Origin of the sequence: Lacrimispora struthionigena, assembly GCF_048627165.1 — a bacterium.
In the GTDB taxonomy this organism is placed as follows: domain Bacteria; phylum Bacillota; class Clostridia; order Lachnospirales; family Lachnospiraceae; genus Lacrimispora.
In genome coordinates this window covers 173,014-230,684 of record NZ_JBMBWP010000001.1, presented here as the reverse complement: position 1 = coordinate 230,684, position 57,671 = coordinate 173,014, and the positions used below count along the sequence as shown (strand labels likewise).

The window sequence follows — 57,671 nt, the reverse complement described above, 5'->3', positions numbered from 1 at the left end:
ATTTTGAAAGCATGTATCAATGCCTTGATAACCAGCAAAAGCGCCTGTTCTGGAGGTCAGTCATCAAAGAAATACGCCTGAGTAAGCGCTCCGGCTGTCGCAGGGAATATACTATTATTTTTTTATAACGATTTTACCACTAAATACATGATCCGGTGTGCTGGTTCATCCCAGTCAGCTGATTAAATACCGTACTTTTCCCCACATTGGGGTTTCCGGCCAGCGCTATCACCAGATCTTCCGGCTCCTTTTTTTTAATTTCAAGTCCACAGTCTACCGATTTGATTCCCATGGATTCTCTGCTTAGTCCCATATATCTTCCTCCGCAGTGACACAGGCAGCCGCAATCCCCTCTCCATAACTGGGCTCAAAGGACTCCTGGTCATGATTCTGTATCAAAACCCTGACGGAATCTTCATTTCGCAGGGCTATTACAGCACCTCTTATTAAAAATGCAGTTGGATCCCCAAGTGGACTTTTCCCCACGCACTCTACTACAGTGCCCTCAATCAGTCCCATATCCTGTAATCTGCGTCTCATATCATCACAAACGGTCAGTCTGGAAATGATTCCTTTCTGACCTCTTTTTAAGTCATTTAAGCAAAAGCGTCCCGACATCTCTTTAACCTCCGAAAAAGTTTCCATATCCTAACATATGCATTTGATAAAAAACAGGTTCCTGTCTCACTCATCCCCCTGCAGCCCTGGTAATTCATAGAAACCGCCGCCTTTGAATAGATATAACTAACAGCCGTATACAAGGAGGAACTGACTATGCCTCAGAACGATAATTTTTATACATTAAAGGGTTACTCTCTTTTGGAGCATACAAAAATCACATCCTCGATGGAAGATTACCTGGAGATGATATACCGGCTATCTCAGGAAAATCAGCCTGTACGCATTAAGGAACTGGCCGAGTGTCTTCATGTCAAGCCCTCCTCTGCTTCTAAAATGACTGGGAATTTAAGGAAACAGGGGCTGGTTGGCTTTGAAAAATACGGGACCGTATCTCTGACCAGTGACGGAAAGGAGTTAGGGGAATACCTCCTGTTCCGGCACCAGATTCTTACCCGTTTCTTTTGTTATGTCAACCAAAAAGCCGATGATCTGGAGCAGGTGGAAAAAGTTGAGCATTTCATTGATCCGGAAACAGTGTATAATATTCAAAAATGGTTGGATAAATTTGCATAGATATGCTTGTGTGATTTGATATTTCGTCGTATACTATAGCATAACACGAACATTTCTAAGGAGGAGAAACACATGGATAAGATTAAGATGACAACCCCCATAGTCGAAATGGATGGCGACGAGATGACCCGTATTCTCTGGCAGATGATTAAGGACAACCTTCTGCTGCCCTATATTGACTTAAAGACAGAATATTATGACCTTGGACTGGAATATCGGGATCAGACAGATGATAAAGTGACCACTGATTCTGCTCTGGCCACAAAGAAATATAAAGTAGCCGTTAAATGCGCCACTATTACGCCAAATGCTGCCCGCGTAAAAGAATACAACTTAAAAGAGATGTGGAAAAGCCCCAATGGCACCATTCGTGCAATTCTCGACGGAACTGTATTCCGGGCGCCTATAGTTGTTAAAGGAATCGAACCATGTGTTGTAAACTGGAAAAAGCCCATTACCATTGCCAGACATGCTTACGGTGATGTTTACAAAGGATCTGAGATGAAGATCCCCGGTGCCGGCAAAGTAGAACTTGTTTATACTGCCGCTGACGGAACAGAGGTACGGGAACTGGTTCATAACTTTGAGAGTGCCGGAATTGTCCAGGGTATGCATAATATTAACAATTCCATTGAAAGCTTTGCAAGAAGCTGCTTTAATTATGCACTGGATACAAAGCAGGATTTATGGTTTGCAACCAAAGATACCATCTCCAAAAAGTATGACCACACCTTTAAGGACATTTTCCAGGATATCTTTGATGCTGAGTATGAGAACCGCTTTAAGGAAGCAGGTATTGAATATTTCTATACCTTAATCGATGATGCGGTAGCAAGAGTGATGAAGTCGGAAGGCGGTTATATCTGGGCCTGCAAGAATTACGACGGAGACGTTATGAGTGACATGGTTTCCTCTGCATTTGGATCTCTTGCAATGATGACCTCAGTTCTGGTTTCTCCTGACGGCGACTTTGAGTATGAAGCAGCACACGGAACGGTACAGAGACATTATTATCAGCACTTAAAGGGTGGGGAAACTTCTACCAACTCCGTTGCTACCATTTTCGCCTGGACAGGAGCTTTAAGAAAGCGTGGAGAGCTTGATGGCAATCAGGAACTGGTTGCATTTGCAGATAAGTTAGAACAGGCCACCATCGATACCATCGAGGCTGGAGAGATGACAAAGGACCTTGCGCTTATTACAACAATTGAAAACCCCACTGTTTTAAACAGCGAGGAGTTTATAAAAGCGATTGCAACACGACTTTAAATTTCTGTCTTTACACACCAAGCATTGAAAGTTATAATTAAAATATAAAAAGGAACAATCGCCCACAAGGTGGTTGGCCGTTAATCAGATAGAAAATCCACCCGAGTACAAGGGTGGTTTTTCTTATTTATTGCTACTTACAAAATGTAAAAACGAATGTAAGTAATGCCAGAAGGAAAAGACCAAAGGTCATTAGATCTTTAAAGTCAATTTTAACATATCCCAACAATGATCACAGCTCTTATTAAAAACGACATTTTTTTCAAAATCTCTGTTCAACCCATTATCAAAATGATATAATGAAAGTTATCATATGAAGCACTGGTAATGGAAGGACCTATAAACATGAATCTACGACATCTAACAATCTTTAAAACAGTATGTGAGGAAGGAAGCATTACAGGAGCGGCGAAAGCGTTGTCTATGACTCAGCCCGCTATCTCTCATGCCATCAATGAACTAGAAGAATCCGTTGGCTCCCCCCTGTTTGACCGAGTATCCCGAAGAGTAATGATTAATGAAAATGGTAAATTTTATTTATCCAAAGTGATTCCTCTTCTGGAGTTATACCAGGATCTGGAGAACTATTCTGGTTCCCTGCACTTACAGGCACCTTTGCGGGTGGGCTCCTGTGTGACTCTGGCCAGTTACTTACTTCCTAACGCTGTTTCCCGTTTCGCTCTGACAAATCCTGACATACAGCTGAAGGTTACCGTAGATAATTCTGGGGAAATCATCAGCAAACTGTTAAAGAATGAGCTGGATCTGGCTTTGGTAGAAGGTGTCGTATCCGACGAGCAGCTGGAGAAAATTCCATTTTCCTCCTATCCCATGGCTGTAATCTGTTCTCCAAGCCATCCCTTTGCAAACCGGGCTGCACAGCCGGTATCCTTAGACAGGCTGATTGAAGAACCTCTTTTATTACGAGAGACCGGCTGCACCATCAGAGATACCTTTGACTGCGCGCTGGCACTGAATAACTTATCTGCAGAGCCGTTGTGGACCAGTACCAATTCTGACGTAATTTTACAGGCAGCCAGAGAAAATATTGGGATTGGTGTTGTACCAAGAATTTTTGCCGATGAATCCATTAAAAAGGGTGAGGTTTTTGAGATCGAGGTAAAAGATATGGAGATCAGCTGTATGAATCATGTTGTATTCCATAAAGACAAATTTCAGACAGAATCCTTTCAGGCTTTTATTAATCTGGTCTTATTTGACTGATATACATAAAACAAAAGCGCCGCACATCATCTCCCATCAGAGGAAGACTTGTGCGGCGCTTTCTATTTATGCTTTTTCAGACAAAATGTGGTCAATACTTACAATCTTAACACAGAGTGCAAATAATTCCATGGCCTGCTTTAAATCCGGCAGGGTTGGATAAGACGGTGCAATACGAATGTTGTTGTCATGAGGATCCTTTCCATATGGATAGGTTGCTCCTGCACCAGTCATCACCAGACCTGCTTTTTTGCATTTTGCAACAATGGTTTTGGCACAGCCATCTAAGGAATCAAAGGAAATAAAATATCCACCTTTTGGACAGGTCCATTCGCCGACTGCAAGACCGCCCAACTCTTTTTCCAGAGTTTCAATCACAGCTTCAAATTTAGGTCTCATGATATCTGCATGCTTTCTCATATGCTCTACCATTCCATGAATATCCCCAAAGAAACGTACATGACGAAGCTGGTTCACTTTATCATGGCCAATGGTCTGAATCTTTAACTGCTTCATGATGTCTGTTAAGTTGTTCTCGCTAGCGGCAATCGCTGCGATACCGGAACCTGGGAAGCTTACCTTTGAAGTAGAAGCAAATTTATAAACCATATCCGGATTACCGGCTCTCTTACATTCTGCCAGAATCTCAATTAAATGATCCTGCTCGTTATCGTATAAATGATGAATGGTATAAGCGTTATCCCAGTAAATACGGAAATCGCTTGCTGCCGGTTTTAAACGGGCAAAACGGCGTACGGTTTCATCGGAGTAAGAAATTCCCTGAGGATTGGAGTACTTGGGCACACACCAGATGCCCTTGATGGAATCGTCTGCAGCCACCAGCTGTTCTACCAGATCCATATCCGGGCCAGTTGGAGTCATAGGTACGTTTACCATCTCAATTCCAAAGTATTCCGTTATGGAGAAATGTCTGTCATATCCAGGTACAGGACAAAGGAATTTCACTTTATCCAGCTTACACCAGGGAGTGCTTCCCATAACACCGTGGGTCATGGAACGGGAAACGGTATCATACATTACATTTAAGCTGGAATTGCCATAAATAATAATGTGATCCGGTGCAACCTCCATCATATCGGCAAGAAGTTCCTTTGCCTCCTTGATTCCATCAAGCACACCATAATTGCGGCAGTCTGTACCGTCATCGCAGGTTAAATCATCGCTGCTGCTTAACACATCCATCATTCCCATGGAAATATCCAGCTGCTCGGCACTTGGCTTTCCTCTGGACATATCAAGCTTTAAGTCTCTGCCCTGAAACTCCTTATACTGTGCAGAAAGTTCCTTTCTAAGCTCCTGTAACTCTTCCTTTGTCATCTCAACATACGGCTTCATAGATTTCTTCCTCCTCATAAAGATTCCTCTAACCTAACAGTTCCTTCAGAATTCGGTTGACCGCTCCCGGATCAGCCTTTCCTTTCATGGAACGCATGGTCTGACCAACCAGAAAGCCCATGGCTTTCTCTTTTCCGTTCCGGTAGTCCAGGGCGGACTGGGGATTTGCAGCAAGAATCGCCTCAATGGCGGACTTAAGGGCACCTTCATCGCTTACGACTTTCAGTCCCTTTTCTTCTACATAACGCTCCGGATCGATATCATTTAAGAAAATCTGCTCAAACACTTCCTTGGCAACCGTGCGGTTAATGGTTCCATTATCCACTAAAACAATCAGTTTTGCAAGATTTTCCGCAGAAAATGTCATATTTTCCATTTCCATCTCATGCTCTTTTAACAGTCTCATGCCCTCTACCATCAGCCAGTTTGCTGCTTCTTTCGGCTTCTGACAGATGGCTGTAACCTGTTCAAAGATATCAGCCATGTGCTTGGATCCGGTAATAATATCCGCGTCGTATTCAGAAAGACTATATTCCTCCTGGTATCTTGCCATCTTCTCAGTCCGCAGTTCCGGCTGCTTCTCTTTAATGCTCTGAATCCACTCATCGCTTATGGAAATAGGCGGCAGATCAGGATCCGGGAAATAACGGTAATCTTTCGCATCCTCTTTGGAACGCATGGCATGAGAAGACTCCTTGTTGTCATCCCAGCGTCTGGTTTCCTGAACCACAGCTTTCCCGTCTTCAATCAGCTCAATCTGGCGCTTTCTCTCCCCTTCAATGGCACGTGCAATGGCTTTAAAGGAGTTTAAGTTCTTCATCTCAGTTCTTGTTCCGAACTGGGAAGCGCCTGCTTCTCTTACCGATAAGTTTACATCAGCTCTCATGGAACCTTCCTGCAGCTTGCAGTCAGAGGCGCCTAAGTACTGAATGATTAAACGCAGCTTCTCCAAATAAGCGATTACCTCATCTGCGCTTCGCATATCCGGCTCAGAAACGATCTCAATTAACGGAACACCGCTTCGGTTAAAATCAACCAAAGAACAGTCTTCCCACTCATCGTGAATCAGTTTTCCTGCATCCTCTTCCATATGGATCTCATGAATTCCTATCTTTTTCTTTCCTGCAGCTGTATCAATCTCCACATATCCGTCGTGGCAGATGGGGAGATAAAGCTGGGAGATCTGATAATTCTGGGGATTGTCAGGATAAAAATAATTTTTACGGTCAAATTTACAATTCTGGTTAATCTGACAGTTTGCTGCAAGGCCTACTGCAAGGGCGTATTCCACCACCTGTTTGTTAAAAACGGGAAGAGATCCCGGCATTCCGGTGCAGACCGGACAGGTGTGGGTGTTGGGCGCTCCGCCGAATTCTGTGGAACAGGAGCAGAAGATTTTTGTTTTAGTCGCAAGCTCAACATGGACTTCCAGACCAATCACTGTTTCGTACTGTTTGCTCATTTACTTCTCCTCCTTTTCTTTCATTGCCTTTACAGCCAGAGATGGCATCTCGTAGGTTCTGCTTTGCTCCACTGCAAAACCGGCCCTTAAAATATTCTTTTCCTGGAAACAGTCTGCAATCAGCTGTACGCCGATGGGAAGTCCCTTCTCATCTGTTCCAAACGGAACGGACAGACCGGGAAGTCCGGCTAAGTTTACTGAGATTGTGTAGATATCTCCCAGGTACATCTTTAAAGGATCGCTTAAGCTTTCGCCCAGTCTTGGGGCTGTGGTCGGTGCCGCAGGTCCTAAAATTACATCATATTTGGAAAATGCCTCATCAAAGGCTTTCTTAATCAGTGCTTTTGTCTTTAATGCCTTCAAATAATATGCGTCATAATAACCGGAACTGAGTACAAAAGAACCCAGCATAATACGGCGTTTTACTTCCGGTCCGAAGCCCTCAGAACGGCTCTTTTTATACATGCCGTGAAGTCCTGTATATTCCTTCGCCCGGTATCCGTATTTTACACCGTCGAAACGGGACAGATTGGAGCTGGCTTCTGCAGAAGCGATCACATAATATGCCGGAATGGCGTACTCCACCATGCCAAGATCAAAGGTTTCCACAATAGCACCCTTTTCTTCCAGTACCTTTGCAGCCTTCAAAACAGCTTCTTTTACTTCCGGTTCCAGACCCTCTCCCATATAATCAGCAGGTATTCCTACCTTTAAGCCTTTTACCTCACCGGTTAAATACTTGGTAAATTCATAATCCTCCCTCTGTACGGAAGTACTGTCCATACCATCATGGGAAGCCAGAACCTCAAGAATGGCTGCACAGTCAGTCACATCCTTTGCTACCGGTCCAATCTGATCTAAGGAGGAACCGTAAGCGATGAGACCATAGCGGGAAATCGTTCCGTAAGTTGGCTTTAAACCCGTAACACCGCAAAAGGAAGCCGGCTGTCTGATGGAACCGCCCGTATCAGAGCCCAGAGCGAAAAAGCACTCAGCTGCTGCCACTGCCGCACAGGAACCACCAGAGGAACCGCCTGGAACATGCTCCGGATTCCAGGGGTTTCTGGTGACGCCAAATGCAGAGGTTTCCGTTGTACTTCCCATTGCAAACTCATCCATGTTGGTTTTTCCAATGATTACAGCTCCCGCCTGTTTTAAATTCTCCACTGCCTTGGCATTGTAGGTAGGAACAAAATCGGATAAGATCTTAGAACTGCAGGTAGTTTTCAGTCCTTCCATGCAGATGTTATCTTTAACTGCTGCCGGAACACCGGCAAGAGGACCAGTCAGTTCTCCTGATTCAATACGCTTTTGGATCTCCTCTGCCTGCTTTAAGGCACCCTCTTCATCAATGGTTACGTAGCTGTTAAGCTCCGGTTCCATGGCCTTAATCTGGCTTAAAACCGCTTTAACAGCCTCAGGGGAGGTAACCTCTCCCTCTTTTATCTTTTTCCCCAGCTGTACCGCTGTGAGGGACAATATTTCGCTTACTGTCATTTTAATTCCCCCTATTCCACTGTCTTCGGCACTTTGAACGCTCCATCTTTGCTTTCCGGTGCGTTCTTTAAGATCTGGTCTCTGTCGTCTCCGTTTGTCACTACGTCTTCCCGGAATACATTGTAAACTGGAAATACATGTGACATGGGTTCTACTCCATCTGTATCAAGTTCATTTAATTTATCAATATAATCAAGCATACGGCCCATATCCTTTTTCGCCGCTTCCTTTTCTGCATCATCAAGCTCCAGCTTGGCGAGAATGCCTACATACTCAATTGTTTCATCATCAATGATGTGCGCCATTTCTTTTCGTCTCCTCTCCGCCTGTTATTACGGTTCCAGCCTTGTTACATCTCTTGGGAACAGTGTGGTCTCTCTCACGTTTGACTCGTCAAGAAGACGCATGGTCAGACGTTCCAGACCAATTCCCAGTCCGCCGTGAGGAGGCATACCATACTTAAATATCATTAAATAGGAAGAGATGTCCTCGGGATTCATTCCTCTGGTCTCCATTTTTTTTATGATGGTGTCATAATCATGGATTCTCTGGCCTCCGGTTGTGATCTCAAGTCCCTTAAAGAGTAAGTCAAAGCTTAAGGTGAATTTAGAATCTGCCGGATCATCCATGGCATAGAACGGACGCTTTTTGGAAGGATAATGAGTGACAAATACGAAATCACTGCCATACTCTTCTTTAAAGTAACGGCCGATTAAAACTTCCTCTTCTGGTTCTAAATCATAGGGGTTTCTAATCTTTCTGTTATATTTTTCAGATACCAGCTCTTTGGCTTTATCGAAACGAACCTGGGGAATGTTGGTTACATCAGGAAGGTCGATCTTTAACATAGCAAGTTCCTGTGCATATTCCTCACAAAGAAGCTCGAAGACATACTGTAACATGGCTGTTTCCATTTCCATGATCTCCTCAAAGCTGTCAATGTATCCCATTTCAAAATCCATGCTGGTATATTCATTTAAATGTCTGGTTGTATTGTGTTTCTCTGCGCGGAAAACAGGTGCAACTTCAAATACCCTGTCATATACGCCAACCATAGTCTGTTTGTAAAACTGCGGGCTCTGACCCAGTTCTGCTTTTTTATTAAAATAATCCAGTTTAAATACGTTTGATCCGCCTTCTGCGCCCCGGGCTACAATCTTTGGTGTACGGATTTCGGTAAAATTCTGGGAATGAAGAAAATCCCGGAAGCCTCTTACAATTCCTTCCTGAATACGGAATTTTGCACGCTCCATGGGGTTTCGCAAGGTAATGGGGCGAAGACCCAGCTTTGTTTCCAAAGAGGTTTTTAACTTCCACTTGCTGATGGCGATAGGAAGCACTTCTGCCGGCTGTGACAACACGGTTATTTCCTGAAGCCTGATTTCAAATCCATGAGGTGCCCGCTCCTCGCCGCTTACCACACCGGTAACACGAATTGCAGACTCTTCTTTTAACTGGTTTAAATCAAAGGCTGTTTTACCGTCTTCAAACACGCACTGTACCAGACCTTCGGCTTTTCTCAAAATAATAAAAGCCACATCACCCATGTCACGAATGGTATGGACACTTCCTTCCATTCGGACTGTCTTTCCTGCATAATCACCAGATATAATTTCCTGGATTCCCACTGTTTCTTTCTGTTTTACACCACTGATAAATTCCATGATTGATTTCTCCTTACCTGAATGTAATTGCTTTGATTCCGGAGAAATATTTTATGACAATAAAATATCCCGTCCCGGAATACAGTTACATATTCCGGGACGGGATTACTAGGCTATAGACTCCCGCGGTACCACCCGCATTGAGATAAAGATATCTCCACTCAAACATTTAACGCATGTATACGGACAAACCTACTCATGTCACCGGTACAACTCAGTACCAGCCGCTTCGATCTATCGGCTCCGGAGTGTTCCCATAGCCAAGTCTCTCGTGAAAGCGCTCTCAGTCGGTGACGCAATCTTCCTGTCCGGATCCATAGGCCAGAGTCTCCTTCTCTGCCTTTTTAGTATTTATTTCATTCTGTAGCTTCATCATGCCCTGTTTTTAATTTTTTTAAACAGTTCAACACTTCACTACAATGAATTTCACTTATAATATCACAATCTTTTTCCCGATGCAATGCTTTTTTATAATTTATTTCCCGCCCATGGCTGTGATGCTTTTTCTCTTTAACCTGAAAAATGTTAAAACCGCTCCCAACATACAGATGGCAGATGCAGTGATATAAACCTTATTCATGCCATATAAAAAGGCATCACTTCTCCCCGGGATGTAGTCTGTTACCCGGTATCCCAGCCTGCTGCTCATCATGCCATACAAAAGCGTGGTAGCAAGAGCAATTCCGCATACCATACCCACATTTCTCACCAGAGCATTAATGCTTCCTGCCACTCCAAGCTTATCACGGGATACGGTGGACATAATAAGGGAATTATTGGGAGACTGAAACAGTCCCATACCAACAGACATAATTCCAATCAGGCTGACCATGGTAATTACGGCTGAATTTTCATTTAAAAAGGACATGGAAAACAACCCCACACTGGTGAAAACAAGTCCGATAAAGGTAAGAATTTCAGAACCTATTTTATCGGAAAGATGACCGCTCACAGGTGCTACCACCATTAAAATCAGCGGATAAGCCATCATGATAAGACCTGCCTTCTGAGGTGAAAACTCCATAACATCCTGTAAATAAAAAGGAAGTATGATATTGTTGCAGAACATGGCAACAAAACTAATAAAACCACAGAATATACTTAAGGAAAAAAGACCGTTTTTAAAGATATCCAGCTGGATCATAGGATCTTTCCTTTTTTTCTCTACAGCCAGAAATACTGCAAAACAGACTGCTGCAAGGAAGAATCCTGTTAAAATAAGGGGATGTCCGAAACCAAGATTCAGTCCCTCACTCAGTGCGCCAAATAAAGAAACAATAGTCACAATAAATAGAAGCGCACCATATAAATCCATCCTGCCATTGGCCTTTGTCTTTGTTTTTGGAAGCAGACAGAAGGCTCCTATTGCTGCAAGGATACCGATGGGAACGTTAATGGTAAAGATATATTCCCAGCTTAATACTCCTACAATCATTCCACCCAGTCCGGGGCCTACCAGAGACCCCAGTGCAACTGCCGTCCCAAGGAGTCCCAGTGCCTTTCCTCTTTCCTGAACAGGAAAGACTTCCGTTACGATTCCCTGGTTATTAGCCATGGTTCCCGCCGCACCGATTGCCTGAATGGCTCTGGCCATGATTAAAAACCAGTAGGAGTGGGACAACCCGCACAGGAGTGAGCCAATGGTAAAAACAATAACGCCAAGGGTAAACATGGTTGTCTTGCCAAACATATCTCCCAGTTTTCCAAAAATCAGAACGGTACCCGATATTACGATCAGATAGCTTGTGGCAACGAACTGGATGCTGGCTGTGGTAACGCCCAGAGAATCTGCCATACGGGGCAGTGCCACATTAACAATACTGCTGTCTAACGTTGACATGAAAGTCGATAATACAACAATGATTAGTACCGACCATTTATTACGTTTCCTTACTTCTTCCATTTTAATTCCTTTCTTATGTGTTCAATTCAAGCGCTTTATTTAGAATTTTAACCAGGGAAGACAACGTGATTTCCTTTTCCTCTGCAGTTAAATCACCAGTAATAAGTTCTATTAATTTACCTATCTCCTCTCTGATCTGAGGAAGAATGAGCCTTGCTTTATCAGTCAGATATAATTTATATGCCCTGCTGTCCAATTGATCTTCTATTTTCACTACATAGCCAACCTCTGTCAGCCTGCTGATGGTTCTGGCAGACATTGCTTTATCATGTCCAATCAGTTCACTGATCCGGCTCTGACATAACCCTTCATTTTGCTCCATTATAAATAAATAGTGAAATGATCCGCTGCTTAAATCATATTGTTTTAATACTTTGTCTAAATAACTCTGTGTATTTCTATATATTTTACTGTTGAGCATCATTAAATTCATAGGTTCATTCCCCATTATATTACCACCTTTTTTATTCAGTCTCTTACTGTATCAGGATTTAGTTGATTAGTCAACTATTATCACAAAAAAAAGACTGGTATCCCTGATACGAGTCTTTTTTCCGGATTCTTTCTATGTATGACAAGTACAATATTAAATCTGGTTTATTAATCCTCTTCGCTCTACTTCTTCTTTGAATAACTGATATTTTGCTTCATTTAATTTTAAAAATGAGCGGTAATATACTCCATATGCCAAAAACGCAAGAATTTTATTTTTACGGTTTCTATCCGTGGTTTTATAAAAATAAATCAGCTTCTTGTCTTTCATTTTTCCTTTTGCAATTTTCTTTTTAATATTGTTTTGTTGCACTTTACCCATAAAATTCATATAAAGCCCGTTGATAAAAAACAATACTCCAAGAAAAACAATAAAAATTATAACAGCTATTAAATCATCCATACTATTTTCCTCCCTGGTTTCAAAATCAGAAAGAATATACCATAAATTTCCACTTTTGTAAAGAGATGATCCGATTTAATCTTGACATAAGTTACCCCATACGTTAGAATTAGCAAAGGATGAGGGAGTAGTCAGCATCTGCCCGGGTCAGGTAAGATGCCTGCAAAGTCAACATACTGACAGGTTTTTTCTGTCTGGCTTTGCTAATTTGTTTTTAATACAAAAAGACGAGACTTATCTGTGTGTTCATTTCTGTACACACAGATAAGTCTTTTTTATTATATTCTCCCTCTAATACATATAATTAGATACCATATACAGGGGGAAAATCACATGTCATTATTGGAGTTATTTATCATTGCATTGGGTCTGTCCATGGATGCGTTTGCCGTATCAATCTGCAAAGGTCTTTGTATGCCTCAGATGAACTGGAAAAATGCAGTCATTGCCGGTTTATATTTTGGTGGCTTCCAGGCAGGAATGCCGGTTATCGGATATCTGCTTGGCTCCCAGTTTAAGGAAGCCATTACCTCCTATGACCACTGGATTGCCTTCGTCCTTCTTGGAATTATCGGCATCAATATGATCAAAGAATCCTTTAGCAAAGAAGAAGTGGAATGTGCAGACTGCTCCCTGGATCCCAAAAATATGTTGATGCTTGCCATTGCCACCAGTATAGACGCATTGGCAGTGGGTGTGACCTTTGCCTTTTTAAAGGTTCAGATCATTCCGGCCGTTTCGTTCATCGGAGCAACCACTTTTTCCCTCTCCGTTGCCGGAATAAAAGTTGGCAATGTTTTCGGTTCACGCTTTAAATCAAAAGCAGAATTCTCTGGGGGAATCATTCTCATAGTGATGGGTGTTAAAATTTTGTTCCAGCATCTCTTTGAAATGTAAACAGGGACAGATTTTATATCATAATCTGGCTGCCGCCGGGCACTTTCACAATTGTTTTATCTACACTGATCCAGACATCCATTGCGGATGGATTATATACAAAGTCTGCGTCAATGGTATATTTCAGTGCCGCTGCCGCATTCATATAGTCTACAATCTGAATATTTGTTGCATACCAGGTATCCTCCCGCTGCCCTGTCATACGGCAGAATTCTTCCATAAGCTCCCAGTTGTCATCCCGGGGAAATTCATAGCTGTGTCCCCAGACATACATCAGATAGAGGTATTGGGTTTTATTAAGCTCGATGAATCGTCTTCCATTTTCCAACAGGTTATGGTTGTGATGGCAGGTGGCTTTCCATTTTAAATAATTTTCAGGCATGGAAAAATCATCGGTGCTGCCCACCACTCTGCAGTATTCAATTCCAAGACTGGGCAGCATGGCTACAATTTCTTCTGTATAGGAACCATTGGGATAGGACATTCCACGAACCGGATAACCAGCTGCCCGTTCTAACCCCCGCCTGTCCTCCAATACCTGAAGTGCCGTCAAAGGTAACGGACATCTTGCTATGGTTGGGTGGAGCACGGTGTGACAGGAAATTTCGTGGCCCTTGTATACTTCGTTCCACTCTTCTGGTTTCAGCCTTTCCTCCTGATCTGCAAGTCCTGAGTTGATATGAAATGTACCCTTGATTCCATATTGATTAAACAGCTGGGTCAGCCTTCTGTCTTCCAGTCTCCCATCATCATAGCTCATGGTAAGTGCCTTATGCTTTCCTCCCGGATAGCAGATATAGATATTTTTCATATTTTCCATCATTATAATGCTCCGTCTCCTGCAATCTTATCGTAATTCAGTACCGCACAAAAGAATGCCAGTGCCATTCCCTGTCCCCAGCCCTGAATCCATTTTTTTGATATATTCCGGTAGCCTTCCCGGTCCTTCATCACTGCCGTTCCTCCGGATACATCGGTCACTCTTCCGTCTGCTGCCACATGGGAAAGAATTCCTTCTATGGAACGTTCCACATATTTGATGTGAAGAGGGTTTCTCTTTAATGCCATGGCTGCAGCAATTCCCGCAGAAGCAGATACTTCCTCATAGGATTCTTCATCATTTAAAATAGTTCTCCAAAGCCCATTTTCCGTCTGCAGTCCCTTTAACGCAGACAGCTGTTCATTGATACTTCCAACGATTTCTAAATACTGGGGATACAGATAGCATTGAGGAAGAATCAGTCCCACCTTACTCATGGTATAGGCTGCCCAGCAGTTGGCTCTTCCCCAGTAAAAGCCAGACATATGATCCTTGGTAATATTGTTGTAGCCATGATACCAAAGCCCCGTTTCTTCGTCCTGAAGATACTGAATATGCCAGTAATACTGATTTAAGGCATCCTTTATCATGGCCTCATCGCCCGTCATAACACCCACTCTGAGGAGAAAGAAAGCAGCCATAAATAAAGTATCCGCCCAGCATTGTTCTGGAAAATCATTGTCTGCAGATACGGTATGCTGAAGGACGTGATCTCCGAAACGAAGTGCTTCTTCCGTTAAATAACGGGTCTTTAACCGGATTACCTCCATATATTTTTCTTCTCCAGTGGCTTCGTAAAGGGTAATAAGGCAGTGGCCCATGGCACAGGTATTTACTGTCAGCACCGGAAGTCCAAGTTCCATCAGTTCATCTACCCGCTCCTTTAAAAAGTTCAGATACGATTCATTCTTTGTTACTTCATAGGCTTCTGCCAGCCCGTAATATGCCACTCCGCAGGGCCAGTCCCAGGACATATCCATTCTCTTTGTCCGTTCCAGAATAAGGTTCATGGCGTCTGTAATTCTTGTCTCATCATAATGTAACTTCCCCATCACTTATACCTCCGTTTTTCCATCTATTATAAATCTTTTTCCTTCATTTGCCAATAATTGCCCAAAGATACCTGCACCCATTTCCGATAAATGAACCCGATCTTCCGCGTAGCATTTTACTGCCATCTTTTCTCCTGCTTTCCACAGAAACTCCTCACATAAGCCATATAAATCCACAAACAAAACCATTCTTGTTTCTGCAAATTTTCTCATCTCATCCCTGTAAGCTGGAAGGAGACGGGCAATCTCTTCTTTTTCCTCTTTCCTGTCCGGATCAAAGGGGCAGAGACAGACAGGGGAGATAATAACAGGGTAACCGCCTTTCTCAAGTGCCGCTTCCACATAGAGTTCCAGATATTCAGAAAGCCGCGCAAGTGGAACATACCGGTCTTCTTTTGAAGCAGCGGCATCATTGTGTCCAAATTGGATGAAGAGATAGTCCCCTGGCTTCATTCGTCTTTTTATATCTTCCAGTCTTCCTTCTTCTAAAAATGTTTTTAAAGATCTTCCTGCCATTGCGCAGTTATCCACTACAAGTCTCCTGCTCTCGTATCTTGTTTCCTGGGGAAATGAACCCGCTGTACAGCGCCTGATCTCATAGGAGCTGCCATGATCCAGGCAGGAAAGCAGTTTTTCTCCTATTCCGGTCTGCTTTTTCTCTTCCTCCCAATAGCTTTGTGTAATGGAGTCACCTGCCAGAAAAACAACAGGTTTTCGCTGCATAAAAGGAAGTACACGGCGAAAATCCATATCAGTTCCATAATAAAATTTAGGATAGCATGGCTGGTTATAGCAGTTGTTCTGCCATGCCACTCCACACCGGTACTGAGTGTCGTGCATGAGTGTAAACAGTTTATGTCTGGTTACTTCCGTATTGGTATAAATCCGTATGGCAGTACTGTCCTTTGTTCTCACAAGAATCTCTTCCCTGAAATCACCAAAAATGTCCGCTACAAGGCATGGGTTTCCCTTGGTTCCATTGTTTGTTGCCGTTTGTTCGGGACAGAGGATTGTGCCATGAACCCAGTCGTTTATCACACCTGTGGGATGCTGGCTTAAATAATCCGTCCCGTCTGTAATCTGGGTGGATAAATCTCCTGCCCACCGGATGGACATATTGGTTCCAAGGGTTTCTTTTTTCATCAATTCACCATGACAATCATAGGTCCCCTCTCCGTTTACCCAGCACTGCAGTCCTTTTACTCCCGCCAGTACATCTCCAATCATACATCTGCCCAGATCTTCTTCGGCATATTTTCCAAAAATGATCTGTCCGTTTTCTCCATCCCGCAGTGCATAACCGTATGGAGCATTCTCTGCTCCTTCAAATACAGCGAATATCTCAAATCCAGGGCGGTCCGGATCAATATCTGCCACATGCATGGCATCTCCATGCCCCAGCTTTGCTTCTCTCCCGTCAGGGAGAAGTCCTGTCAGACTGTACAAAAGAGTTCCGTCATGATCGATACAGGCAGCTCCGTAGATGATTTCCATGCAGCCGTCCCCATCTATGTCTGCAACAGCCAGAGAATGATTTCCCTGTCCTGCCATTTTCCCATAAACGGGATCTGTTCCCCATTTCTCATGGGGATTATCACAGAATGGATTTTTCATGGGAACAAACCCGCTGTCTGCCACCCATTCCTTTCGAAAACGATTGTCAAAAAATGAATAGGCAGCGATTGCCGCCCGGGTATAATACCCACGGCAGGCAATGAAATAAGGTCTTTTTCCATCCAGATAGGCCACTCCTGCCAAAAACCGGTCTACCCGGTTGCAGGGTTCGATGCGGGGCATTGCATAATCCCCCCAGCGCAGACCGTCATCCACCCGTTCAAATGGAAATACGATGGTATCCAGCTCTTTTCCGTCACCAGCAAACATGGTTAAATATTCCGGTCCGTGAAAAATAAAGCCTTCCCATTCTCTCAATCTGTTTTTCGGACTCCTTGCAGGGGCATACACATCAAGAAAGTAATCCACTGCCTCTTTTTGCTGAACCTCATTTAAGGGATAGCTCCAGCGGGGCGGGATATGAAAGCATTCCTCTAAAGTAACCGGCCATTGTCCCGCCTTCACCTCCGGTTGCTCCTGCCATCCGGCAAACAAACGGCAAAGGTGGGCTTCATAATCCTCAGATCCTGACACATAGGAATCACTATGGCTGTACCCTCTGTTACAGTCCTCCTGTGGCATGGTAATATAGAATTCTTCCACAACCTCTCCGCCTGCTCCATATCTGGTCATGTGGGTCCCCGGAGCCGTCTTTACAGCCATTTCCGCCTTTCCGTCTCCATTAAAATCGTAGCAGATAAACTGGGTATAATGGGCACCTGCCCGGATATTGGGTCCCATGTCAAGCCGCCATAATAGGGTTCCGTCCAGCTGATAGCAATCCAGTATACAGTTTCCCGTGTATCCGGAAATGGATACGTCATGGGAATTAGACGGGTCCCATTTGACTATGTATTCGTATTCTCCATCTCCATTAACATCTGCCACAGACATGTCATTGGCAGAATAAGTGAACTCCTCTTTTGATGGTATCACTCCCCCAGCTGGCTTTTTAACCGGAATATCCAGATAATCATGCTCCCATACCCTTACTGGCCCGCAGGGTTCTGATTCCACCCCATTGATGACCGGTGCCACACAATAGACTGACGATTCTGCTCCATAGCTATCCAGATAGTTGGTGCTGCCTGTCACAACCCCAAGGCTGACTCCATCCCGGTAAATTCTAAAATCCACACCTGTAAGACCATCTCCTCCATCTGATACTCCAGTCACTTCATTCAGAAAAAGGCGCCAGCTTAAGAAGATTCCATTTTTCACCTTAACTGCAATCAGTCCTCTTGAAAGTTTCTCCAGCTGTTCCTCCTGATGGAAATGAACAGGAGAAATAAAAGACTCTTTTTCCAGCACACAGCCATCTTCTGATTTGTGGCAGATAAGAATATGGTGGGGAAGGAAAGTTGCTTTTCTCAAAGTAAACATCTTCTTATCTGTTTCATGAATCTCTTTCATCAGACGATAGCAGTTTTCACTGGTTTCCCGATCCGACCAGTAGATACAGGTAGTTTTTGCCTTATTGACCGGATCCCAGGCAATGGTAAACTCCTGTGGATTAATAGATAACAGCCTTATCATAATAATTCCTCCCTCTGTCTAGGCTTTCCGGAAGCTTTCAAAAGGCATTCCAGATATCAGGGTGTCCGCTTCCTCTAAACTTTCCGGCAGCTGATTTCTGATATATTCCAGAGTACATATCACATTTAAGCACCACTGGGCTGCAAAATTCGTAGAAATCCAGGGTATCTCCTGAAGCTCTTCCTGGTTTGCACAATTTTTTAAAACGGTGGTTTGGAAACCACTATGATTCTCTTCACAAAGAAGAGCGTGAAGAAGATGACTCCAGGTAGCCTTTGCAAGCATATCATCGTTATAATACCAGGCTCCATAAGCTCCCATGGCAGCTGCCATAAACGGAAGGGAAAACTCCCGGTCACCAATAATCCCACTGGATTCCTCCAGCTGCTTTTCCCTTGGCAGATAATAGAATCTGCCGTACTCCGCCAGCATCTCCTTCCAGATTGGATCAGAAATTAAATCTGCCATCTCCTGCCAGATCTGAGGCGCTCCCATACAGATCTGCAGGTGTGTCCCGCCTGCTGCCCGCTCTCCAATGTACCTTAAATGAACGGTCTCAGGGTCAAATTCAAAGTCCGGTCCTGATACCAGTCGGAGTGGAGCCATTTTTATATCCTCAATTCCCGTAAGAATCTTATCCAGGTAACGGTTATCCTCAAACCGCTCCCACCAGGTCATCCAGTTTGCACAAAGAGAAGACCAGTCAGGGCCGCTTCTGGCGTGGCTTTTATAGACCATTTCAGAGGAATCATAAAAATCTGCCAGTGGATCTTTTGCCAGGAACGTTTTTTCATTATCCTTTAGTTCCTCAAAGATATCCTCCAGCCGGTGGTCTCCTGTCATATAGTAATAATACCGGTGATGAGCTGCCATGGCTATTCGTGCTTCCTTGCATGGACAGCCCCAGTGACGTACATTATGTCGGGAGCCCAGTCCCTTATATTTTCCCATATGATATACATCTACCTCGGAAGCATGTCTGGTCAGTTTCTCCGCCAGAGAAAATGTTTCTGCTCTTCCGGAACGCATAAAAGAAAGCCACAGCCAGAGTGTAGGTACCAGTTCCGTATTATCCCAGGCGTAACCGCCCATATCATACCTCCACTGGTGGCGCTCCTTATCGTAAGTATGCATAAAATCCCCATAATTAAAAAGCCCGTACCAGCCCCTTTGATCCACTTCCTTTTCATAGAAGGCTGCGGCCCGCTCCAACTGGTCTTCCAGCCAGATTTCCATTTCGCTTTCCCGTTTAGGCAGAGACCAGTATCCAAACGCACGGTGCTCATGATAAAATTCCGGAGTTCCCACGTACTGTGGGGGATGATTCACCTCATTTGAAAATTCCAGAAGTTCTTCCTCACTGGGAATGACTTCATCAAAAAACGATACCGAATATTCGCTGGTGGACGCAATTCCAAAGGGGTCCGCCCCCTTATAATCATAACCCTCATAATATACCTGGTTATATCCACGGCTGGCATAATGTCTGAAATCCATTGCCTCTGCTGCGGGACTGTAAAGCCAGACTGTGGCTTTCGCCTCTTCTCCTGTCAGACTGCGAAACGTATATCCGGAAGGATAGGTCTGCCAGAAATCACGGATAGCAAATCCTATACTTCCGTTTTCTCCTCCCAAAGCAGCAGCTCCTCCCGCTCTTCTTCCATGGAGACAGTCTAAGTAACACACTCCTTCCTCTTTCATTTTCTTCTTCAGCCGGAAATGACTGGGACTGTCCTGACAGAAATCATATTCATCCCAAAACGGCATATCTTCCATGACTTTTTCCACAATTTTTCTGTCATTTCCCTGAAGAATCAACTGTTTTCCAGCCATCTGGCTGGAATAAACTGCTTCCGGCACCCTTGGTCTCCAGGTTAAAAGCTCTGCCAGTGCCTCATGAACCGTCCCAAAATCCCCTTCAAATCTCACATGCCGGTTATACATACTTCCTCTTACCGGAATGGTAAATTCCAGACCGATTCCTTTTAAAAAGTCTCTGTTTTCGTCCCCGTCATAAAGAAACGTATGGGTGAAATGAAGGCGTTCACTGCCCATACCTACATGAAGCCGGATAATAAAGGGAAGCTTTCTGTCCCCGTCTTTTGAAATATGGACTCCTGTATATTTAATAACAGCCTGAAGCGGTCCTTCCTCCTCCAGGGTGACTTCCTCCACGAAGCCCTGGTACTGTTTTTGCAGTTGCCCTGTCATTCCGTCTTTCGTAAAAGGTTCTTCCAGCAAAAGTACCGGGTTTGCAGACGATACCCGTGGTTGCCCATGGACTTTCAGATCCTCAAATAAAAAAGAACCTTTATAAGGAACACAAAAAGACAAAGTCTCCGTTTTTATTAACATCCCCTCTGTCTCCTTGCTGATGATCAGGCTACGGGATATCTTCTGTGTATTTCCATCACCAGTCAGAACCTGGATTTCATCGGTAAGCTGGTCTGCACATGCAGAATGCGCGGTCCACTTGACTGAACCGTCAGGCCAGTATGCCGTAATTCTGGACTGCATGGCAGCCTGAGTCCCATCCTGATTTTCCAACACATAGGACTGATTTTTTCCGCATTCTCCCTGTTTCCACATACACCCCCAGGTGGTGTACCCCCGTTTCTGCCTGTCTTTTAAATTATGCAGTTTCATATAATCCTCCGTCTGCGCACAGCTGCGCTTTTCTCATTAAAAGAGGCGGTACGGCTCCTGCAAGGAATCCGCACCGCCCAGGCTGAACCTATTTCCCGGTATCCTGCTGATACAGCTGATTGATTTCTTCGATTAATCTGTCACCACCTCTGTCTAACCACTGTTTGGCAGCTGCGTCAAGACCCGCTTCATCTATCTGTCCGCAGATATACTGGGTTCTTGCATCATCAATAATCTGTTCGATATCCGTGCCTACTTCTGCATTGACACCGGAATTAGCAAGATAACCAAGTGCCGGATTAAAGACTGCAACCTTTTTATTTTCTGCATAAGCCTTATCCTGGGCAATGGTTGGTTCTGTCTTTTCCAGGACCGGTTCCGTTGAAGCAAGGTTTGGAATATAGCAGATGGTCTGATTTAATCCAGTGTGAGGAGTCTGCTGAACTTCCAGATCATTTCTCACCACTACTTTGCCATCCTTTAAGTCATAAGTAACACCTTCAAGACCGTAATCAGCCAGTACAAGCATTTCATTGTCGCACATCTTATCCAGGAAATGCAGGCAGTTTTTCACATCTTCTTCTGTTTTTGCACCTGCTTTGGTGATCAGATAATAACCGTTAAAGCCGCTGGTAGCCAGTGTTTTTCCGTTAATCGGCCCTACCATGGTCATGGTGGCTGTCTTGGACGGATCTGTAACTGATTTTATATCATTTTGAATATAGTAGTTCCAGATTCTTTTTGCACTGTCCATAACATCTACAAATGCACCGGCTTCTCCCTTTTTAAGAGCATCACCAAATGTACCGGAATCCACAGTTGCCCAGTCTTTCCGGATCAGACCGTCATCATATATTTTCTTGACCCAGGTTAAGGCTTCTTTGTATTCCTTGGTCTGATGAACAGGAATCAGCTTTCCATCCTGCACCACCCACTCATTGCCGGTTCCAAACCAGGACTGTATAATATCAATTGGTCCAACATATTTGGTCATTTCCAGCCCGTATGTATCATCCTTTCCATTGCCATCAGGATCTTCATAGGTGAATTTATAAAGCATGTTATAAACATCTTCCACTGTTTTTGGTGCCTCGGTAATGCCCACTGCTTCTGCCCAGTCGGTGCGGTAAGAAAATCCAAATCTGCCGATTTCTCTTGCACGGTAAAGACCGATCACTTTACCGTCCACTGTCATGGATTTTAATACCTGGGGATCTGCCTTTGATAAATTGGGGTAGCTTGCACTGTCCTTAATAAATTCGCTTAAGTCCCAGAACGCACCTTTCTTTGCTGCATCAACCACGTTAGCTGATAAATCACCTTTTCCAGTGATAATCATAGGCATATTGTCTTTATCCATGAGTACCAGACCCAGCTTTTCATTATAGGTGTCGTTTGCTTCCCAACGGAAATCTACATTGGTATTGGTATAGTCCTGAAATTTTTTAATCACTTCATCGGAATGATCATTTTTCAGCTCAGTCCCATAAAACTGGGTAACCATCATGGAAATAGATGCTTTTCCATCTCCCGCTTCCGCTGTTTTTGACTCTTTTGACTCTCCTGCCGTCTGGCTGGTTGTTTTGGAGCTGCACCCCGCCATGGACAGCGCCATTGTACCGGCAAGGGTCACTGCCATTGCCTTTTTCCATACCTGTTTCATCATAACACTTCTCCTTTTAAACTTTTATTTATCCTTTTACAGAGCCAACCATAACGCCCTGCGTAAAGTACTTCTGAACAAATGGGTAAATACATAAAATGGGAATGGTGGCAACTACAGTTGTTGCCATTTTTACCGCTTTCTGAGGCGGCATTCCAAAGGCTCCCCAATCGAAGCTGCTCTCATTGGCCACCTTGGAGGTGAGGAATATGATTCTCCTTAACACAATCTGAATCACTTCCTTTGAGCTGTCTGAAATATACATCATTGCATTGAAATAAGAGTTCCAGTGGGTAACTGCATAAAACAGGGCAACACTGGCAAGGACCGGTTTTGACAAAGGAAGAATGATTTTAATAAATATTTCCCCATCATTACATCCATCCATTCTGGCCGCTTCCTCAAGCTCCGATGGCAGTCCCTGAAAATAGTTTTTAATAATAAGCATATTAAAGGGATTAATTGCTCCCGGTAGCCACAGCGCCCAATAGGAATTTTTTAAATGAAGCACATTTGCCACCAGCATATAGGTAGGCACCATTCCTCCTGTAAAAAGCATAGTGATGATAACCATGTTGGTAAAGAACGTTCTTCCCTTAAAATAAGGTCTGGACAATGGATACGCAAGTGTAGCCGATAACGCCATATTAATGATTACTCCCACGGTTGTTACAAAAACAGAGTTTATAATCCCTTTTACTGCATCACCGGTTTTAAATATATACTGGTAAGCATTTAAGGAAAGGGTGTGAGGGAATACGAAAAATGCCCGTTCTGTCAGTTCCCGTTCTGTAGCAAAGGATCCTGCCACAATGTATACAAAGGGCAGCAGGGTAGCCAGTGCAAATCCCCCTACCAGTATGTAAATAATCACCTGAACCAACTGGTCTCCCGGACTTCGTTTTATTTTGATTGTTTTTGTGTTTGCCATTTTATGGACCTCCCCATTAATAGAATCCTGATTCCCCAAACAGCTTTGCAAGCTTATTTGCTCCTAGTACCATGATCATACAGACAATGGATTTAAACATACCTGCTGCCGTTGCCATGGAATAGTTTCCATTTACTACACCCTTCGTGTAGATGTAAGTATCAAATACATCAGATACGGCACGGTTCATGGAATTCTGCATCAGGAAAATCTGTTCGTAGCCGGTATTTAAAATAGTTCCTACCTTTAAGATCAGCATGATTACAATGGTGGATCGAATGGCCGGAAGGGTAATGTGCCACATCTTCTGCCACCGGTTTGCTCCGTCCACTTCAGCAGCTTCATAAAGCTGTACATCAACGCCAGATAAAGCGGCCAGAAATATAATCGTTCCGTATCCTGTTTCCTTCCACATGTTCTGCCCTACAATCATGGGGACAAAAAGCTTTGGATTGGACATGATATCCGGGGCATGACTTTTTCCAAATATCCCGATGAGCCAGTGGTAAACCAGACCATCGGTTGTGCTAAACAGCTGGGCAGTTAAAGCCGCCACAATCACCATGGAAATAAAATGGGGAATGTAAACCATTGTCTGAGCCGCTTTTTTAAATGCCATATTTTTGATTTCATTTAATAAAAGCGCAAGAAGAATGGGCGCTGGAAAATAAAAAACAAGGCTGGCTATGGAAATGGAAAGCGTATTGGTTAATATACGAATAAAATCCGGTCCGGTGAAAAATTTCTTAAAAACTGCCAATCCCACAAACGGACTGTGAAAAAATGCCCCCATCATGGTGTCTCCGTTATAAGGGCTGAAATCCTGGAATGCCATGACAAGACCACCCATGGGCAGATAATGAAAAACCAAGAGATAGATCACTCCCGGAATGATCATAAGATACAGCCACTTATGAGAGCGGTATGCCTGCTTTAGGGATCCAGCCCTTTTTTGCGGAACGAAACGTTCTGCTTTCTGACTCATTGTCTCTCCTCCTCAATATTACGGGGATTGTCTTACGAATGTTGCTCCCCTGTTGTGAGGTTATCCTACACCAGGTATCTGCATTTGTAAATAATCATGATCAAACCTGATTTTTATCACAAAAAAGCCCTGGATCCCCTTATAATAAAAGGAGTTTCCAAGGCTTGTCCTTTAGAATTATCATTTTGTTTCCATCTGATTTTTCCTATTCCCGATGCTCTTTGCGAAAAGCCAGTGGCGTAATTCCCACCTGTGTTTTAAAAAAACGGATAAAATTCTGTACGTTGTTGTAATTTAATCTGGCCGAAATTTCTGCTATGGGATCCTGGGTGGTCAGAAGCATGTACTTTGCAATCTTCAGCTTTTCTTCATTGACCATGTCCGTAAATGACATCCCCTTTTCCCGTTTTAGTACCCGGCTGATATAATTGGGGTGATAGCTTAAGGCATCCGCACACTCATTCAGGGTTATATTGCCACTGCTTGACTTAATCATGGCTGTCACCTGCTTTGCAATGTCACAGGAATTTAATTGCCGGTAATCGTTAAGGGCCTTCATCACCGGATTTAAAATTTCCGTAAACAGATAGGTGAAAAGTTCCTTTTTTCCGTAAATTCTTGATGCCTTGGATAAGACGTCATATTGCTCGCTGTCAAAAATATCAGAAAGGGGCATAGAGACCTTTGCCGGGATATCCAGGATGGCTGTCAAAAGCCGGGTGACATAATAGGTCCGCTCCATGCCGGAAGCCCCTTTGATCTCAAGCCGTTCCAAAATCAGATCAAGCAGACGCCTGGCTTCTTCCTCATTGCAGCTTTCTACTGCATGAATCAGCTCATCTTCCACAATTCTGTCATAAACATTCCCAGCCGGATCCATCAGAGAATAATCATCATAAAGAACCAGGGAGGGACCATTTTCATTCCGGTCATGATTTTTGCTGTGAAGTGCCTCCGAGCATTCGTCATACGCCCTTCTGGCATGGGTCAGTTTATGGAAGGTCCGGCTGATTCCAAAAGCCGCCGGATATCCGTATGTCTCCATGATATAATCCTTCATCTGCTTATAGACCAGCGCAGTCTTATGATCCTCTTCTATATCATCATTTTCTCCAATCATAAATAACAGAGTGTGCTCATAGATTACCGGAGCCACAAAGAAAGCTTCCTTCACTTCCTGTGGAAGGCCAAGCAGGATTTTCCTGTTCAGCTCATCCTGCTCTTCCTGGGTCAGATTCTTTTTTATTTCATCAGATTTACAGGAAACTCCAATCATACGATAGGAATGAAATGCTTCCATTCCATATTTCTTCATGGTATCCTGTATCCGGTCCATATTCAGCTCACCCTTTACAAGGTTTGATACAAACAGCTCCCTGATCTGCACATTCTGATCATCCACAAATCTCTGAAGCTTCAAAAGAGGTTCCGAAAAAACAGAAGCAGCAAAACGCAGAAGAACCAGTATCACTCCAAATGCAGCAATGACTGCAACAGAAGCAAACACAAACACGATGCCGCCCCGTTTCATTTTCTCCGTATCCATTCCAGTTATGTAAACAAGACCGTTACTGCCGGAACGACTGACACTATAACGGTATTTATTCCCTTTGGGAGATGAAAAAAATCCTCCGTCTGTCTTCTCATTATTTCCCGATTTTAGAAACGCAGCTGTAAAATCCGGATTGGTTTCCATCAAAACCTTACCCTGACTTAACACAGTCACATCATAACCCATTTTTTGATAGGGCTCAGTCAGACTTCCAAGCTGTGCCATATTCAGCTGGACTGTGAGCAGATAGACCAGTCCGGTACTTGCATACTCTTCCTTTACAATGAGCAGCTCTCCTGATGTATCAATGAATCCGGATTCCTTTGCCCCATCCTGATAGGGGCCCAATACATCAGTCCGGTTCAGCCAGTAAAGAGATAACGGAACTTCTTTCTGATCCTGTAAAAACAGTTCTGTCTCTTCCCTGTTTTTTAAATCTTTATAGTTGTACATTCCATACTTGCTGAGAACCCAGCCCTCTTTTACATTAATAAAATTGTAAAAACCGATGTATTTGGACAAAAAGTAATTACCCTGAAGCATGTTCTGGGCCTGCCTCACTTCTTTATACTGGGAATAGGGGACATCCTTTTGATTGACCAGCCATTTGATGGATGTACTGCTTGTGCTGTCCAGATAATATTCCCTGACAGAGGAAAAAAGGTTCTCGTACTCATTGGCCACGCTATTGCAGTAAGATTCCAGCGCCTGTCTGCTTTTTTCTGTCTCTCCATTGACATAGATCCAGTAAGAAACCAGCCCCATAACAATAAGAGGAACCGTTACAAGCAGGAGAAACTGGGTAAACAGGCGCTTTTCATATTTTCCGTCTTTTATGGCAAACAGATTTTTGATCTTTAAATCAGTTAACATAATTCGAATACTTTCAGATTTCTGTAATCAGCAGTCAGCGGGGCCAGCTGACGGAATCCAATTTTTCCGCCTTTTAACGGCTTTCCAAAAAATTCCAGCTCATCATTATATTCAAACACAGTCATATCATTAATGGAAAATCGAATATCTCCATGATATTTGCGTATGGATATCCGGTAAAAATCCAGTGCATCTGCTGCGCCGGGCAACGGATCCGCCCCCTGTGCAACCAGGTGAAACCCATGGCTTTTTCTTAAATTGCAGGTATGAAACGCTCTTTCATCCGGCTCTTTTCTGCGGAAATAAGATACGTGGAATGCATTGATGTCACCGCTGTGATACTGAGGATATTCTCCCGTCCGTTCTGCCAGGGTGGAATCAAATAAATCTTCCCCATTCCGTCCTTTAGCAGCAAAAAATAAAATACAAAGCCCCTGATCCGTAATCGGCTTAAACTCCCATGTAATTTTAACATTTTCCGGAAATTCCTTCGGACACCACAAAACGTAATTGGCTTTTTGTCCTAACTCCTCATCAAGGCTGTTTTTTAAACGCAAACTGCCTTCATCAAAACTTATTGATGCCTTTCCTTCTACCACGAAGCCTTCAATATCTTCCGGTTTGGCAAGGGGATTGTCGTAAATTAACCTTTCTTCAATCAGTTGAACGTAACCCGTCGTTTCTTTCTTCATGCGATTCCCTCCATAAGCACCTTTCTCATGATACTAACCAGTTTATTATACAACCGCTTTCCATTATTCTCAACTCGTTTTCCCCGGCTATATCTAAAATTTACACACCAAAGATGTGAATCTCTTCTTTCCATATCTGGTCGAATATGGTAAACTGTGATACAGAGTTTTGTACGAAAGGAGAATCGCATGCATGCAGGTTCAGTACACCAAAGATATTAATAACGAAAGCATTCTAAACATTATTCGCCGTTTTTGCAATTACATTGATCCACGGCTTACAGAGCATGGTTCCCATGTATCTTACATTGTTTTTCAGATGCTTAGAGAAAATAGTCGTTTTACAAAAGAAGAACTGAGAAACATCTGCTTTGTGGCTCAGCTTCATGATGTGGGAGCCTACAAGACAGAAGAGATCTCCCGAATGCTTCAGTTTGAAACAAAAGATGTCTGGGACCATTCGTTTTATGGATATCTTTTTATCCGTTACTTCTCGCCTTTAAAGGATTTCGCTCCCGCAGTACTCCTGCACCATCTCAACTGGGATTTTTTGGAAAAACAAAGTAGTCTGGATCCTTTGATGAAGGATTTGGGACAGCTGATTCATATAGCAGACCGGATTGATGTATTAATGTCTCTGCAGAATTGTTCCTGGGAGGAGACACTTTTCTTACTGAAAAAAGATCAGGGTACCGTTTATGCCTCCCATATCATAGAACTGGTGGAAAAACTGGATTTTAAAAATTCCATTGAGGAAGAATGGAAAGCAGACATTCAGTTTAATCAGTTTCTTATCGGTATTCCACTATCAGGTGAGGCGATTACGGATTATTTAAAAATGCTGGTTTTTATTATTGACTTCAGAAGCCACCATACCGTCACCCACACCATGACTACCACAAGTATCAGCTATGAACTTGGTAAACTTCTATCCTATCCCGAGGACCGTTTAAATGTAATTCTCTGCGGCGCCCTGCTTCACGATCTGGGCAAAATAGCAGTCCCGGTAGAGATCCTTGAGTACCCCGGTAAACTAAGCCGGCAGGCAATGAATATTATGCGGACTCATGTAGGTTACACGAAAGAGATCTTTGGCGGAAGCATCGACGAAGCAGTGGAACGGATTGCTCTGCGCCACCATGAAAAGTTAAACGGTACCGGCTATCCCGAAGGTCTCTTTGCAAAGGATTTATCAAAAGAGGAACGCCTGGTTGCCATCGCAGATATCATTAGTGCACTTACGGGAACAAGAAGTTATAAGGACTCCTATCCATTGGAAAAAATAACAAACATCCTGGAAAGCATGAAAAACGACCAGCTTGTGGATCCGGATATTGTAACCATTGCAGTCACCAATCTGGACTCCATTCTTGAAACAACAGCGGTCCGCTGCAGGCCCATCCTTCGTATCTATGAAAAGCTGAAAAATGAATACCAGTATCTGCTGGGTCTTACCATTGACGACGAAAAACTAAATTTCGCACTTTCCATAAAAAAACAGGAAAAGGCTGCGTTGTGGCCATAAAAAAGGGCTGTATCCGTTTCATATGGATACAGCCCTTTCTCTCTATACTAATACATCCTTATTTAGCAATCACTTTCACAAACTTCTTTTTCCCCCGGCGAACAACAGCTCCGTCAGCCAGCTGTTCTCTGGTATAGGAAGCTTTTATGTCATTCACGGTTTCTCCCTCAACGGTAACTCCGCCCTGTTCCACATTCCGTCTTGCTTCTGAACGGGAGGGTGCCAGTCCGGACTTCTGGAGAATGGTCAAAATATCAACACTGCCATCTGTAAAATCAGCTTCATCAAGCTCACATAATGGCATATTTTCTGCATTTCCGCCTGTAAACAGCTCTCTTGCGCTCTTTTTGGCTTTCTCTGCCTCTTCTTCCCCATGTACCAGCTTAGTCAGCTCGTAAGCCAGAATTTCTTTTGCCTCGTTTAACTGGCTGCCTTCCCAGCTATCCATCTCATCGATCTGGCTTAAAGGAAGGAAGGTGAGCATACGCAGACATTTTAACACATCAGCATCGGCAATATTTCTCCAGTACTGGAAGAAATCAAATGGAGAAGTCTTTTCCGGATCAAGCCACACAGCACCGGACTGGGTCTTTCCCATCTTTTTGCCTTCTGAGTTTAACAGCAGGGTGATGGTCATTGCATGAGCATCCTTACCAAGCTTTCTGCGGATCAGTTCGGTTCCTCCAAGCATATTGCTCCACTGATCATCACCGCCAAACTGCATGTTACAGCCATGGCGCTGGAACAGCTCATAGAAATCGTAGCTCTGCATGATCATATAGTTGAATTCCAGGAAGCTTAATCCTTTTTCCATACGCTGTTTGTAGCATTCTGCACTGAGCATACGGTTTACTGAGAAATGAGGACCGATTTCCCGCAGGAATTCAACGTAGTTTAAGTCCATCAGCCAGTCCGCGTTGTTTACCATCATTGCCTTTCCGTCGGAGAAGTCAATAAAACGGCTCATCTGCTGTTTAAAGCAGTCACAGTTATGGGCGATAGTTTCCACTGTCATCATCTGACGCATGTCGCTTCTTCCGGAAGGATCGCCAATCATTGCGGTTCCTCCGCCGATTAATGCGATAGGTTTATTCCCTGCCTCCTGCAGACGTTTCATTAAACACAGAGCCATAAAATGTCCCACATGGAGACTGTCTGCTGTGGGGTCAAATCCAATGTAAAATACTGCCTTTCCTTCATTGACCATTTTGCTGATCTCTTCTTCATTGGTCACCTGGGCAATCAGCCCTCTGGCTTTCAGTTCTTCGTAGATTGTCATTCCAATTCTCCTTTACAAAAAAATAAACCCCGTCCTGTTAAAAGGACGAGGTTAAAATCTCGCGTTACCACCTTTTTTTATAAACAGCTCACGCTGCTTATCTCTTCAAGTACCGTCTGATACTCTAGCACAATAACGGGTGCAGGAATCCGTCGCCGCCTACTGGGCAATCATGCCTTTGGGAGCGAAGCTCAAAGATGTATTCGCAGTCCGTTTTCCATGCGCCTTTCATCAACCGGCTGCTTTCTGTCTGGTTTTACGTACTGTTACTTGTTCTTATCAATGCTTTTGTTTATATATGAAGTTAGTTTTTAGTATATGAGGTTTCCTTATATTTGTCAAGATCCTTTTTATTAAAGCAAGTTCCGCAGGAAACGGCAAATTTACGATATAATATCGTGGATCTGGCTGAGCATCTTTTTTAAACTGCCTGCTTCAATCTGTCCGGGTGCCGATTCTTTTCCAACAGCTGCAAAGGTCAGTGCAGATCCAAAAAATTCACCGGAAAACCGGCTGATCACACCCTCTTTCGACATGGACATAGTAATGATGGGGCGGTCTGATAGATAGCGGGACATCTCATAGGTTGCTGTCAGAAGTACCATAACATCTTCCACGTTTTCGGGCATTACTGCAATTTTAGGAATGTCTGCGCCCAGTTCAATCATCAGCTTTATACGGCGAAACAGCTCCTCTTTTTCCGGTGTTTTCTGAAAATCATGATTGGAAGCTATGACGCAGACTCCAAGCCTGTGAGCTTCTTCCACAAGAATCTTTGCAGCTTCTTCATCAAAAAACAATTCCACATCGATAATATCCACATAACCGGAGCGGATCAGTGCAAGATTTAAATCAATATACTGCTTTACATTGATTTCCTTTTCTCCGCCTTCTTTTGCAGTCCGAAAGGTTGCAAGAAGAGGAACTTCCTTCAATGCTTTCCGGATACACCCTGCTGCTTCCACAACTTTACTGATTTCATATGCCTCATCAAACCAGTCAATCCGCCATTCCGCTATATCAGCTCCGGCTGCTTCCAGGCTTTCGGCAAATGCTACCGCATCTTTCAGTTTTATTTCAACAATCGGAACGCATACCTTGGGCATACCTTCGCCAATGACTACATCTCTTACTCTGACCGTCTTCATTCTGTCTTCCTTTCCTTATCCTGCAAAGTTCCCGTAAATTATTTTTTCTATTATAACGTTGAACCGTAAATAGTTCAAATACATTTTCACGAAAGAGATTTATATGCACTGTGAATCATTCCCTTTAAGTACCCCAACATATACGCCTCTGATACAGGAGATGGACCTTTTCCTTCCGGCAAAAAGAATGGATGGTCAATATTGATCTGTCCGTCATATCCGCTTAAAATCAGCTGTTTTAAAATCTCGTTCATATCCCCATAACCATCTTCCAAAAGGGTCTCTTCAAAATAGGGAATTGTACTGCTTACATTTCGGAAATGTACCACCAATATTTTATCCTTCTTTGCATATCTGCTGATATCTTCGTTCAGATCTCCAAAACCACGATCTTCCAGCCAGCAGCCAATGCATAGTTTCATGCCCAGATAAGGACTGTCTCCAGCCAATTCAAATGCCCGGTCAAAGCATTTGGAATTCCAGATCAGACTGTGAACTCCTCCCAGACTGCATACAGGAGGATCATTGGGGTGAAGATTTCCTCCTGTGTCCTGCTAAGTATATAAATATTATATTAATTATAACTGCTCATGAAAAAAAGTAAATCCAGTTCGGAAAAAAGCATAGAAAGATAGCGCCGAAATATTACCAGCGCTATCCTTATTACTATTATAATTAAAAGTTTATTTTGCTTTTTCAAGAGCCGCTGCAACCGCTTTTTTGATTCCATTGGAAGAATTGGTCGCTCCCGATACTCCATCAACAGTAGTACTCTGAGTTTTGATGATGGCAGATGTAACCGTCTTCTCTGCTGCCTCATAGATTCCAGGAGTCTCATGATGATCTGTCAATTCTATAGAGGTCACACTTCCGTCTTTTACCACCACCTCTACTGTAATATCTCCGTTATTTCCTTTTCCTGTTCCTGTATAGGTTCCGTCCTTATAATTCCCCTTTACTTCTGGCTGTGCTGCTTCCTCTTCGCCTGCAGCTTTCATGGTTTTCTCCGTAAACCCGCCATTTTTCATAACATAGTCATACGCCGCATTTCCCGCCAGTCTTCCGAAAACCACAATATCAGTCACTGCGTTTCCTCCCAGCCGGTTTGCTCCATGAACGCCTCCAACTACCTCTCCGGCTGCAAATAGTCCTGGGATAGCATTTCCGTCTTCTTTTAGAACCTGGGTAGCTGTATCAATCTTTACACCACCCATGGTATGATGAACCGCTGGAGCGCACAGTCCGGCGTAATAAGGAGGCTTGTTTAATGGAACTTCCATGCTTTCTCTTCCAAATTCTGTATCCTTGCCCTCTGTCTGATACGTTGCATACTGTTCCAGTGTGGCTTTCAGCTGATCCTTATCAACGCCGATTGCCTCCGCCAGCTCTTCCGGAGTGTCTGCCTGGGTAATGATGCCCTGACCGATATATTTTTCAATAGCAGATAAGCTTTCTCTTACAGACTGGTCAAATACCATGAAGCAGGTTTTTCCTTCCTGATTTAAAATGGCCTCTGATACCACATCTCTGGTTTCCAACTCATTGACAAAACGCTTTCCGGACCGGTTGACTAAAATTGCTCCGTTTCCACGGACGCCTTCTGTGTACATGGTGGTTGTATCCGGATTCACGGTAGGGTGAGTCTGGATCTGATCAATATCTACAAGTCCTGCCTTCAGCTCCCCCGCCATAACAATTCCGTCACCAGTGGCACCGGAGTGGTTGGTGGTGCAAAAACCGTCCAAATCTTTTCTGTATTTTACCACCAGTTCAGAATTGGCACCAAACCCTCCAGATGCTAAAATTACAGCCTTACATGAAATGGTATAAGGCTCTCCACCCTTTGTTGCCGCCTGCACTCCCACCACGGCGCCCTCTTCGTTCAGTAAAATATGTACTGCTTCCGTCTCCAAAAATACAGGTACATCCAGTTCCTTCAGCTTTGCATTAAGGGCATTTACAAGCATGGGTCCCACTGCCGATGTATCAGACGGCCGGTGGATTCTCTTAACACTGGCTCCGCCGAACTGACCTACTACCGATAAATCTCCGCCTATTTCGTTGACCCACGTAACTGCGTCCGCAGACTGCTCTGCCATCACCTGAACAAGCTTTGGATCATTTAAATTTTTGCCGCCCTTCATGGTGTCTTCCACAAAAAGCTCAATGGAATCTTCAATTCCATCAGCCTTCTGATACGGTGTTTCAGCTGCATTTAAACCACCCGTGGCACGGACGGTATTTCCTCCTGTAATGGGCATTTTCTCTAATACAATCAGATTTGTAGCTCCTTTTTGTGTGGCTTCAACAGCCGCTGTCATACCAGCTCCCCCCGCTCCGATTATAACGATGTCTGCCTGTTTTTTGTTTACTTCTGATTCAGGTTCCAGCGTGCCTTCAGCTGCCGCTTCCTGAACATTCTTTTTCCCGGATTTGTCCAGACTGTTATAAGCCGGACCAGATAATACAATTACAGCTGCCGCAGCTGCCGCCATCGCAGCAATACCCACAAATATTCCTTTTTTCATATCATTCTCCTCACTTTTTCGCTGTTAATAACAGTTTTTTAAGTTAATTAATTGCATGAAAACTTTGATAATAATTTATCATACATTGTTCACTTTAAAAAGTTTTGGAATGTAAAGAAGACCTTTTGTAAGTAAAAAAAGAATTTTTAATAGCTCTAATTTAGTGCCATGCATACTGGTCAGATTATATCAAAACTAAGCAGGATCTTTTCGATTTCTTGATCATGTTCTGCTGGCTATTATACTTAAAAACTTACCGTAGCTGAGATATGCCCCAACTAAATATTAAGCTTTTATATTTGCTATTAGGGTTGAACCATGGAGTCTAAATGATGCGGGATAAAGGAAGGAGGCGCGTGGCCCCCCTTCCTTTATCCTTATAAAGATTCTTATGACATAGTTTAATATCCTTAATTAATAGAACATATTCATCTACCACTGTACATTTTCTTAATACTATTATGACACTCTTTTTAAATTCCAAATAATATCGTCTGTCATTATTTTAATTGCATTTTCAGGATAGCAAATGTCATCATATGGAATTGAATATATTTCCTTGCTGTCTAATAAAAACCGTAAAATATATCTATTTTTACTGTCATATACTTGATTATATACTCTATTGCTTTTGCGTAAGAATTTATCAATAACCTTATTTCTTGGAATTGTCCATTTTTCATCAAAATATTCTATAACTAATGTATCGTATTCTTTTGGAAAATCAGGAGAAAATGTCTCGTTTATTGGTATAGAGTAATGATAAAGTCCACCTTTTTCAAACATTTCTCCTTTAAGCAATGCTTGTTCACAAGCTGCCTTTATTAGCTTTCCATCATAATATTCAACATGTTTACTATTGTTTTTTTTAAGGGTCATCCCCAGCATGTACGGATCTATACCGCACCATCGACTTCTATAACCAAAGTTCCAATTCAAGAATATTTCATCACTAAATGCAAAGCAACCCCTTCCATGTAAGCAGTAATTAATACCGCTTATGTTAAATTCCGTCTTTCTAACCAGACTTCTATACTCAAAAAAATCCCACTTTGTTTTAAGTTTCAGATTTTCTTGTGTATTTATTCCATCTAATAATTTATGACAAACTTCATTCACATTCGTAATATATTCATCAATAATTGATTTAATTATGTCGTCCACAGTGTCACCTCCTTTATTTTTTCAATCCATCTAATAATTCTTGCAGACTTCTATAATAGGTGAATCCATCTTTTTGAATCCTACCTAGCTGATTACTATGAATATATTTTATTGGTACCCTATCATAGGCTAACTGTAGAAATGCCTCAAGTCTATGATGTCCTTCAACTACCAGTGCCTGACCATCATGAACTCTTATCTCGATCGGTGTTATAGAACCAGGGCCTTGCTTGATAATTGCTTCTTTTATAATATTAACATTCTCCTGATAGATGTACGATTGTGTTTTTTGTATTTTACTTATGTCATAACTAGAACCCATAATCTGGCCAAGTGATTTATTCGCCCCCTCAGCAGCTTTCGCCTGCTGAGCCTGTACCAGCTGCCTAGCCTGACTAAAGCCTGCTGTTCCAGCGGAACCAGCTGTTGTTACGCCAAATCCAAGACCTGACGCAACTGCTCCAGTAGATGCCAGGGCACTTCCTGTCACTCCATATGCGAGCGCCGCCCCTCCAGTCAAACCTATTGTTGCACCAATCGCCGCTCCTTTGAGAGTTGCCTCCACTGAAAACTTACCCTTTATTGCTGATGATACTCCACCTGCAATTGCACCAGCAGCAAGACCAACTAAAGCTGTAACAACCAAAAGTGGCAATACAAAATGACCAGTTGGATCTGTATAAAATACAGGATTATTGTGACAATAGGTATACTTATTTAAACTTAGCGGATCTGGAATTTCCTGTTTATTGGGCATTTTGCTTGTAACAGCTTCAACACTGTCTTCACTAAGGAAACGGCCCGTCTCTGGGCGATAGCTTCTTGCACGCAAATAATAGGTATTTGTCTCTACGTCTATATACTCACCACAATACCGGAACGGATTTTTATCCTCTTTATCAGGATTTCTCTCCGCACCAAATGCATCATATTCATATGAGGATTTACATACTCCGTTTGGACCCCATTGCTGGGCTACATCACCATGTTCATTTAATATATAGTAGTATAACACATGATCTGTTTCACAGGCAATTAAGTTGATTCCCCTTATATAGATTTTAAGCGTTTCGTTATCAACCTGTTCCCCTACAATATTACTTCCATCCCAGTAATACTCATTTATTTTATTCTTACTTTTGGTTAATTCTCTTACTGCAACGCTATGGCGAAGTTCATCTCCACGGTATTGATATGTGATCTCTTTCTCATCCTGATTAATACGGATCAGTTGGTTGAATCCATTATAATGTCTCCATTCGTAAACCGTGGGAGTTACAATTTTCATACCTCCTGATAGCTTAACGTTTCCTGGATAATCGGGTGTTGGAGATGTTTTCTCCCAAATTCGGAAGGTTTCATTTCCATTATCATCATAACGGTACTGATATGTTTCTGTTATTTTCCCTTGCTTTTTTATCTCCTTTTCCAGTCTGTTATTTAATCCATACTCATAACTGGTTACACTTACCAACTCGTCCTTTGTTCTTCCTTCCACCATCATTTTAGTGCGATTGGAATAAGCATCATAAGTATAATGGGTTCGCTTCCATCCGGAATAATCTTCTGCTGTCAGGCGTCCAAGACTGTCATAGGAATAGGAAATTGTAACCGGTACTGGACCACCCCTATTTATCTTACTAAGAATATTTCCGTTAACATCATAGCTGTATTGCCAAGCAGAAATAACAGTTCCCTGCCGCTTATTTTCTAAGGATATTACCCGGTTTCCATCATTGTATTGATAAATGGTCTCCATACCAGTCTGAGGATAACGAAGGATTTTTCGGTTGCCCTTTACGTCATATTCATACTCTGACAGTACCTCTCCGGCAGCACTATTTTTCCTTACCTGTTTTAAATGGTATAAGTCATCATAGATATAATAGAGATTTATCTCCGGGTTGGCTTTACCTATTCGGGATAATTGAAAGGACTGGCGATTTCCGTAAATGTCATAGGTATACTTTTTGGTACTTCCCGGATCTTCCTGATAAGAGAGCTGACCTTTATTATCATAATAATATTTTGTTTCGAGCAGTAATGTTTGTTTTCCTTCGATGAATTCTTTGCTGATCTCTCGAATCCGTTTGCCACTCTTACTATAGGCGTATTCTCTCTCACTCTTTAACAATCCATCAGAAGTCCTTTTTTGTATAGTTTCTTTAATGAGGCGGTCTAAGGCATCATTTTGATAAATAATTTGATCTTTATTTCTGTCCGTTTTTTTTATTAGTCTGCCGACCTTATCGTACTCAAGATATTCCGTACATCCACGGGCGTCTGTCATTGCTGTGACGTTTCCAAATCGATCATAAACGTATTTCACCACCTCTCGCCCTTCAGCATATGGTGTATCTCCAGTCCTTCTTAAAATGACCTGATCCAACACATCATATCGACAAACGGTCTTAATCCAGCTGTCGGAGCTTAGGTACTGACAGGTTTCTATTAATCGATTTCTGGCGTCATAAACATATCTGGTCTCTTGCCAGCCATGGTCTTGCGCTTTCTTTTCTCCTATTACATTTCCTGCTCCATCATAGTAATATTTTACTATTTGACTGCGATGATCAAATGGTGAAATAGTTTGAATCAGACGTCCTGTATGATCGTATTGGAACTCGGTCTGCTTTCCACTTTCATCCCATTGAAATCGTTTGTTTCCTAATGCATCATATTGAGTGCTGGTGACCCTCGCCTGGTCAGATTCCATACGTATGGATTTTACTGCCCGATTGGCATAATCGTACTCCCATCTCTCTTCTTTGTTCCTGGCATTTACTTTTCGAATGTTATTTCCCGCATTGTCATATTCGAAGACAAACGTTTTCTCTCCAGCTAAAAGTTCCTTCCTGATTTGTCCTTTTTGATCTTTATAACGCTCAGTCACAATATCTGGAGCAGAAGGATCTCCTATTATTTTTTTAATTTCCCGGAAATAATTTTTTCCATCTGTGGAATCGGTAAATACCTCATTGTATTCGTATTTTTCCTCATAACCAACTTGGGGAATCTCACGAGATAATAATCGGCCAAATGAATCGTAGGTATAATACTCTGTCTTTCGTACGTGATTGGCTGCGGTGCCTGTTCCATCATAGGTGATGACCTGGGTCATTTCTCCCCATGTATTATACCGGTAATCCTGAAGTACCACATCACCAGCACCTGGTTCATTGGATACTGCAAGGCAAACCTGCTGGACCTGTCCTAATGGAGTATATTGAATTCGTCTCTTCTGATGGTTTGCATCTGTTTTTGTTATGTAGTTTAAACGAACATTGTAATAGGTTTCATTTATAACTTGCTGACCGTCTGAAGGAGGTGATGTTTCGGATACCACTCGCCCCATTTTATCATAGCCAAAGGTCGTGATTTGATTTCTGGCATCTTTTTTAGTAATCATTCGCCCCCAGTTATCGTATTGATACTCTTCTTTTATGAGATCACAGGGCCTGCCATCTGCATCTTTAATGCCATTTTGTTCTTTTGATATGAATTTGTTTGTGTATCGGCTTATCACATGGGATGGATTGCTGTATTTATATATTATTTCTATGTATTCATTTGACTGCTCAAGATTACCGCTTCCCGTAAGGTAATATCTTCTTTCATTTGTCACAGAATAGGGATTTTGAGAATCGTTATAATCATATCCTGTCTTTTCTTTCAGGATTCCATTTTGATAGACACAATGGAATTTTATCACCCGGTTTCCTAATTCCGTATGAAGTTCATTGGTTTCTCTAATCTGGTCATTACCTTTTTTTCTTTGTGTTTCAACAATAATACTGTAGTCTCCATAGCTGGTATTTATCTCCTGATTACATGAAGAGTCATTAGAATATTCCTCCAAAAGCTGTACGACATTAGCTTTACGGTCAGCGGAGTACTTACAAAATGTCTTTTTTTCCAGATATTTTGATTCATTATTCCTATCAAACACCTGATCAACTTCTGACACAATTAATTTATCCCTGTACTCATATAAACTCTTTGAAATAAGCGAATTTTGATGACGAACTTCTTTTTTTATTAGCAGTCCGTCTGAATCGAACTGGTGGGTTTCCTGAATGTCCTGATGATGCTTTACATCTGCGTAGTTGATATAATAGCCATTAATGGTGTCATAAGTATGCCCGGAATCCAGCTTGTAGTCATATTCGCTCTGGTTGTATATGGCTCCATCAGCAATATCCTTTTTCATCGTCAATCCATAATGTGTCATCCTTCCACCGTAATCATTTATAATGTAAAATATCTTGCCATAGGTAAATTGGGTGGATGCCTGATTGGGATATGTGATACTTTCTAGCAGCAGATATCTACGTGGTCTGATTTCAGTAGTATGTCCTGCTGCCTTTTTGGTGGAATAACGCATAATGCCCTTGTAATCTTCAGGATTATAGTAGTTATACTGAGTTCTGTTCCCTTCTGGATCTGTTACAGATATAAGCTTTAGTGGTTGTGACCGATCAATCTGATAGATGATTTTACACTCTTTTCCCGCAGTACTTTCTGGTAAGTTCCAGACAAGACCATAATCTGTTTTTTCAAGACTAATGCTGCGTCCCCAGGTGTCTATTATTGTCAGGCCACCCTCATTTTGCAGATCGTAGAAAATAACATTTCCAAACTTATCTTTTCTGGCCTTAAGTTTAAAACTATATGGTATATATGAATTATCTTTACCTTTTAAATCCATGACGTCTTTAAAATAATCCTTGTTACCATTTTTGTATTCTATTATGATATCGTAATTTTTTGAAATATGAGGAGCGTAAGGGTGATGAATCGTCCCTGAACTTTCAATGATATTGATATCCTTTAGGCTATAGTCCAAAAAACCGTCTAAGTACCGGCTCATTTTTAAACTTCTTCCATCCTCCAGATGCAATATATAATCATATGCAGGCTGCTCAATTATAATTGGCTTCTTATTAAGCCCAGACATATCAATGTAAGAATATTTTAAATAACGCACAGTCTCAATTGAGGGAAGAACAAAGGACCAGCCATATCCTAATCCATAAGTGTCAGCATAGTAACTATTACTCTTAGATCCTGTCGTTAGCTTATCATTTTTAAAATGAGGATCCATATCCTCTAGATTTGCACAGCCTGAGTCATACCGTCTGGCAATGGAAATGTCAAAGCCATCTTTGCCTGGCAAAACAAAATCTGTTACCTCATACTGCACATCACCTGTGCTCAATCTAACATTTAATTGATTTGTTTCGAAGTAGTTAAATGGGGATTCCGGATACTGTTTGATATCTGAAAAAGTATCGTCATCAGTGGACTGCGAGGTCTGCATACGCATTGCACTAAGACCTTTTATTCCATTGTCCTCTATATTTGATTCATTTTCCACAGTTTTTGTATCTGACAGATCCCATTCATTTTTCTCATTGTGATCTTCTAAAACCTTTTTATCGTCCATTTAATCCTTTCTTGATCTTAATATAGTGATATTACTGCATTTCCATTACCTATGGCCACTAGTTCTACCAATGCGATGGAACCGCTAAAACATTCATTCTCTCTTAAATGTCTGGTTGATTGAAACCTTATGTTTCCAGGAGTACTGGAATAAATTATTATTTTTTCTTCTGGATAATTACCGGGTTGTGTTATATTATTCAGACCGCTGGCTGCAAAGTTGGTTAATCTTAATAAATACGGATTGTATCGTAAGTTCATACGAATTTTTTCCAGACCTGTGACTTCATGGGCTTTCAACAGTACAACATAGCGATTACCTGATTTAACCGGATATTCTCTCTTACTATTTCGGTAAAATATAGGAATAACGGGCATCGATTCTGTTATTAAATAATCGGACTCTTCTTTCAAATCCAATGACTTAATTCGATACATTGCACTACTTGCCCCAATGGGAATGAAGTCTTTCATACCCCGATGTTCTTCTATGTATTTTTGTGTATCATATTCTTGAAAAGTAAGATCTTTTGTTTCCCACTCTTTAAAGGTCAACCATCTGGAGTCAATACTCTCCCAGGTAATACCAGGCAGAGTTATCCGTTCTCCTTCTTTCCAAGAATGTATGGATTCTTCCAAGCTACTCCAGGCTTTATCAAGCTCGTCCAATTCTAACCATGTACACCCTTTCTCAATGTCTGGCTGGTCAGTTCCCGGACCTTTAAATATTTCAAAATCAATTTCACGATTTTCTGTTTGATGCCAGGTAAACGATTGTTTCTCAATCTGTGACCAATTTAACTGATCATAGTCCAGGCGTTCCCAGTGCCGACCTTTGCCGGTTTTTGTTTCAATTTGATTCCAGTTTAATTCGGCTTGATCGTACTGGCTCCAGGGAGCATCAGTACTGTCAAAATTGTCCCAGTTGTATCCAGATAAGGCCTGTGAAAAGGTTTTGTTAAATATACGCTGTAATAAATAATTCTTATCATTTTCCACCACTCCCCAAGAAATTTGTGTTTCTTTTCCTTCATATAGGGTGGGAATATGTAAGCATTCAGGTCGGTTCATAAATAATAGATTCCTCCTTTCATTTTTCTAATTTTATTAGTTTTATTACATAATTGATTGTAATTAAATTTTTCGTATATTAATTCTCGTCTTCCATCTTGATTATGATGTTTTATACACCAGTACGTTATTTTATACGTATACTCCTTTTATGAAGGAGTATACGTAGTTCCGTCTGACTTAAGTAAATAGCAATTTAAGTAATAAAGTTGATAAAAGTGATTTTGTATTAAAAGGCAGTGACATTTTTATCCGAAAAGGCAATATAGTCGAAGCTAACATATTAAATTCATGGCTCAACCAGAGAAGCGTTCCAAGCGGGTACCGTCCTGCTGGTCTGCGACACTTTTTGCTGTGGGATAGCACTGCAAATGCTGTTGCTGATGTTTACTTCGATGGAACAGCTAACAAATTTGTGAGTGTTGATCACAATTTTGCTGGTACAATGGTATGGATTACCACAGATGCAATGCCAACGTAAAATGATCATTTAAGTACTGTATTGAACCTTTTTCCAAGGCTGAGACCATGTTGATTCTCCTAATATAAACCGGCCTATAAAAATATCAATATTACTTTCTGAGTAGAACTTAACAGTAACGTAGCTATCAGCATGTTTAAAATATTCCACGTATCCCCAGTTTGATGCTCCTGCAGGTTTGTCAGTATATAACCTGTTTGAAAATCCAAAAGCACCACTAAGAATTCCTTTTGTGTTAATTATATAGGTTATATCATTTAACATATTTGCGCTTTGTCCAGTACTAATAAAGTCGACTATACGTGGTATAAATGCCATTATATAAGTCAAGTCAGTAGGGGCCTTACCCTTTACATCACTTAAATTGCTATTTACATTATCTAAATTGCTATTTACATTATCTAGATTGCTATTTATCTTAGTTATCTTGTCATCAATAATGGTATTATCATTGACAAAATCTTGCCTGACCGGTTTATCCGATGCTTCCCATAAATTTAACCCTAATAATGTTTTGTTTGTACTTGACATAATTTTTCTCCTTTAAATTTAAATTTTTATAATTTTTTCTGTCCTAATAAATTTGGCATAAATTTATCTTCTTTTATTTCGAACATATGTTCTATAATCGACAAGAAGATCTTAATACTATTAAATCATATTGTCAATACTTTTTTCGAACACATGTTCTTTTCGAATGTCACTAATTATTTAATGTTCACAAAATATTAATAAAAGATAAGTTCACAATTTTTACATTTTTTTCTACAAAAAATAGCGGAGCAGTCTAAAACCACTTCGCTATTATGTCTTATATTAAAATCACATTATTATTCACTTATTTTATTTTATCACAATCTCATTCCCATAATTTCTCATTACCAATTTTAGCTTTATTCCGATACATCGTCTCATCTGCACGATAAATTGCTTTATAGATATCATCCCCCTTTTCATGTATGGCAACACCATAGGAAAATGAAATTGGAAGTTCAGAAATCCTACCGCAATATTTCTGTGCTGCTTTTAATACAAATTTCATCTCTTCTTCACAAATACGGCTGCTGATAAGAACAAATTCATCTCCTCCATACCGATATAGCTTCATATGTCTGGACTTCTGTTTTAAAACAGCTTCTGTTACTCTGCAGATTGCTAAATCTCCTGTGAAATGTCCATAACGGTCATTTAACTGCTTTAAATTATTTAAATCTATCATGGCAATGGTACACTGATGTTTAAAGTTCAGCTTTTCCATTTGTTTTTCATAAGCAACCCGACTATATGTACCTGTCATGGAATCGTAAAGTATTTTCTGGGTAGTTAAAAGTAAATAATACAAAACAACACATACAGATGAAACATTCCATATCATGAAATTTAAATCAAAAAATAATTCCAGGCAGACAGTTGAACCAATCCCGACAAAAGCAGCTGTTAAAAATGTCGTCTCTGCCCTTCTGTTGGGCTTATTCTGCTGTTTGGCAGAAAATACAATCAGTGTCAGCAGATAGAAAAATCCAACCGTTAAAGAGGTGGGAAACAGAGGCCCCCTTTTATACAAATTATTGCAGTTCACAGAGAAAATCCAGCCATTCCATAAACTTAATACGCTTAGCACAGCATTTATCACCTGGGGAAGATAAAACATTTTAGACATCTTTCCTGACACACCGGTATCATAAATCAGCACCATAATCATAGGAGAACACGGACCAATAACAAAATTCAGACAGGTAGTGATGCTTCTCAGCCTCCAAGCCATTCCTGCATCACCCAATGCTGCAAAATACTGATCCAGTGATGTGACAGCCATTAAAAGCAGGAGCAGAAAAATTTCCAGCAGAAATAAACGTTTAATTTTCTGGGAAAAAAGTTTATCCACCAAAACCATTACCCCAAAGAACAGCAGGATTAAAAGCGGTGCGTAATAGGATCTCATTGCCTCATGTAACATAAAGACTTCCTCACAATCTTCAAGTGTGAATCATATTTAAGCAAGACAAACAGCAATTTTTTATAGAACTATATTATCATTTAACGGGAGATTCTACAATTTCATTTTCTGCCATTTTCTACAAAATACGACAAAAAGCGTGCTGCAAAAATCGTATTCTTCTGATCTTGCAGCACGTTCGTGTTTTTTATTTGATTATGTACTTGTTACATCAGGAAATATTATCATTTCGTCCATTCACCTTTTTCATTAACCCGGTATCCATCAGGTGTAACCGCATTTAAAAGGCATTCTCCTGACTGGTTTAAATAATACCAGCTGTCATTTACCATAACCCAGCCGGTTGCCATGGAACCGTCCGCATTCATAAAATACCAGTTTTCTCCGGTCCATACCCAATTTGTCTGCATCCCTCCGTCGGTTGCCAGATAGTACCATTTTCCCTCTACCTGCTTCCAGCCGGTAGTCATATATCCGGTTTGTCCGAAGTAATACCAGACGCCGTTGACCTTTGCCCATTCCTCGTTGGGATAGGTACCGTCTTTCTTTTTTAAACGCCAACCTTTCTCATCCTGCTTCCAGTCTCCTGTTACCTCTTCTGATCCTGATGGCTTTCTGATACCGTAATCCCTGTCCGAATCGGAATCGCGATCGGAATAAGTAGGATTTAGAGTAGGATTTGGAGTAGGATTTGGGATCGGTTCTGGTTCTGGTTCTGGCTCTGGCTCATCAATTCCAGGCAGTACTGCGCCAGCCTTTGCATTTCGAATCACACTTCCTCTTTTCGGGCGCAGGAAATCTCCAAACATAATTCTGCCGTCAACCCGGTAGTAGCTGGCTGCCGGATCCAGAGAGAGGAAATTTTCTCCGCCTATGGCGTTTCCGGTTTGCGTATAAAGATAATTATTGCTGTTCTCACTTGCAGCTATTTTATCTCCATAAATCATTTTCAACTTTGCACTATATGCATCGGTCCGGTAGGAAACATTATTCTTAAATATTCCATCCGCGGTCAGATTGCCACCCCCATCTTTCTTATAAGGACTTGGGCGTAAAATATAATTAAATCTGACGTTATCAAAAGAAGTATTGTTTTCAACTCTAAGCTCACCTGGATTAAAGTTATCCGTAATTCCATCCAAATTATTGTGGTAAGCAATGCTATTGCGTAAAATATGAGGTACTTCTCTGCCCTCTCCTCCAAGCTTGAATCCATTGTTTCCGTTGTTATATGCCACACAGGACTCAATTATGGTTCTGCCGTTTGGCCCATCTGATAACGTATTATATAAATCCCAGCCGTCATCTGCATTATCATGAGATACGCAGTTTACAAACCGGTTGTTATCACCGGAACCTGATTTTGAAGCGAAACCATCCGCATTAATCATAGATCCATCTTTGTTTTCATATGACTCACAGTTTTCAACCACATTATAAGACGGCCATAAGCTTCTGCTGCCTCTTGATTTTGTAATGGTCAGACCTGCATCGCTGGAGGTATTGTGAATCAGGGAATCCTTCATCAGATTATAGCTGCCATGGATCATAACACCGCGGCTGTTTTCCACATTACGCCCATCTACATCTAAACCCATAACATTCCAGTAATCTGAATCTAAGACAAATATCTTTAAGTTTCCTGTTATAGTAACTTTACCCACCGCTTTCAGGGTCTTTCTGTTATCCTTATTACCTGACCCAGTCAAAGGAATTTGAAATGGCTGATAGATTCCCTCATTCATGTAAATAGTTCCACCTGGTACCAGTTTCTTTATTGCGGCCTCAATGGACATAGGATCAGCGGCTGTTCCTAACGCACTATCTGATCCTTCCGATGAAACATAAAGATCTTTGCCATAATCTTCTCTTGTTACCTGAAATGTCTTTACGATTTCTTTTCCGGCATCTAACCCTTCCGATGGTACAAAAGTCAGCTTAAACTCTCCTCCGGACTCATTTAACACAGCTGGTACTTTAAACTGAGTGCCTCCGGTTACTTCAGCCTTTGAAACAATTACGCTTCCGTCCTGGCTTACTGTCATACTGCCAGACTGATTTGTCAGCGCCTGAACCATGTAATCCTGGCTGTTTGAATATTCTCCGGAAGCCACATAAAGAGATGCTCCTTCATCATCTGGTGCCACATATGCCGGTGATTCATCCGGAATTACCACATCCGTTAGATCAAGAATAATATTTTTAACCGTTATTCTGGCATTTCTGGAAGCAAAAAAGCCAACATACATCAAATCCTCATCTAAATAGGACACAATATTGGGTGTCACATTTTTATCTTTAAAGGTATATGTACTGATCACCTTTCCATCCTTATCCAGATAAGTAGTGATAAATCCGGCATCCGTTCGCTCCAGTTTCAGCTTAAGCTCAGTGTTATAACTATTGGTTTTTCCTCCTGATTTGTCTGCTTTTCCAACAGATTTTGCGAAGGTCTCCGTGTTCTTAACGGACTTTAAGTTTCCTGCCGGGCTGTTTACACCATAGCGGGCTGATGCAAGTAAGTTTAAGTCCGCATTAAGAGATTTTCCAGCTGCACCTACCTGCAGCATGACCATATTGGAAGCAGCCGGGTACTCTTCGTATCCTTCCTCCAGAGGATCCTTTCTGGGCGGTCCGTTAATATCCCTGACCATAAGGCCCGCGCCTTCCTGGAGATTAGGCTTGGTTCCATTCTCCGGACCCATCTTTTCCACTGTAACATCTGCCGTAAGAGCAAAATTTTTGCTGGTCGGCACTTCGGTATAATAAAATGTAATCCCGTCATGACCTGCCTGAAGCTTTCCTCCCCTGGATTCAATTACAACATCCTGAGCCGGTTTTCCATCCATTCCCAGAGGAACATCTTTATTCACAGGCCAGGTATAATTAGTTCCAATCTTGTCCTCTAAGACACCAGATTTAAAGTTCAAATCCGTAGACTGCCCAAATGCCGAAGACTTCCAAAGAATTTCAGATCCAGCCATCATACGTTTTTGAACGATACCAGACCCATCCCACATAACCTCAGGCCCGCTGTTAGTCCAGTGGAACGGTCCGCTGCCGTTTTTCGCTCTCCACCATGCATCTGCCGCTTCCACACGGAATGTATGTGGTACGGATAAATCCAGATTACTTACCGTGTAAAATGCATCTGTTGAAGTATAGGCGCCATTAACATGATTAAAATAATCCCCCTCCGTCGTATAAACCGGTTTCTCATCCACATACACCCGGTATGCATAAATTCCCGACTCATCCTCTGGTGCCTTCCATGTCAGGAGCACATTCTCCCCTGTAACAGTCGCTTTAAGGGCATCCGATTCCCATACTGGAGCTTTGTAATCGTAGTTCTTCATTGTCTTAACCGTTTTTTCCTTATATTCATAAGTCTGTCCTGAGTCACTGAATGCCTCAACGGTTATTTCATTGCTTTCCTCCATCATTCTTCCGATGGTCATACTTATGTTACTGGCTTTCGGATCGATAAGCTGATATTTATAAACTGTAGCTGCCAGCTCCCCGTCTGCGTATGCCCGGTATCCCCTGACTCGTGGATCCTTGCTGCCTGCAAACTTTGCTGTCACCCAGGTGTACCCCACTCCGCTGAATGTAACCTGACTGGATTCCGGTTCTTTTAACTCCGGATCCTCTCCCTCTGTTGTGGTTACTTCATACGCCAGCTCTGGTGTCCTGTTTCCAGTCTGATCAACACCATAAACCTTAAATAAGTAACAGGTACCTTGTGAAAGTCCCCCGATTTCACAGGATGTCCCTCTTACTGGTTTAGTTTTGTCAATTAACTCATCTCCCAGGTATGTTTCCACGATATACCCGGTAATTTGTCCTTTACCTGCCACCTGATCCCCATCCCTGGCTGCAGGCCATTTTAATGTTACTTTCCGCTCAGATCCACTCTTGGTTGCTTCCGATGCACTGGCAAGTGCGGCTGCGTCCTCTGGCCAGACGGGCTTTGACATTGCATCATAGGAATTTACTGACTGTGTCGTTGTACCAATAAAATTCAAATCGCTGCAGGCGCTGATATTTGCCCATGCCTGATAGCTTTCTGCTGCTGCATCATCTGACCCTTTTTCAATATTCTTCCAGTTCATCACCACATTATTAAAGGTAACATTGGAAGCACCTTGTAAGATTTCAGAGTTCTTTGCCAGCTTTGTGTCAATATTCGTAAATGTTATGTCCTGGAAATAAAGATCATGGTGGCTATGTACTGGTTTATAAGGCATCTGGTCATCGACATCTGCCACAATATCGATGGTGTTTTTTGTAATGGTATCCGCTGTAATGCGGAATGCATCAATGTTGTAAAATTCTGCCGGCTTATCTGCCGGTTCCACAGTCATAGCCTGGTTCGCATCACTATAAGTAGTATTAAAGGTGAATACCTTTTGGGCATCCCCCACCGCACAGTCACGAATCAGTACATCATAGATTCCGCCCCCGTTTACAGGTGCACTCTTAAAACGGAACGGCATGTCACTGTGATTTAAAACATTGTCCTCCACAAGCATATTGCCTATGCCTGCACCCGTATGACTTCCTGCTGCAATGGCTCCGCCGTGGCATTCCCTCAGAAAATTGTTAAACGTCCAGATTTCGCTAGATGGCTTCTGATCTGTATCCTGCACACCTTTCCCCATTCCGGTTGCAAAATTGATCCCATCATCCCCGGTATCAAAGAAATTGTTAAAGACCATGGCGTTCTGGGTATTGCCAAGCTCGATTCCATCCGCATTGTTTGCATCGTAAGTAATGTATTTTACATTTTCAGAAACTACATTTTCACTGTCAAGAACTGCTATTGTATGAAATGCAGGATTTTCTGCTGTAATTCCCTCAATGTAAACGCCATTTACATTTCGAAGTACAATGAGATTGGGTCTGGTGGCATAAGCTGAGGTATTGCTAAGGCCATTGCTTTTGCCATTGTCAAAGGCACTTTTGGCAAGAATTCCAAGGTTCATGTCATTGTAATTCTTATCTTTTCTTCCCACAAAACCTTTTAAGGCATATTTGGAAAATTCCCCCTTTGTCCAGTCCGGATCTCCACTCTGCCTTGGCTGAATGGCAGGAAGATATCCGTTTCCGTCTGATGCAGAAACCGTTCCCGAACCATATTTCCAACCATTCCCGTAAATCGTCCCCTTTCCAACAATCCGGATATTCTCAAATCCGCCTTCCTCATCTGCACTGTAGGTGTTGATCAGTGCCCAGGATCTTGTATCTGTGGAATAGGGATAAAGCAGATAATTCTGATCATAATGATCTACATTTGGTGATCCGAACAGCACTGCCCCTTCAGAAAGTTCAAGAGTCATGTTGCTCTTTAAATATAAGGCTCCGGTCATAAAAATCCCCTCTGGAACTACAACCTTTCCTCCTTCCGAACAGGCATCAATGGCATTTTGGATTGCCTTAGTATTTGCTACTGTAAACGCATTTTTCTCCTCGTCAATGGAGGTAAATCCCTCTTCTGACCGCTTTGCACCATAATCCGTAATGTCAAACAATTCCGGTTTGCTGGTTGTTGACCAGGAGATACTTGCACGGCTGCCAAGTTCCTCTCCTGCCCCATTCACAGCCACTACAGAAAAGTTATAATCCGTATCCGGTTTCAGACCGTCTGCACGAAACGAATGAATATCTACGTTTACCATATCGATGTTTTTTTCCTGGTAATAATCGTAAAATGCTTTCATGTAAACAGATGCCCAGTCTGCATGACTGGCAAAATTACTTCTCGCATCACCAAGTTTCACATCGTTTAAGTATACGTAGTAGTTGGCAACGTCTGCATAATTCTCCGGCTTGTCCCATACCAGAGTAATTGATGTGTCGTCATAAGCCAGTGTGGGAACTCTTAAGTTGGTCACGTCGCTGCTCCCCTCTGACGTGCTGTAATGTTTTACCTCTGCAAGTGTCAGGCTGGCACTGGATGGGGAAGCGGTTTCAACAGACAGTGAAATTTCGGCATTGGAAGGTGTGGCAGTTAACACTTCCAGATCCTTAGTTTCAAAATAATCTGATACCGTTGCTTCTGACGGTGTGGCATAATCTCTTTCCTCCATTTCCGTTAAGAGTTCTGCATGTGCCAGACCGCCCCCCGGCACTCCCCACTGCGGCAGCATGACTACTGCTAAAAGCACAGCCACACCCCTCCTGCATTGTTTTCGCAAAGCATTCATACTTATTTCCTCCCGTTTTGTAGTGTAAGCGCTTACAGCAGAATTTTACAACTCTCTCTCAAATTAATCAAGCTCGCTTATGCACTTTTGGTAAATAATGACAATATTTTTATGTGTTAATACTAATTTTTTCCAAATAACCCTTTTATTGTTTGTTATTTTTATACATATTTTCACATGTGTTTTTATTGGTTTTTTTATTAAACATCGCCGGTTAAGCACTTACATTTTTCGACATTTTTCATTTTCAGAGCACATTTGACCTTCTAAGCTAAATAATCTTTAAGGAGAACTATAAGTCCCGTTTAAGATTAAACCTCTATTATAAATCTGACACCATATAAAAGGAGGCAGATTATGATTGAGGAAATTCTGAAATACAATGACATCTTTGTAAACAGCGGTTTCTATAAACGCTTTAATACCAACAAATATCCCCGAAAAAGGCTTGCCATACTAACCTGTATGGACACAAGGCTGGTAGAGCTTCTTCCAGCAGCTCTGGGCATTCATAACGGTGACGTGAAATTAATTAAAAACGCCGGCGGATTGATCTTAGATCCTTGTGACAGTACAATCCGGAGCCTGCTGATTGCCATACTGGATTTTGGTGTGGAAGAGATTATGGTAATTGGCCATACTGACTGCGGTGCCGCATCTGTCAGTTCAGAATCCATAATTACCCGTTTAGTGCAGCGGGGAATTACAAGAGAAACGATACAAAGTCAAAGAGAGATGGGGTTTGATTTTGAAAACCTGTTTCAGGGATTTGAGGATACAAAAACTTCTGTCAAGCGCTCTGTTTCTCTGTTAAAAGAGCATCCTCTTATGCCTTCCGGTGTTATCATAAAAGGCTTTGTTATGGATATTTCCTGCGGCAGGCTGGATCCTGTCAGCGCCTCATAAAATCAAAATGCGTTCTGACTGCTGATACACAGCATTTCAGAACGCATTTTTTAATGCAGAAAAATTTAACGGGGCTGCATATTGCAACCCCGTTATTCTTAGGAGATATTTTAACTAAAATGTAATGACACCAAGCACAACGCCGGCAACCAGACATACAAGGCTGACGCCCCAAATCCAAAGGAACGAATTCTTTATGTGGTCTTTGATCTCAACACCAGCAAGACCGACACCAAGGAAAGTGGCCGGAACTACCGGGCTGATGAAGGTTGCACAGTTGCGGCATACTACCATGGCAATTGCGGTATGAACAGGATCTACTCCAAAGCTGTTTCCTACACTGATCAGAACAGGAAGCAGTCCATAGAAATAAGAATCCGTACAGAACAGCATTGTAAGCGGTACAGATAAAACGCCAATAATAAGAGGCATAAAACGACCCATAGACTGAGGGATGAATGACGCAAGAATATTAGCCATATGGTTCATGATTTCACTCTGCTCCAGCACGCCTAAAAATACACCGGCTGCAAGTATGGTAGATGCCATCATAAGAGCAGGGCCAGAATGAGACTTAATAATCTTATTCTGAAGTTTCGCTCCCGGGTAGTTAACCAGAAGTGCAATTACACAGCCTACCATGAAAGTTAAGTAAGATGGAACCTTTAAAAATACAAGGCAATAGATGACAAGCAGGGTAAGACCTATGTTAAAGAATAAAAGCTTAGGTCTTGCAAGATCACCCAGTTCACTGGTAGAAGCGCTTTCTTCCAGCATATCATAGTCTTCCATTTCCAGAGTACTGTCAATTCCTGCACCACGCTTTTTCTCCATCATTCCCCAGAAGAATGCGGTAAATAACGCAATAACAATACCAACTGCCTGCATCGGAAGGATTCTCATCCAAAGTACATTGGCTTCAATTCCAAGAACAGAAGCAGCACGCATGGTAGGTCCGCCCCATGGAAGTAAATTCATAACGCCCATAGCTGTTACGCAGATTAAAAGCAGTGTGGTTGGACGCATTTTCAGCTTTTTGTAAATTGGAAGCATAGCCGGTATGGTGATCAGGAATGTGGAAGCCCCACCTCCGTCCAGATGACCGATTATAGCAATAATACATGTCATAAATGCAACTCCAACTACATTGTGCCCCACTTTTTTCATTAAAGCATTGATGATGCTGTCAAACATTCCCGCATCCGTCATAATTCCGAAAAACAAAACGGAAAATATGAACAGTGCAGCAGTGGAATGCACATCAGCAACCCCCGCCTTAATAAAATCCCCAACTTCTTTGACTGTAAAGGTTCCTGTTAATACCAGAATCAGCGCGCTGACACAGGATACTCCGATGAATGCCAGAGCCGGTACAGTAACATTTCTCAGCAGTAAAACAATGATCATGATAATGGTTGCAAATCCTAATAATGCAAGCATTGTCTCATTCATGTTTTTCTTCCTCCTCTATATTTTGTTATAGAGAAAGTATAAAAGTCCAACCTTACAGTCTCACATCTTCTCCCTTTCATTTCTTTAAGAGAAAAATTAAAAGTTGTTAAGATTGGACTTCCAATTAAAATATATCTTTCAAATTCATGACTGCTTTTAAAATTGCAGAATCTGAGACCGGCTTATCAATGTAATCATCTATCATTCTGCGTTTCTTTGCTTCCACAAGCTCTTTTGTCACACGGTCTGCCATAACAATGCGAATGACCCCGGGAAACGGGCCCTGTAAGGACATACAAAAATCCACCCCGCTTTTCCCTCTCACATACTGTTCCGTTACAACAGCAGCCACTTCCTGTTCTTTTAATATTTTTCTCGCCTCTTCAAAATCCATACAGGAAGTGATAGGAACATCCAGCCTGCTAAAGCTTTTTTCCAAAAGACGTAATATTTTAGGATTATCATCTACAATCAAAATACGCAGAACCGGTCCTCCATCCACAAGTTTAATCTCCTCTTCCCGCTCCTTCTGCTCATTAACCGGAAGGTACATATGAAAGATGCTTCCTTTTCCCAGAGTGCTTTCTGCAAATACATAGCCTTTATGAGAATGAATAATCTGCTCCACCAGGGAAAGACCAAGACCTGTCCCTTTTCCATTTTTCTTTGTGGTGAAAAACGGATCAAATATTTGTTTCAGCACCTCATCACTCATTCCTTCCCCATCGTCTTCCACATCAATCCGGATATAATGATCCCACCCCTCTGGCAGTGTGGAAAGCTTGTACTGGGCCAGGCTCCTCCCGATCCACCGTCTGACACGATACACAAATGGTCCCTTCCCTGTGTCCGATGGCATGAATGGCGTTAACACAGATGTTTAGTATCACCTGATTCATCTGTGTTTCATTGCCCAGGAAGCAATCTTCCTTCAGGGTAAATGATTCCTTAAGATGTATATTGGGAGGGCAGACAGAACTAACCATCTTTATCGCCCGTTTTAACACTTTCTCACCCTGAAGATTTTTAAAAGCCGTCTCCATATTTTTTCTGCTTAATGACGAGATCTGCTGGATAATTTCCTTTGCTTTTGTGGATGCCTCATAGATTTCCGAGGCATTGTCATGATTCTCTGATTGTTCTGGCAGGTCCAGCATCAGAAGCTCTGCATAACCCATGATGGGAGTGAGAAGATTGTTAAATTCATGGGCAATTCCCCCTGTCATGGTTCCCATAATCTGAAGCCTCTGCTGATGTGCAATGGTTTCCTCACTCTGATGAATCTCTTCCAGTATTTTATTAAGTTCCAAAAGATATGTAATTTGTTCCGTATCCTTTCGTTTTTGAACCCTTAAATCTCCGATATAAATCACCAGACCCAGAACAATTGCCATTGCACAGAAGAATACAAGCCCCAGCTTAAAAAATCCGGCTGCTACAGGGATGTAGATATCATTGTAATCGATGACTGCACTGATGACCAGAAATCCATCTCCGATCTGAACCGGTGAATAGGCGCTGATCTTCTTTACCTCCGGAACACCCGGATCAACCCACCAGTAAGAAAAATACTCCGAAACACCTTCTTCTCCCCGGTTCTGTTTGTCGATCATTTGCTTTAAACTGGTTAAATCTACGCCCGGGAACATCTCTTTTCTCCCGGAAATTACATTAATTCCCCACTGCTGCTCCTGGGGGTGGGCCAGTATGATGCCAGAAGAATCTTTTATGACAACGTATCCATTTGTGCCAAGGCGAATTTTAGATACCAGTGATTTATAGTAGCTCCGTTCATTGATTACTATGGAGATAGAACCCACATCAGGAATATCCCTCTTTAACACCAGATACAGGTCTCCATTTTCCAGCTTACACTGAAGAAACTGTTCCGACCGGCTGATTGGTGTGACTGAATATGTCTTCACCACACCATAGCCCTTCATGCTTTTAATCATATCCCCACGTTTGTCTTCCACAATCACATCATAAACAAACCGTCTGTGATTGGAAACATAATCCCCAATCATACTCCAGTCCCGTTTTCCGGTCTTTTTAAAATTCTCTTCCTCTATATCATAAATTGTATTTAGATCTGCCTGATAGCCTTCAATAAAAACCTTTAGGTTCTCCCCCATACTCTGGGTTGTTAAAAGCATCTGCATTTTCTGATTGTTTATAATGGCATCCTTATAATCATTCCAGATACCAAATGTGAGAAAGCAGAAAATAATCAGTACGGCCGCCATTGCGCAACAGATAAATATTCCGGTATACTTTCTCTTTCCTTTTATATTATTCATGATTCTGCCTTTCGTTTGCCTCTTCCTCATTGACTTGTTCTATTATTAATATTATAATAAATTATAACATATTTCGATAAAATTCTACATGATTTTCATTGGGGGAAACTATGTCTGATAAAGTATTAATTGTAGATGATGATCCAGCTGTATTAAAACTGCTGGAAAAAGTCATGCACAGCAATGATTTGGAGACTACTGTGGCAGACAGCGGCCTCGCTGCTCTTAACTGCATAAAAAATCATACATATGATATGATTCTTATGGATGTCATGCTGGGAGATATGGAAGGCTTTGAAGTCATTAAAAAGCTGCGTGGCCAGGGAATACAGACTCCCGTTATGATTGTCAGCGGTCGAAATGAGGACTATGATTCCTTGTATGGACTGTCGTTAGGCGCCGATGATTATATTACAAAGCCATTCCGCCCTCTTGTGCTGGGTGCCAAGGTGAAGGCGCTCATAAGGCGCTACAAAAACCAGGTGCTGGACAGTTCCGATATTCTGGAATGCGGTCCCTTTTCCTACAACACTTCTACCATGCGTTTTTATAACAAAGGGGAAGAGATCGTTCTCTCTTCTAAGGAAAGCAGCCTGATGCTGTTATTTTTAAAGCATCCAGGACAGGTTTACACAAAAGAGATGATTTATGAGCACGTATGGGGAAACAGTGTGGCAGTTGATGATAACGCCATTATGGTTTATATCAACCGTCTCCGCGGTAAAATCGAAGAGGACCGGCAAAAGCCGGCCCATATTGTAACTGTCAGAGGTCTGGGATACCGGTTTATCCCATAGGCCTCTGGCCTTTTTTTATTTCCAGATATTTAAGAGTAGTCTCTGGTACCACTTCCTTAATGCGATGAAAGTCTCCCTTCTCATACCAGGCTCTCACCATGGAGGCACTGACAGGAATCCCTTTTAACTGTTTTCTTTCAAATTCAATTACCTCAATCCCATATTGAGGCAGGATCTCTTTCATCTGCTCATTGTACTGTCCTGTTATGGCACAGTTTGGCTCTGTACCCACAAAACGTCTGGTGATCTTAAGTTCCGGAGCGATCCGGCGTGCGAATAAAGTCAGATCCAAAAGGCAGTTGGCCTTTTGAGCCTGGGCTTTCTCCTTAATAAAATAGGTAGGAAACGTAGCCGCCGAAATAACAAAATCCGAGGACCGGTGAACAATCACCTTTGATAAATCACTGACGCCTTCCTTTACTAACTGATAACGGTCTTCCGCATGAAAAAAACTCCTGTCATCCGATAATACAAGTACGTGAAGATAGTCGCAATTAAGAAGTGCCTGTTCCACCAGATAACGGTGTCCATTGGTAAATGGATTGCAGTTTACCACCATGCAGCCGATTACGGGACCAGATTCCAGCGCTTCTTTGGGAGACTCCTCTTTTAAGCGGTGTATAAACTGATCAAACCCCTCTTTCCGGTTCTCCATAAAAAGAATTTCATTGGTCTTCAATACACTATAGAATCCCAGATTTTCAAACATCTCCTGGTTTTCCGGTTTTGTGTAAAGAAGAATATGGGATCTTTCCTTTTCAAATTCATACTGAACCAGTGCAGAACAAATGGTTGCCGCCAGTCCGAATCCTCTGGCTTCCTGATCCACAGCGATACATTTCAGTACATTGTCATGAGCAGAACCGGTTGCCACGATCCTGTAATTCTCATCTAAAAGACAGATGGTATACTCAATCCCGTCATCGTAATCCAATTGATTTAAGGTAAGAAATGTCTTCAACCGTTCCAGCTCTTTCCCCCGGAAAGGTCTCCCTTCCAGTCTCATGAATTCCATAGGCTCCTCCCCACTTACCAGTTAACTGTGTGAGAAAAATGGTGACAGCAAGAAGATCTGCGCTTCCTCCTGCACTGATATTCTTTTTCACAAACCACTGATCCATTTCTTTTAATAAAGACAGACTCTCTTTCCTGTAGGCGCCTCCGTCTTCTATAAACCTGGCAGCGATGTCCTTCACCTGCTTTAGCACTACGGGATTATGCCTGGAAAGAATGTTTGAATCGTCCACCTGGCTCATAAGATGGAACAGGGTCTCCAGCTTAATACTGTTCCATTCCTGTCCTTTATAAAGCCCCGCAGTCATCACAGGCAGTGAAATATGAAATACAGAGGAATAGCCACTGATGGCCTCCCCCCTGGCACCGGTCAAACCGTATTTCTCAAGGTTTTTTTCACCTTTCGAAACAAAGTGATCCATGCTTTGTACTTCTTTCACCAGAACATCTCTGACCATAGCCTGTTCCATCTCTATCAGCTGTTTTAAAGTAATTTTTCCAAAAGTGCGGTGGCAGGCTCCTGCTGCCCCGCATAAAATCCCCAGATGAAAGACCAGCCCCTTGTGTGTATTCACTCCTCCAGTCGCCTGATACATGGCCCGTTCTGCCAGAATTCCGATTCTGCGAATGGTTTCAAATAACACAGGAGGCGCTTCCCACAACCTCTCCCCCT

41 protein-coding genes, 1 pseudogene and 1 other annotated feature (2 of these 43 only partly in view) are annotated in these 57,671 nt (G+C 42.2%); of the genes and pseudogenes, 8 read left to right on the top strand and 34 right to left on the bottom strand.

The window, feature by feature from the left end:
* On the top strand, positions 1–128 hold the 3' end of the coding sequence (locus ACOAOT_RS01055) for a recombinase family protein (protein WP_420215242.1). It extends 1,270 nt beyond the left edge of the window; 128 of the gene's 1,398 nt are visible here — the last part of the coding sequence; its start codon lies beyond the left edge, outside the window; the stop codon is at positions 126–128.
* 11 nt (positions 129–139) lie between these two features.
* On the opposite strand, the gene ACOAOT_RS01050 is transcribed toward ACOAOT_RS01055, so the two are convergent.
* A complete protein-coding gene (locus ACOAOT_RS01050; protein WP_277406084.1) occupies positions 140–313 on the bottom strand; it encodes a FeoB small GTPase domain-containing protein in 174 nt (57 codons plus the stop codon).
* Positions 304–618 carry a FeoA family protein gene (locus ACOAOT_RS01045; RefSeq protein ID WP_104438179.1) on the bottom strand — a complete coding sequence of 105 codons (315 nt, stop codon included), beginning with the start codon at positions 616–618 and terminating at the stop codon, positions 304–306. The genes ACOAOT_RS01050 and ACOAOT_RS01045 overlap by 10 nt, the downstream gene beginning before the upstream one ends.
* Positions 619–774: 156 nt before the next feature.
* Here ACOAOT_RS01045 and ACOAOT_RS01040 point away from each other — a divergent pair, with 156 nt between their 5' ends.
* From ACOAOT_RS01040 to ACOAOT_RS01030, 3 genes are all read left to right on the top strand, one after another.
* Entirely contained in the window at positions 775–1,194 is a 420-nt protein-coding gene (locus ACOAOT_RS01040; protein ID WP_420215241.1) for a metal-dependent transcriptional regulator, read from the top strand.
* Positions 1,195–1,266: 72 nt separating this feature from the next.
* The gene (locus ACOAOT_RS01035; RefSeq protein ID WP_420215240.1) at positions 1,267–2,463 is read left to right on the top strand and encodes an NADP-dependent isocitrate dehydrogenase; all 1,197 of its coding nucleotides are present in this window, start codon (positions 1,267–1,269) and stop codon (positions 2,461–2,463) included.
* A 345-nt stretch (positions 2,464–2,808) separates the two neighbouring features.
* A complete protein-coding gene (locus tag ACOAOT_RS01030) occupies positions 2,809–3,687 on the top strand; it encodes a LysR family transcriptional regulator (protein WP_420215238.1) in 879 nt (292 codons plus the stop codon).
* 66 nt (positions 3,688–3,753) lie between these two features.
* Here the strand turns inward: ACOAOT_RS01030 and ACOAOT_RS01025 are convergent, their stop codons facing one another.
* The 8 genes from ACOAOT_RS01025 to ACOAOT_RS00990 all read right to left on the bottom strand — a co-directional run bounded on the left by ACOAOT_RS01025 (position 3,754) and on the right by ACOAOT_RS00990 (position 12,464).
* Complete coding sequence (locus ACOAOT_RS01025) at positions 3,754–5,043, bottom strand: aspartate aminotransferase type Ic (protein WP_420215237.1); 1,290 nt, start codon at positions 5,041–5,043, stop codon at positions 3,754–3,756.
* A gap of 28 nt (positions 5,044–5,071) precedes the next feature.
* On the bottom strand, positions 5,072–6,505 hold the full coding sequence (gatB, locus tag ACOAOT_RS01020; RefSeq protein WP_420215236.1) for an Asp-tRNA(Asn)/Glu-tRNA(Gln) amidotransferase subunit GatB: 1,434 nt from the start codon (positions 6,503–6,505) through the stop codon (positions 5,072–5,074).
* Positions 6,506–8,002 carry an Asp-tRNA(Asn)/Glu-tRNA(Gln) amidotransferase subunit GatA gene (gatA, locus tag ACOAOT_RS01015; protein WP_420215235.1) on the bottom strand — a complete coding sequence of 499 codons (1,497 nt, stop codon included), beginning with the start codon at positions 8,000–8,002 and terminating at the stop codon, positions 6,506–6,508. It lies immediately after the preceding gene.
* Between the two features lie 11 nt (positions 8,003–8,013).
* On the bottom strand, positions 8,014–8,307 hold the full coding sequence (gatC, locus tag ACOAOT_RS01010) for an Asp-tRNA(Asn)/Glu-tRNA(Gln) amidotransferase subunit GatC (protein WP_277406079.1): 294 nt from the start codon (positions 8,305–8,307) through the stop codon (positions 8,014–8,016).
* Positions 8,308–8,334: 27 nt separating this feature from the next.
* Positions 8,335–9,666, bottom strand: coding sequence for an aspartate--tRNA(Asn) ligase (gene aspS, locus ACOAOT_RS01005; protein WP_420215234.1), 1,332 nt, complete (start codon positions 9,664–9,666; stop codon positions 8,335–8,337).
* A 475-nt stretch (positions 9,667–10,141) separates the two neighbouring features.
* Entirely contained in the window at positions 10,142–11,569 is a 1,428-nt protein-coding gene (locus tag ACOAOT_RS01000) for an MFS transporter (protein ID WP_420215233.1), read from the bottom strand.
* Between the two features lie 13 nt (positions 11,570–11,582).
* Complete coding sequence (locus tag ACOAOT_RS00995) at positions 11,583–12,017, bottom strand: MarR family winged helix-turn-helix transcriptional regulator (protein ID WP_420215232.1); 435 nt, start codon at positions 12,015–12,017, stop codon at positions 11,583–11,585.
* A 138-nt stretch (positions 12,018–12,155) separates the two neighbouring features.
* Positions 12,156–12,464: a hypothetical protein gene (locus ACOAOT_RS00990; RefSeq protein ID WP_420215230.1), complete on the bottom strand. Its 309-nt coding sequence runs from the start codon at positions 12,462–12,464 to the stop codon at positions 12,156–12,158.
* 333 nt (positions 12,465–12,797) lie between these two features.
* Here ACOAOT_RS00990 and ACOAOT_RS00985 point away from each other — a divergent pair, with 333 nt between their 5' ends.
* Positions 12,798–13,361 carry a manganese efflux pump MntP gene (locus tag ACOAOT_RS00985; protein ID WP_420215229.1) on the top strand — a complete coding sequence of 188 codons (564 nt, stop codon included), beginning with the start codon at positions 12,798–12,800 and terminating at the stop codon, positions 13,359–13,361.
* 13 nt (positions 13,362–13,374) lie between these two features.
* Here ACOAOT_RS00985 and ACOAOT_RS00980 read toward each other — a convergent pair whose 3' ends face one another.
* The 9 genes from ACOAOT_RS00980 to ACOAOT_RS00940 all read right to left on the bottom strand — a co-directional run bounded on the left by ACOAOT_RS00980 (position 13,375) and on the right by ACOAOT_RS00940 (position 27,725).
* On the bottom strand, positions 13,375–14,184 hold the full coding sequence (locus ACOAOT_RS00980) for a polysaccharide deacetylase family protein (RefSeq protein WP_420215228.1): 810 nt from the start codon (positions 14,182–14,184) through the stop codon (positions 13,375–13,377).
* Entirely contained in the window at positions 14,184–15,233 is a 1,050-nt protein-coding gene (locus ACOAOT_RS00975) for a glycoside hydrolase family 88/105 protein (RefSeq protein WP_420215227.1), read from the bottom strand. The genes ACOAOT_RS00980 and ACOAOT_RS00975 overlap by 1 nt, the downstream gene beginning before the upstream one ends.
* Positions 15,234–15,236: 3 nt before the next feature.
* Positions 15,237–18,383 (bottom strand): rhamnogalacturonan lyase family protein, encoded by a 3,147-nt coding sequence (locus ACOAOT_RS00970; protein WP_420215225.1) that lies wholly within the window; start codon positions 18,381–18,383, stop codon positions 15,237–15,239.
* A gap of 18 nt (positions 18,384–18,401) precedes the next feature.
* Positions 18,402–21,029 (bottom strand): exo-rhamnogalacturonan lyase family protein, encoded by a 2,628-nt coding sequence (locus tag ACOAOT_RS00965; RefSeq protein WP_420215224.1) that lies wholly within the window; start codon positions 21,027–21,029, stop codon positions 18,402–18,404.
* Between the two features lie 88 nt (positions 21,030–21,117).
* Positions 21,118–22,695: an extracellular solute-binding protein gene (locus ACOAOT_RS00960; RefSeq protein WP_420215223.1), complete on the bottom strand. Its 1,578-nt coding sequence runs from the start codon at positions 22,693–22,695 to the stop codon at positions 21,118–21,120.
* A 25-nt stretch (positions 22,696–22,720) separates the two neighbouring features.
* Positions 22,721–23,623, bottom strand: coding sequence for a carbohydrate ABC transporter permease (locus ACOAOT_RS00955; RefSeq protein WP_420215222.1), 903 nt, complete (start codon positions 23,621–23,623; stop codon positions 22,721–22,723).
* A 16-nt stretch (positions 23,624–23,639) separates the two neighbouring features.
* A complete protein-coding gene (locus ACOAOT_RS00950; RefSeq protein WP_420215221.1) occupies positions 23,640–24,608 on the bottom strand; it encodes an ABC transporter permease in 969 nt (322 codons plus the stop codon).
* 205 nt (positions 24,609–24,813) lie between these two features.
* Complete coding sequence (locus ACOAOT_RS00945) at positions 24,814–27,033, bottom strand: helix-turn-helix domain-containing protein (protein ID WP_420215220.1); 2,220 nt, start codon at positions 27,031–27,033, stop codon at positions 24,814–24,816.
* Positions 27,027–27,725, bottom strand: coding sequence for a DUF1961 family protein (locus ACOAOT_RS00940; protein WP_420215219.1), 699 nt, complete (start codon positions 27,723–27,725; stop codon positions 27,027–27,029). The genes ACOAOT_RS00945 and ACOAOT_RS00940 overlap by 7 nt, the downstream gene beginning before the upstream one ends.
* 193 nt (positions 27,726–27,918) lie before the next feature.
* Here ACOAOT_RS00940 and ACOAOT_RS00935 point away from each other — a divergent pair, with 193 nt between their 5' ends.
* Positions 27,919–29,250 carry an HD-GYP domain-containing protein gene (locus tag ACOAOT_RS00935; protein ID WP_420215218.1) on the top strand — a complete coding sequence of 444 codons (1,332 nt, stop codon included), beginning with the start codon at positions 27,919–27,921 and terminating at the stop codon, positions 29,248–29,250.
* 58 nt (positions 29,251–29,308) lie between these two features.
* On the opposite strand, the gene tyrS is transcribed toward ACOAOT_RS00935, so the two are convergent.
* The 10 genes and pseudogenes from tyrS to ACOAOT_RS00885 all read right to left on the bottom strand — a co-directional run bounded on the left by tyrS (position 29,309) and on the right by ACOAOT_RS00885 (position 50,529).
* Positions 29,309–30,529 (bottom strand): tyrosine--tRNA ligase, encoded by a 1,221-nt coding sequence (gene tyrS / locus ACOAOT_RS00930; RefSeq protein ID WP_420215217.1) that lies wholly within the window; start codon positions 30,527–30,529, stop codon positions 29,309–29,311.
* Positions 30,530–30,567: 38 nt separating this feature from the next.
* Positions 30,568–30,821 (bottom strand) — a binding site (T-box leader).
* Positions 30,822–30,912: 91 nt separating this feature from the next.
* Positions 30,913–31,677: a type I 3-dehydroquinate dehydratase gene (aroD, locus tag ACOAOT_RS00925; RefSeq protein ID WP_420215216.1), complete on the bottom strand. Its 765-nt coding sequence runs from the start codon at positions 31,675–31,677 to the stop codon at positions 30,913–30,915.
* An 86-nt stretch (positions 31,678–31,763) separates the two neighbouring features.
* Positions 31,764–32,201: pseudogene (locus ACOAOT_RS00920) on the bottom strand (mannonate dehydratase); the annotation flags it as partial.
* 159 nt (positions 32,202–32,360) lie between these two features.
* Positions 32,361–34,205, bottom strand: a complete 1,845-nt coding sequence (locus ACOAOT_RS00915) for a flavocytochrome c (RefSeq protein WP_420215215.1) — start codon at positions 34,203–34,205, stop codon at positions 32,361–32,363.
* A 459-nt stretch (positions 34,206–34,664) separates the two neighbouring features.
* Positions 34,665–35,369, bottom strand: a complete 705-nt coding sequence (locus tag ACOAOT_RS00910) for a DUF6896 domain-containing protein (RefSeq protein WP_420215213.1) — start codon at positions 35,367–35,369, stop codon at positions 34,665–34,667.
* 13 nt (positions 35,370–35,382) lie between these two features.
* Positions 35,383–40,815, bottom strand: coding sequence for an RHS repeat-associated core domain-containing protein (locus ACOAOT_RS00905; RefSeq protein ID WP_420215212.1), 5,433 nt, complete (start codon positions 40,813–40,815; stop codon positions 35,383–35,385).
* A gap of 17 nt (positions 40,816–40,832) precedes the next feature.
* Positions 40,833–41,885 carry a hypothetical protein gene (locus ACOAOT_RS00900; RefSeq protein ID WP_420215211.1) on the bottom strand — a complete coding sequence of 351 codons (1,053 nt, stop codon included), beginning with the start codon at positions 41,883–41,885 and terminating at the stop codon, positions 40,833–40,835.
* Positions 41,886–42,375: 490 nt separating this feature from the next.
* Positions 42,376–42,897, bottom strand: coding sequence for a hypothetical protein (locus ACOAOT_RS00895; RefSeq protein ID WP_420215210.1), 522 nt, complete (start codon positions 42,895–42,897; stop codon positions 42,376–42,378).
* A gap of 328 nt (positions 42,898–43,225) precedes the next feature.
* Positions 43,226–44,323, bottom strand: a complete 1,098-nt coding sequence (locus ACOAOT_RS00890) for a GGDEF domain-containing protein (RefSeq protein ID WP_420215209.1) — start codon at positions 44,321–44,323, stop codon at positions 43,226–43,228.
* 224 nt (positions 44,324–44,547) lie between these two features.
* On the bottom strand, positions 44,548–50,529 hold the full coding sequence (locus ACOAOT_RS00885) for a right-handed parallel beta-helix repeat-containing protein (protein WP_420215208.1): 5,982 nt from the start codon (positions 50,527–50,529) through the stop codon (positions 44,548–44,550).
* 357 nt (positions 50,530–50,886) lie between these two features.
* On the opposite strand from ACOAOT_RS00885, the gene ACOAOT_RS00880 reads away from it, so the two are divergent.
* Complete coding sequence (locus ACOAOT_RS00880) at positions 50,887–51,435, top strand: beta-class carbonic anhydrase (protein ID WP_420215207.1); 549 nt, start codon at positions 50,887–50,889, stop codon at positions 51,433–51,435.
* Positions 51,436–51,549: 114 nt separating this feature from the next.
* Here ACOAOT_RS00880 and ACOAOT_RS00875 read toward each other — a convergent pair whose 3' ends face one another.
* The 3 genes from ACOAOT_RS00875 to ACOAOT_RS00865 form a co-directional block, all read right to left on the bottom strand.
* A complete protein-coding gene (locus ACOAOT_RS00875; protein WP_420215206.1) occupies positions 51,550–52,887 on the bottom strand; it encodes a CitMHS family transporter in 1,338 nt (445 codons plus the stop codon).
* Positions 52,888–53,011: 124 nt separating this feature from the next.
* Positions 53,012–53,716, bottom strand: coding sequence for an ATP-binding protein (locus ACOAOT_RS00870; protein WP_420215205.1), 705 nt, complete (start codon positions 53,714–53,716; stop codon positions 53,012–53,014).
* Complete coding sequence (locus ACOAOT_RS00865) at positions 53,625–55,187, bottom strand: histidine kinase dimerization/phospho-acceptor domain-containing protein (protein ID WP_420215204.1); 1,563 nt, start codon at positions 55,185–55,187, stop codon at positions 53,625–53,627. Before ACOAOT_RS00865 ends, ACOAOT_RS00870 begins: the two co-directional genes overlap by 92 nt.
* Positions 55,188–55,297: 110 nt before the next feature.
* Here ACOAOT_RS00865 and ACOAOT_RS00860 point away from each other — a divergent pair, with 110 nt between their 5' ends.
* Entirely contained in the window at positions 55,298–55,984 is a 687-nt protein-coding gene (locus ACOAOT_RS00860; RefSeq protein ID WP_104438220.1) for a response regulator transcription factor, read from the top strand.
* On the opposite strand, the gene citC is transcribed toward ACOAOT_RS00860, so the two are convergent.
* The gene (gene citC, locus ACOAOT_RS00855; RefSeq protein WP_420215203.1) at positions 55,974–56,999 is read right to left on the bottom strand and encodes a [citrate (pro-3S)-lyase] ligase; all 1,026 of its coding nucleotides are present in this window, start codon (positions 56,997–56,999) and stop codon (positions 55,974–55,976) included. The genes ACOAOT_RS00860 and citC overlap by 11 nt on opposite strands.
* Positions 56,905–57,671: the 3' portion of a triphosphoribosyl-dephospho-CoA synthase CitG gene (gene citG, locus ACOAOT_RS00850; RefSeq protein ID WP_420215202.1), read on the bottom strand. It continues 220 nt past the right edge of the window; only the last 767 of its 987 coding nucleotides appear in the window; its start codon lies beyond the right edge, outside the window; it ends in the stop codon at positions 56,905–56,907. The genes citC and citG overlap by 95 nt, the downstream gene beginning before the upstream one ends.

Coding starts and splice junctions, on each gene's coding strand:
- ACOAOT_RS00940 (WP_420215219.1), bottom strand. CDS start 27,725: ATGAAGAAAGAAACGACGGGTTACGTTCAACTGATTGAAGAAAGGTTA.
- ACOAOT_RS00885 (WP_420215208.1), bottom strand. CDS start 50,529: ATGAATGCTTTGCGAAAACAATGCAGGAGGGGTGTGGCTGTGCTTTTA.
- ACOAOT_RS00875 (WP_420215206.1), bottom strand. CDS start 52,887: ATGAATGAGACAATGCTTGCATTATTAGGATTTGCAACCATTATCATG.
- ACOAOT_RS00975 (WP_420215227.1), bottom strand. CDS start 15,233: ATGGGGAAGTTACATTATGATGAGACAAGAATTACAGACGCCATGAAC.
- ACOAOT_RS00895 (WP_420215210.1), bottom strand. CDS start 42,897: ATGTCAAGTACAAACAAAACATTATTAGGGTTAAATTTATGGGAAGCA.
- ACOAOT_RS00880 (WP_420215207.1), top strand. CDS start 50,887: ATGATTGAGGAAATTCTGAAATACAATGACATCTTTGTAAACAGCGGT.
- ACOAOT_RS00890 (WP_420215209.1), bottom strand. CDS start 44,323: ATGTTACATGAGGCAATGAGATCCTATTACGCACCGCTTTTAATCCTG.
- ACOAOT_RS00915 (WP_420215215.1), bottom strand. CDS start 34,205: ATGAAAAAAGGAATATTTGTGGGTATTGCTGCGATGGCGGCAGCTGCG.
- gatA (WP_420215235.1), bottom strand. CDS start 8,002: ATGACAGTAAGCGAAATATTGTCCCTCACAGCGGTACAGCTGGGGAAA.
- gatB (WP_420215236.1), bottom strand. CDS start 6,505: ATGAGCAAACAGTACGAAACAGTGATTGGTCTGGAAGTCCATGTTGAG.
- aspS (WP_420215234.1), bottom strand. CDS start 9,666: ATGGAATTTATCAGTGGTGTAAAACAGAAAGAAACAGTGGGAATCCAG.
- ACOAOT_RS00900 (WP_420215211.1), bottom strand. CDS start 41,885: ATGAACCGACCTGAATGCTTACATATTCCCACCCTATATGAAGGAAAA.
- ACOAOT_RS00950 (WP_420215221.1), bottom strand. CDS start 24,608: ATGAGTCAGAAAGCAGAACGTTTCGTTCCGCAAAAAAGGGCTGGATCC.
- ACOAOT_RS01030 (WP_420215238.1), top strand. CDS start 2,809: ATGAATCTACGACATCTAACAATCTTTAAAACAGTATGTGAGGAAGGA.
- ACOAOT_RS01025 (WP_420215237.1), bottom strand. CDS start 5,043: ATGAAGCCGTATGTTGAGATGACAAAGGAAGAGTTACAGGAGCTTAGA.
- ACOAOT_RS00935 (WP_420215218.1), top strand. CDS start 27,919: ATGCAGGTTCAGTACACCAAAGATATTAATAACGAAAGCATTCTAAAC.
- ACOAOT_RS01045 (WP_104438179.1), bottom strand. CDS start 618: ATGTCGGGACGCTTTTGCTTAAATGACTTAAAAAGAGGTCAGAAAGGA.
- ACOAOT_RS00990 (WP_420215230.1), bottom strand. CDS start 12,464: ATGGATGATTTAATAGCTGTTATAATTTTTATTGTTTTTCTTGGAGTA.
- ACOAOT_RS00860 (WP_104438220.1), top strand. CDS start 55,298: ATGTCTGATAAAGTATTAATTGTAGATGATGATCCAGCTGTATTAAAA.
- ACOAOT_RS00985 (WP_420215229.1), top strand. CDS start 12,798: ATGTCATTATTGGAGTTATTTATCATTGCATTGGGTCTGTCCATGGAT.
- ACOAOT_RS00970 (WP_420215225.1), bottom strand. CDS start 18,383: ATGATAAGGCTGTTATCTATTAATCCACAGGAGTTTACCATTGCCTGG.
- ACOAOT_RS01050 (WP_277406084.1), bottom strand. CDS start 313: ATGGGACTAAGCAGAGAATCCATGGGAATCAAATCGGTAGACTGTGGA.
- aroD (WP_420215216.1), bottom strand. CDS start 31,677: ATGAAGACGGTCAGAGTAAGAGATGTAGTCATTGGCGAAGGTATGCCC.
- tyrS (WP_420215217.1), bottom strand. CDS start 30,529: ATGACAATCTACGAAGAACTGAAAGCCAGAGGGCTGATTGCCCAGGTG.
- ACOAOT_RS00980 (WP_420215228.1), bottom strand. CDS start 14,184: ATGATGGAAAATATGAAAAATATCTATATCTGCTATCCGGGAGGAAAG.
- ACOAOT_RS01040 (WP_420215241.1), top strand. CDS start 775: ATGCCTCAGAACGATAATTTTTATACATTAAAGGGTTACTCTCTTTTG.
- ACOAOT_RS01035 (WP_420215240.1), top strand. CDS start 1,267: ATGGATAAGATTAAGATGACAACCCCCATAGTCGAAATGGATGGCGAC.
- ACOAOT_RS00865 (WP_420215204.1), bottom strand. CDS start 55,187: ATGAATAATATAAAAGGAAAGAGAAAGTATACCGGAATATTTATCTGT.
- ACOAOT_RS00955 (WP_420215222.1), bottom strand. CDS start 23,623: ATGGCAAACACAAAAACAATCAAAATAAAACGAAGTCCGGGAGACCAG.
- gatC (WP_277406079.1), bottom strand. CDS start 8,307: ATGGCGCACATCATTGATGATGAAACAATTGAGTATGTAGGCATTCTC.
- ACOAOT_RS01000 (WP_420215233.1), bottom strand. CDS start 11,569: ATGGAAGAAGTAAGGAAACGTAATAAATGGTCGGTACTAATCATTGTT.
- ACOAOT_RS00960 (WP_420215223.1), bottom strand. CDS start 22,695: ATGATGAAACAGGTATGGAAAAAGGCAATGGCAGTGACCCTTGCCGGT.
- ACOAOT_RS00995 (WP_420215232.1), bottom strand. CDS start 12,017: ATGGGGAATGAACCTATGAATTTAATGATGCTCAACAGTAAAATATAT.
- ACOAOT_RS00945 (WP_420215220.1), bottom strand. CDS start 27,033: ATGTTAACTGATTTAAAGATCAAAAATCTGTTTGCCATAAAAGACGGA.
- ACOAOT_RS00905 (WP_420215212.1), bottom strand. CDS start 40,815: ATGGACGATAAAAAGGTTTTAGAAGATCACAATGAGAAAAATGAATGG.
- ACOAOT_RS00965 (WP_420215224.1), bottom strand. CDS start 21,029: ATGAAACTGCATAATTTAAAAGACAGGCAGAAACGGGGGTACACCACC.
- citC (WP_420215203.1), bottom strand. CDS start 56,999: ATGGAATTCATGAGACTGGAAGGGAGACCTTTCCGGGGGAAAGAGCTG.